Annotated in this window: 61 protein-coding genes and 1 tRNA gene (1 of these 62 running past the window's edge); 38 read left to right on the forward strand and 24 right to left on the reverse strand. The window is 70.2% G+C overall.

All coding sequences use genetic code 11. The annotated features are described in order from the left end of the window. A protein-coding gene (locus EXE41_RS01935) for a non-canonical purine NTP pyrophosphatase (protein WP_086220136.1) crosses the window boundary here: on the reverse strand, positions 1-222 show its 5' end (the start). 444 nt of this gene lie to the left of the window's left edge; 222 of the gene's 666 nt are visible here — the first part of the coding sequence; its start codon is at positions 220-222; its stop codon lies beyond the left edge, outside the window. A 103-nt stretch (positions 223-325) separates the two neighbouring features. Here EXE41_RS01935 and EXE41_RS01940 point away from each other — a divergent pair, with 103 nt between their 5' ends. After that, complete coding sequence (locus EXE41_RS01940) at positions 326-739, forward strand: SHOCT domain-containing protein (protein WP_049930493.1); 414 nt, start codon at positions 326-328, stop codon at positions 737-739. Positions 740-769: 30 nt separating this feature from the next. On the opposite strand, the gene EXE41_RS01945 is transcribed toward EXE41_RS01940, so the two are convergent. After that, a complete protein-coding gene (locus EXE41_RS01945; protein WP_137690164.1) occupies positions 770-1,801 on the reverse strand; it encodes a zinc-dependent metalloprotease in 1,032 nt (343 codons plus the stop codon). Positions 1,802-1,931: 130 nt separating this feature from the next. Between EXE41_RS01945 and EXE41_RS01950 the strand changes: the two genes are divergently transcribed. From EXE41_RS01950 to EXE41_RS01960, 3 genes are all read left to right on the forward strand, one after another. Further along, entirely contained in the window at positions 1,932-3,005 is a 1,074-nt protein-coding gene (locus tag EXE41_RS01950) for a M28 family peptidase (protein ID WP_137690165.1), read from the forward strand. Between the two features lie 106 nt (positions 3,006-3,111). Next, positions 3,112-3,186 (forward strand) — tRNA-Glu (locus EXE41_RS01955). A gap of 194 nt (positions 3,187-3,380) precedes the next feature. Further along, entirely contained in the window at positions 3,381-3,845 is a 465-nt protein-coding gene (locus EXE41_RS01960) for a DUF302 domain-containing protein (RefSeq protein WP_137690166.1), read from the forward strand. A gap of 21 nt (positions 3,846-3,866) precedes the next feature. Here EXE41_RS01960 and EXE41_RS01965 read toward each other — a convergent pair whose 3' ends face one another. Beyond that, the gene (locus EXE41_RS01965) at positions 3,867-4,097 is read right to left on the reverse strand and encodes a hypothetical protein (protein ID WP_049930499.1); all 231 of its coding nucleotides are present in this window, start codon (positions 4,095-4,097) and stop codon (positions 3,867-3,869) included. A 157-nt stretch (positions 4,098-4,254) separates the two neighbouring features. On the opposite strand from EXE41_RS01965, the gene EXE41_RS01970 reads away from it, so the two are divergent. Continuing rightward, the gene (locus EXE41_RS01970; protein ID WP_137690167.1) at positions 4,255-6,153 is read left to right on the forward strand and encodes a helicase C-terminal domain-containing protein; all 1,899 of its coding nucleotides are present in this window, start codon (positions 4,255-4,257) and stop codon (positions 6,151-6,153) included. Between the two features lie 24 nt (positions 6,154-6,177). On the opposite strand, the gene EXE41_RS18995 is transcribed toward EXE41_RS01970, so the two are convergent. Beyond that, entirely contained in the window at positions 6,178-6,324 is a 147-nt protein-coding gene (locus EXE41_RS18995) for a hypothetical protein (protein WP_158294385.1), read from the reverse strand. Positions 6,325-6,430: 106 nt separating this feature from the next. Between EXE41_RS18995 and EXE41_RS01975 the strand changes: the two genes are divergently transcribed. Beyond that, positions 6,431-6,622, forward strand: coding sequence for a UPF0175 family protein (locus EXE41_RS01975; protein WP_017344020.1), 192 nt, complete (start codon positions 6,431-6,433; stop codon positions 6,620-6,622). 126 nt (positions 6,623-6,748) lie between these two features. On the opposite strand, the gene EXE41_RS01980 is transcribed toward EXE41_RS01975, so the two are convergent. After that, positions 6,749-7,894 carry a 60S ribosomal export protein NMD3 gene (locus tag EXE41_RS01980; RefSeq protein ID WP_049930503.1) on the reverse strand — a complete coding sequence of 382 codons (1,146 nt, stop codon included), beginning with the start codon at positions 7,892-7,894 and terminating at the stop codon, positions 6,749-6,751. 141 nt (positions 7,895-8,035) lie between these two features. Between EXE41_RS01980 and EXE41_RS01985 the strand changes: the two genes are divergently transcribed. From EXE41_RS01985 to EXE41_RS02005, 5 genes are all read left to right on the forward strand, one after another. After that, positions 8,036-8,389 (forward strand): DNA-binding protein, encoded by a 354-nt coding sequence (locus EXE41_RS01985; RefSeq protein ID WP_049930504.1) that lies wholly within the window; start codon positions 8,036-8,038, stop codon positions 8,387-8,389. Further along, complete coding sequence (locus tag EXE41_RS01990; RefSeq protein ID WP_089308278.1) at positions 8,390-8,983, forward strand: alpha hydrolase; 594 nt, start codon at positions 8,390-8,392, stop codon at positions 8,981-8,983. A 58-nt stretch (positions 8,984-9,041) separates the two neighbouring features. Beyond that, positions 9,042-9,497 carry a DUF892 family protein gene (locus tag EXE41_RS01995; protein ID WP_137690168.1) on the forward strand — a complete coding sequence of 152 codons (456 nt, stop codon included), beginning with the start codon at positions 9,042-9,044 and terminating at the stop codon, positions 9,495-9,497. Positions 9,498-9,600: 103 nt separating this feature from the next. After that, positions 9,601-10,923: a histidine--tRNA ligase gene (hisS, locus tag EXE41_RS02000; protein ID WP_137690169.1), complete on the forward strand. Its 1,323-nt coding sequence runs from the start codon at positions 9,601-9,603 to the stop codon at positions 10,921-10,923. Between the two features lie 54 nt (positions 10,924-10,977). Continuing rightward, positions 10,978-12,054, forward strand: coding sequence for a CNNM domain-containing protein (locus tag EXE41_RS02005; protein WP_137690170.1), 1,077 nt, complete (start codon positions 10,978-10,980; stop codon positions 12,052-12,054). Between the two features lie 18 nt (positions 12,055-12,072). Here the strand turns inward: EXE41_RS02005 and EXE41_RS02010 are convergent, their stop codons facing one another. From EXE41_RS02010 to EXE41_RS19000, 5 genes are all read right to left on the reverse strand, one after another. Next, a complete protein-coding gene (locus tag EXE41_RS02010; RefSeq protein WP_137690171.1) occupies positions 12,073-12,486 on the reverse strand; it encodes a DoxX family protein in 414 nt (137 codons plus the stop codon). Positions 12,487-12,578: 92 nt separating this feature from the next. Continuing rightward, entirely contained in the window at positions 12,579-13,397 is an 819-nt protein-coding gene (locus EXE41_RS02015) for a hypothetical protein (protein ID WP_137690172.1), read from the reverse strand. A 15-nt stretch (positions 13,398-13,412) separates the two neighbouring features. Further along, on the reverse strand, positions 13,413-14,006 hold the full coding sequence (locus EXE41_RS02020) for a DJ-1/PfpI family protein (RefSeq protein ID WP_137690173.1): 594 nt from the start codon (positions 14,004-14,006) through the stop codon (positions 13,413-13,415). Between the two features lie 113 nt (positions 14,007-14,119). Next, positions 14,120-15,031 carry an acyltransferase gene (locus EXE41_RS02025; RefSeq protein ID WP_049930517.1) on the reverse strand — a complete coding sequence of 304 codons (912 nt, stop codon included), beginning with the start codon at positions 15,029-15,031 and terminating at the stop codon, positions 14,120-14,122. A gap of 63 nt (positions 15,032-15,094) precedes the next feature. Further along, the gene (locus EXE41_RS19000; protein WP_155120031.1) at positions 15,095-15,271 is read right to left on the reverse strand and encodes a hypothetical protein; all 177 of its coding nucleotides are present in this window, start codon (positions 15,269-15,271) and stop codon (positions 15,095-15,097) included. 167 nt (positions 15,272-15,438) lie between these two features. On the opposite strand from EXE41_RS19000, the gene EXE41_RS02030 reads away from it, so the two are divergent. After that, complete coding sequence (locus EXE41_RS02030; RefSeq protein ID WP_137690174.1) at positions 15,439-16,512, forward strand: aldo/keto reductase; 1,074 nt, start codon at positions 15,439-15,441, stop codon at positions 16,510-16,512. A 623-nt stretch (positions 16,513-17,135) separates the two neighbouring features. On the opposite strand, the gene EXE41_RS02035 is transcribed toward EXE41_RS02030, so the two are convergent. Beyond that, a complete protein-coding gene (locus tag EXE41_RS02035; protein WP_049930521.1) occupies positions 17,136-17,531 on the reverse strand; it encodes a universal stress protein in 396 nt (131 codons plus the stop codon). Positions 17,532-17,691: 160 nt separating this feature from the next. Here EXE41_RS02035 and EXE41_RS02040 point away from each other — a divergent pair, with 160 nt between their 5' ends. The 7 genes from EXE41_RS02040 (at position 17,692) to EXE41_RS02070 (ending at position 26,139) form a co-directional block, all read left to right on the forward strand. Next, complete coding sequence (locus EXE41_RS02040) at positions 17,692-18,987, forward strand: ABC transporter substrate-binding protein (RefSeq protein ID WP_137690175.1); 1,296 nt, start codon at positions 17,692-17,694, stop codon at positions 18,985-18,987. Next, on the forward strand, positions 18,987-19,838 hold the full coding sequence (locus EXE41_RS02045; protein WP_049930523.1) for an ABC transporter ATP-binding protein: 852 nt from the start codon (positions 18,987-18,989) through the stop codon (positions 19,836-19,838). The genes EXE41_RS02040 and EXE41_RS02045 overlap by 1 nt, the downstream gene beginning before the upstream one ends. Further along, the gene (locus EXE41_RS02050; protein ID WP_129452547.1) at positions 19,838-20,671 is read left to right on the forward strand and encodes an ABC transporter ATP-binding protein; all 834 of its coding nucleotides are present in this window, start codon (positions 19,838-19,840) and stop codon (positions 20,669-20,671) included. Before EXE41_RS02045 ends, EXE41_RS02050 begins: the two co-directional genes overlap by 1 nt. Beyond that, entirely contained in the window at positions 20,672-22,750 is a 2,079-nt protein-coding gene (locus tag EXE41_RS02055; protein WP_089308223.1) for an AMP-binding protein, read from the forward strand. Further along, complete coding sequence (locus tag EXE41_RS02060) at positions 22,751-23,704, forward strand: branched-chain amino acid ABC transporter permease (protein WP_049930529.1); 954 nt, start codon at positions 22,751-22,753, stop codon at positions 23,702-23,704. It begins immediately after the preceding gene. A gap of 87 nt (positions 23,705-23,791) precedes the next feature. After that, on the forward strand, positions 23,792-24,838 hold the full coding sequence (locus tag EXE41_RS02065) for a branched-chain amino acid ABC transporter permease (protein ID WP_086215548.1): 1,047 nt from the start codon (positions 23,792-23,794) through the stop codon (positions 24,836-24,838). Between the two features lie 137 nt (positions 24,839-24,975). Continuing rightward, entirely contained in the window at positions 24,976-26,139 is a 1,164-nt protein-coding gene (locus EXE41_RS02070; RefSeq protein WP_137690176.1) for a phenylacetate--CoA ligase family protein, read from the forward strand. A gap of 55 nt (positions 26,140-26,194) precedes the next feature. On the opposite strand, the gene EXE41_RS02075 is transcribed toward EXE41_RS02070, so the two are convergent. After that, complete coding sequence (locus EXE41_RS02075; protein ID WP_137690177.1) at positions 26,195-27,040, reverse strand: amidohydrolase family protein; 846 nt, start codon at positions 27,038-27,040, stop codon at positions 26,195-26,197. After that, entirely contained in the window at positions 27,033-27,506 is a 474-nt protein-coding gene (locus EXE41_RS02080) for a PaaI family thioesterase (protein WP_086215546.1), read from the reverse strand. Before EXE41_RS02080 ends, EXE41_RS02075 begins: the two co-directional genes overlap by 8 nt. A gap of 136 nt (positions 27,507-27,642) precedes the next feature. Between EXE41_RS02080 and EXE41_RS02085 the strand changes: the two genes are divergently transcribed. The 5 genes from EXE41_RS02085 (at position 27,643) to EXE41_RS19195 (ending at position 30,876) form a co-directional block, all read left to right on the forward strand. Continuing rightward, positions 27,643-28,215 (forward strand): peroxidase-related enzyme, encoded by a 573-nt coding sequence (locus tag EXE41_RS02085; protein WP_086215545.1) that lies wholly within the window; start codon positions 27,643-27,645, stop codon positions 28,213-28,215. 244 nt (positions 28,216-28,459) lie between these two features. Then, entirely contained in the window at positions 28,460-29,200 is a 741-nt protein-coding gene (locus EXE41_RS02090; RefSeq protein WP_086215544.1) for a helix-turn-helix domain-containing protein, read from the forward strand. A 67-nt stretch (positions 29,201-29,267) separates the two neighbouring features. Continuing rightward, on the forward strand, positions 29,268-29,459 hold the full coding sequence (locus EXE41_RS02095; RefSeq protein WP_049930539.1) for a hypothetical protein: 192 nt from the start codon (positions 29,268-29,270) through the stop codon (positions 29,457-29,459). A gap of 182 nt (positions 29,460-29,641) precedes the next feature. After that, entirely contained in the window at positions 29,642-30,079 is a 438-nt protein-coding gene (locus EXE41_RS19190; protein ID WP_199240850.1) for an alkaline phosphatase family protein, read from the forward strand. After that, positions 30,076-30,876, forward strand: a complete 801-nt coding sequence (locus tag EXE41_RS19195) for an alkaline phosphatase family protein (protein ID WP_094552785.1) — start codon at positions 30,076-30,078, stop codon at positions 30,874-30,876. Before EXE41_RS19190 ends, EXE41_RS19195 begins: the two co-directional genes overlap by 4 nt. A gap of 63 nt (positions 30,877-30,939) precedes the next feature. On the opposite strand, the gene EXE41_RS02105 is transcribed toward EXE41_RS19195, so the two are convergent. From EXE41_RS02105 to EXE41_RS02115, 3 genes are all read right to left on the reverse strand, one after another. After that, positions 30,940-32,331: a M28 family peptidase gene (locus tag EXE41_RS02105; RefSeq protein WP_086215543.1), complete on the reverse strand. Its 1,392-nt coding sequence runs from the start codon at positions 32,329-32,331 to the stop codon at positions 30,940-30,942. Positions 32,332-32,411: 80 nt separating this feature from the next. Beyond that, a complete protein-coding gene (locus tag EXE41_RS02110; protein ID WP_049930541.1) occupies positions 32,412-33,119 on the reverse strand; it encodes a DUF2270 domain-containing protein in 708 nt (235 codons plus the stop codon). A gap of 43 nt (positions 33,120-33,162) precedes the next feature. Further along, entirely contained in the window at positions 33,163-33,498 is a 336-nt protein-coding gene (locus EXE41_RS02115) for a hypothetical protein (RefSeq protein ID WP_086215542.1), read from the reverse strand. A gap of 104 nt (positions 33,499-33,602) precedes the next feature. Here EXE41_RS02115 and EXE41_RS02120 point away from each other — a divergent pair, with 104 nt between their 5' ends. Continuing rightward, the gene (locus tag EXE41_RS02120; protein ID WP_137690178.1) at positions 33,603-35,504 is read left to right on the forward strand and encodes an ATP-binding protein; all 1,902 of its coding nucleotides are present in this window, start codon (positions 33,603-33,605) and stop codon (positions 35,502-35,504) included. Positions 35,505-35,642: 138 nt separating this feature from the next. Further along, entirely contained in the window at positions 35,643-36,095 is a 453-nt protein-coding gene (locus tag EXE41_RS02125) for a universal stress protein (protein ID WP_049930546.1), read from the forward strand. A 27-nt stretch (positions 36,096-36,122) separates the two neighbouring features. On the opposite strand, the gene EXE41_RS02130 is transcribed toward EXE41_RS02125, so the two are convergent. The 5 genes from EXE41_RS02130 to EXE41_RS02150 form a co-directional block, all read right to left on the reverse strand. Further along, a complete protein-coding gene (locus EXE41_RS02130) occupies positions 36,123-36,410 on the reverse strand; it encodes a hypothetical protein (RefSeq protein ID WP_049930547.1) in 288 nt (95 codons plus the stop codon). A 155-nt stretch (positions 36,411-36,565) separates the two neighbouring features. Beyond that, on the reverse strand, positions 36,566-37,042 hold the full coding sequence (locus tag EXE41_RS02135) for a 50S ribosomal protein L11 (RefSeq protein ID WP_049930549.1): 477 nt from the start codon (positions 37,040-37,042) through the stop codon (positions 36,566-36,568). 132 nt (positions 37,043-37,174) lie between these two features. Next, on the reverse strand, positions 37,175-38,548 hold the full coding sequence (locus tag EXE41_RS02140; RefSeq protein WP_137690179.1) for an MFS transporter: 1,374 nt from the start codon (positions 38,546-38,548) through the stop codon (positions 37,175-37,177). Continuing rightward, positions 38,545-39,267: a TetR/AcrR family transcriptional regulator gene (locus EXE41_RS02145; RefSeq protein WP_137690180.1), complete on the reverse strand. Its 723-nt coding sequence runs from the start codon at positions 39,265-39,267 to the stop codon at positions 38,545-38,547. The genes EXE41_RS02140 and EXE41_RS02145 overlap by 4 nt, the downstream gene beginning before the upstream one ends. A gap of 172 nt (positions 39,268-39,439) precedes the next feature. Then, entirely contained in the window at positions 39,440-39,634 is a 195-nt protein-coding gene (locus EXE41_RS02150) for a cold-shock protein (protein ID WP_004596869.1), read from the reverse strand. Positions 39,635-39,878: 244 nt separating this feature from the next. Here EXE41_RS02150 and sdhC point away from each other — a divergent pair, with 244 nt between their 5' ends. From sdhC to EXE41_RS02180, 6 genes are all read left to right on the forward strand, one after another. Beyond that, on the forward strand, positions 39,879-40,304 hold the full coding sequence (gene sdhC, locus EXE41_RS02155) for a succinate dehydrogenase, cytochrome b556 subunit (RefSeq protein WP_049930554.1): 426 nt from the start codon (positions 39,879-39,881) through the stop codon (positions 40,302-40,304). Position 40,305: 1 nt separating this feature from the next. Beyond that, a complete protein-coding gene (locus EXE41_RS02160; RefSeq protein ID WP_049930555.1) occupies positions 40,306-40,677 on the forward strand; it encodes a succinate dehydrogenase hydrophobic membrane anchor subunit in 372 nt (123 codons plus the stop codon). A 7-nt stretch (positions 40,678-40,684) separates the two neighbouring features. Continuing rightward, positions 40,685-41,575 carry a succinate dehydrogenase/fumarate reductase iron-sulfur subunit gene (locus EXE41_RS02165; protein ID WP_089308217.1) on the forward strand — a complete coding sequence of 297 codons (891 nt, stop codon included), beginning with the start codon at positions 40,685-40,687 and terminating at the stop codon, positions 41,573-41,575. A gap of 53 nt (positions 41,576-41,628) precedes the next feature. Next, complete coding sequence (locus EXE41_RS02170) at positions 41,629-43,458, forward strand: FAD-binding protein (RefSeq protein WP_049930559.1); 1,830 nt, start codon at positions 41,629-41,631, stop codon at positions 43,456-43,458. Positions 43,459-43,785: 327 nt separating this feature from the next. Further along, positions 43,786-44,013 carry a helix-turn-helix domain-containing protein gene (locus EXE41_RS02175; protein ID WP_086215536.1) on the forward strand — a complete coding sequence of 76 codons (228 nt, stop codon included), beginning with the start codon at positions 43,786-43,788 and terminating at the stop codon, positions 44,011-44,013. Between the two features lie 111 nt (positions 44,014-44,124). Next, positions 44,125-44,760, forward strand: coding sequence for a uracil-DNA glycosylase family protein (locus tag EXE41_RS02180; protein ID WP_049930561.1), 636 nt, complete (start codon positions 44,125-44,127; stop codon positions 44,758-44,760). A gap of 27 nt (positions 44,761-44,787) precedes the next feature. Here EXE41_RS02180 and EXE41_RS02185 read toward each other — a convergent pair whose 3' ends face one another. Next, complete coding sequence (locus EXE41_RS02185) at positions 44,788-45,963, reverse strand: NAD-binding protein (RefSeq protein ID WP_137690181.1); 1,176 nt, start codon at positions 45,961-45,963, stop codon at positions 44,788-44,790. Positions 45,964-46,084: 121 nt separating this feature from the next. Here EXE41_RS02185 and EXE41_RS02190 point away from each other — a divergent pair, with 121 nt between their 5' ends. From EXE41_RS02190 to EXE41_RS02215, 6 genes are all read left to right on the forward strand, one after another. Continuing rightward, on the forward strand, positions 46,085-47,350 hold the full coding sequence (locus EXE41_RS02190) for a potassium channel family protein (protein ID WP_137690182.1): 1,266 nt from the start codon (positions 46,085-46,087) through the stop codon (positions 47,348-47,350). Continuing rightward, entirely contained in the window at positions 47,347-48,690 is a 1,344-nt protein-coding gene (locus tag EXE41_RS02195; protein WP_094580011.1) for a potassium transporter TrkA, read from the forward strand. The genes EXE41_RS02190 and EXE41_RS02195 overlap by 4 nt, the downstream gene beginning before the upstream one ends. A 22-nt stretch (positions 48,691-48,712) precedes the next feature. Continuing rightward, positions 48,713-48,997, forward strand: a complete 285-nt coding sequence (locus EXE41_RS02200) for a ubiquitin-like small modifier protein 1 (protein WP_137690183.1) — start codon at positions 48,713-48,715, stop codon at positions 48,995-48,997. 39 nt (positions 48,998-49,036) lie between these two features. Further along, entirely contained in the window at positions 49,037-50,152 is a 1,116-nt protein-coding gene (locus tag EXE41_RS02205; protein ID WP_137690184.1) for a deoxyhypusine synthase, read from the forward strand. 114 nt (positions 50,153-50,266) lie between these two features. Continuing rightward, positions 50,267-50,740, forward strand: coding sequence for a hypothetical protein (locus EXE41_RS02210; protein WP_094552779.1), 474 nt, complete (start codon positions 50,267-50,269; stop codon positions 50,738-50,740). Positions 50,741-50,849: 109 nt separating this feature from the next. Further along, complete coding sequence (locus EXE41_RS02215) at positions 50,850-51,569, forward strand: SDR family NAD(P)-dependent oxidoreductase (RefSeq protein WP_137690185.1); 720 nt, start codon at positions 50,850-50,852, stop codon at positions 51,567-51,569. Positions 51,570-51,608: 39 nt separating this feature from the next. Here the strand turns inward: EXE41_RS02215 and EXE41_RS02220 are convergent, their stop codons facing one another. Together EXE41_RS02220 and EXE41_RS02225 are read right to left on the reverse strand one after the other, a co-directional pair. Beyond that, a complete protein-coding gene (locus tag EXE41_RS02220; protein WP_137690186.1) occupies positions 51,609-53,018 on the reverse strand; it encodes a carotenoid oxygenase family protein in 1,410 nt (469 codons plus the stop codon). 138 nt (positions 53,019-53,156) lie between these two features. Continuing rightward, positions 53,157-53,780 carry a hypothetical protein gene (locus EXE41_RS02225; RefSeq protein WP_137690187.1) on the reverse strand — a complete coding sequence of 208 codons (624 nt, stop codon included), beginning with the start codon at positions 53,778-53,780 and terminating at the stop codon, positions 53,157-53,159. Between the last annotated feature and the right edge of the window lie 129 nt (positions 53,781-53,909).

Here is a 53,909-nt window from a genome sequence, read left to right on the forward strand (position 1 = left end):
CGGGAACCCGTCGAGCCCCTCGACGAACAGCCCCGCGTCGTCGACGAGGACCGGGGCGTCGGCGTGGCGGTACGCCTCCCGGGCCCCCTGGGCCGCGATCGGGCCGAGGTCGTCGGCCTGGACCTCCGTGTAGTCGAAGTCGAGTCGCTCCACCGAGCCGTCCGGGAGGTACCGCTCCGCCTCGCGGACCTTCCCCGGGTTCGTCGTCACGTACCTGAGCACGGATCCACGTGGGTGCGCCCGCGAGGAATAGCCGTCGGTCGCCCGCAGGGAATCGACCGACTCCGGCAGTACGTTTTTGTCGCCTCGGCGACAGCAGTCGCGCATGGCCCTCCCCACGTTCGAGAAGAAGCGGCTGATCGGTCTCATCGCGATCCTCTCGTTCGGGCTCACGTCGCTGTCCGCCGTCCTCCTCCCGAGCCCGGTGGCGCCGCTCGGACCGGCGATTTTCATCACCGGCTTCTTTATCCTGATCCCGCTGGTGGTGGTGCTCGGCGAGGACTTCCCGCTCGTCGCCGCGGACGATGCCGACGCAGGATCGGCGTCTCCTTCCGCCGAACGGCCGGTGGCGGCGCTGCGAGAACGCTACGCGAACGGCGAGATCGACGAGGCGGAGTTCGAGCGGCGGCTCGACCGGCTGCTCGCGACCGAAGACCTCGACGAGCGGTTCGAGCGAACGTCCGCCGGGTTATCCGACCGGTCCGGCGAGAACAGAGCACGCGAGTACGAACTGGAGTGACGCCGGCCGGCCCGACGCGGCAACTCCCGCTCAGGGGTCGACGCGGGCGATCCACGCGTCCGGGTCGTCCAGCTCGTCACCGGTCGGGAGGTTCTCGGCGCGCTCCCACACCGCGCCCGCGGCCTCGATGCCGCGCTCGTCGGCGACGTGCCGGAAGAACGCGGCCCCGCGCTCGTACTGCCGCCGCTTGAGGCCCAGTCCCAGCAGGCGCTGGGCGAGCCGCCGCACCGGGCCGCCCCCGCCTCGACGCTCGTCCAGCTTCGCCCGGAGGTCCGCGTACTCGCCGTCGAACGCGCGGTCCATCAGGACCTCGGCGTACCCCTCGACCGCCGTCATCGCGGCCTGGAGCTCCGCGAACGCGTCGGGGTCGAGCCCGCGACTCACGCCCCCTTCGCCGCCGACCATCCCCTCGACGCCGCGCTCGACGCGCGACTCGAGGTACTCCGGGAGCCACGGGGCCGCGCCGAACTCGGCGGCGTGGGTCACCTCGTGGAACGCGATCCACCGCCGGAAGCGGGGGTAGTCCACGTCGAGCGCGCTCGCGACCGCGACGATGTTCGGGTGAACGAAGTAGAGGCCGTGGTCGGCGTCCGGCTCGTCGGCGAGGAGGAGGGGGTCGTACTGGCCGAGGACGTTCCGCGAGAGGAAGCCCAAGGCGAACGCCATCGACCCCGTGTTGGCGACTCGGCTGACGTCCTGCGCGAACGCGGGGCCGCGCTTCGCGGGCGTCGCGTCGAACGTCCCGTCGGGCCCGCCGGGGTCCGCCGCGGCCGCCTCGATCGGGTCCATCACGCGCCGGAACGTGCCGACGCTCGCGTCGATCCAGTGGTGGCGGTTCTGTACCTCGACGGTGTCGGGCACGTCGAACTCGATCCCGGCGACCTCGGCGAGCCGCGAGCGGGCGTCGCGAACGTCGGCGGCGTACCCCGCGCGCTCCGCGTCGGAGATCGCGATCGATCCGGGGTCCGTGGCCTCCTTCGCGGCCGACGCGGCCCGATCCCAGTCGACGACGCCCGGTCCCTCGGCCTCGGCGACGGCCCGGACGCTTCGGAGGATGTCCATACGGACCGGACGTGCGGGCGACTCAAAGCGCTTGTGTCGACCGATCCCCGCCCCGGCTGACTCGCCGGCGGTCCCGGCGCCGAACGCCGACACCGACGTTTTCTTCCCGGCCGCCCCACAGCCACCGAGCATGGACGACACGCGCCGCGCGTTCCTCGACGACCTCCTCGCGACGCCGAGCCCCTCGGGCTTCGAGACGGCCGCCCAGCGCGTCTGGACCGACTACGTCCGCGCGTTTGCGGACCGGGTCGACACCGACTCGTACGGCAACGCCGTCGCGGTCCACGAGGGCGACCCGGACGCGCCGACGGTCGCCGTCACCGGCCACGCCGACGAGATCGGGTTCATCGTCCGGGACGTGCTCGACGACGGCTTCCTCCGGATCGGGCGGATCGGCGGCGCCGACCGCACGGTCTCGAAGGGCCAGCACGTCACGGTCCACGCCGACGAACCCGTTCAGGGCGTGATCGGCCAGACCGCGATCCACCTCCGTGACGGCGACGAGGAGTACGAGGATATCGCTGGGCAGTTCGTCGACATCGGCGCCGCCGACGCCGACGCGGCACGCGACCACGTCGAGGTGGGCGACCCGGTCACGTTCTCGACCGGGCTCCGCGACCTCGTCGGCGACCGGATCGCCGCCCGGGGGGTCGACAACCGGGCCGGCGCGTGGGCGGCCGCGGAGGGGCTCCGGCGCGCCGCCGAGGCGGACGTCGACGCGACGGTGTACGCGGTCTCCACCGTTCAGGAGGAGGTCGGGCTCCAAGGTGCGCGAATGGTCGGCGTTGACCTCGACGACGTCGACGCGTTCGTCGCGGTCGACGTCACCCACGCGACCGACAACCCGGACGTCGACCGCGAGCGACGCGGGCCGGTCGAACTCGGCGCCGGCCCGGTGATCGGCCGCGGGAGCGCGAACCACCCGGTCCTCGTCGACCTCGCGCGCGACGCGGCCGCCGACGCCGGCGTCGACGTCCAGATCCAGGCGGCCGGCACCCGGACCGGGACCGACGCTGACGCGTTCTACACGGTGCGCGGCGGGACCCCCGCGCTCAACGTCTCGATCCCGAACCGCTACATGCACACGCCGGTAGAGGTGATCGACACCGCCGACCTCGACGGCGTCGCCGACCTCCTCGCGGCGCTCGCCGCGGCCGCGGGCGACCGCGGGGGGGCGACGAATCCGTTCGCCGTCGACGTCTGAACCGGCCGCCGTCGGTCCGCTCGGCACGACAAACCGGGGCACGGCGGCGTCGAAACGGAACTGTTTTACAATCGTCTTTCCTACCGTTAATTGCGACGAAGGACGTGCTCTGGTGGTGTAGTCCGGCCAATCATATCACCCTCTCACGGTGATGACCTGGGTTCAAATCCCAGCCGGAGCATTTCTCTCTCGATGCGACCGAACCCGATCAGTACCGGCCGTACTCGACCGCCCGCCGTCGGTCGACGCATCGCTCCGCCTCCGTCGGTCGACGCATCGCTCCGCCTCCGCCGGACCGATCGGCCACCGTTCGAGGTAGCGGCAGGTGTTGAGACGGCGTCCGGGTTTTAGTTGGCGGCGCGCGAGCCACGGCGTATGAGCGACGCCGCACGCCCCGCCCCCACCGCCGACGAGGCGCTCCACACGACCGTCGACCTCCCCTTCGAGGACGCGGTGCCGTTCGTCCAGCTCGAACACGAACTCGCCGACTTCGAGACCGTGCGCGTCACGCGGCTCGACGAGATGATCGAGGGGATGCTCGGCCACGACGACGCCGAGCGGACCGCGCTGATCGTCGTCTGTCACCCCGAGATCGCGTCCGACGCGCTGCGGATCGACCCGACGCTCGCCGGTATGCTCTCCTGTACCACGGTCGTGTACGAACGCGCCGGCGACGACCGCGTCCACGTCCACCACGTGTCCGCCACGAAGGCGATCCGCGACCTCGGCTGCGCGTCGGCGGCCGGGGCCGACGAGGGCGCGGTCGAGGACCTCGTGGCGAAGACCGGCGAGCTGATGGCCGTCGTCTGGGAGAACATCGAGCGGCACGGCCGGGAGTAGCCTCGGACGGCTCGGCCGCGCTCACCGGTTCAGCCGCCACCGGATCACCGCGGCGGCGACGAGGACCGTCCCGAACGTGACGACCCCGGAGATTAGCGCGCCGCGGGCGCTGTTCGCGCCCGTCGCGAACGCGCTCACCGACGCGGAGCCGCCGACCAGCGCCGCCCCGCCGGCCACCCCGCCGAACCCGATACAACAGAGGCTCAACAGGCCGACCGCGGACAGCGACCCGAGGATCCCGTCGTCGCTCATCGCTTCCCTCACCGCGGGCGACGGGGAAATAGGTGGTGGGGTCGGGCGCGACTGGCGCCCCGCCGTCGGGGGGCGGCCGGCGTCGCTCGTCGGCGTCCCGCGGCCGTGGTCGCCGCCCAAGCGAGGGTTTAATTCCGACAGCGCGCGAGGGCGTCGTGTGGACCCGAGCCGGATCCCCGCCGAGTTCCCCGCCCCGAGCTTCCGCGGCGCGCAGGAGCAGGCCCTCGCCGACATCCGCGACGCGTTCGCCGCCGGTAACCGCGTCGTGCTGGTGCGCGCGCCGACGGGCAGCGGCAAGTCGCTGCTCGCCCGGGCGATCATGGGCGCGGCCGAGACCGCGGGCGAGGCGGCCCCCAGCGAGGCGACCGGCGCGTACTACACCACCCCGCAGGTGTCGCAGATCGACGACGTGGAGGCCGACGACCTCCTCGACGACCTCGCGGTGATCCGCGGGAAGTCGAACTACGACTGCGTGCTCCCCGGCGAGCACGACACGCCCGTGAACCGCGCGCCCTGCGCGCGCCAGCAAGGGTTCGACTGCTCGATCCGGCACCGCTGCCCGTACTTCTCCGACCGGGCCATCGCGTCCGGCAACCGCTTCGCGGCACAGACGTTAGCGTACTTCATGCGCACCGCCGGCTCCGAGGTGTTCCGGAAGCGCGACGCCGTCGTGATAGACGAGGCGCACGGGCTCGCCGAGTGGGCCGAGATGTACGCGACGATCGAGATATCGCCCGACCGCGTCCCGGTGTGGGACGACGTCGGCGTCCCGGACGTCGCGGCCGACGCCGGCCCCGAGGAGGACGCGGTCGACCGGACCGCGCGGTTCGTCGAGACGCTCCGCGACGTGGCGATCCGGGCGAAAGACGAGCTGGTCGGCCGCCCCGAGCTCGACCGCGAGGAGGTCGCCCGGCGCGACCGGCTCCAGGAGCTCATAAGCGAACTGGGCTGGTTCCTCGAGGACTATCGCGACATCGAGTCCCCGACCTCGTGGGTCGCCGACCAGCCGGGCGGCGAGGGGTCGGCCCTCGATATCAAACCGCTCGACCCCGCCCGGTACCTCCGGCACACCGTCTGGGACCGGGGGAACCGGTTCGCGCTGCTGTCGGCGACCATCCTCTCGAAGGAGGCGTTCTGCCGCGGCGTCGGGCTCGACCCCGCCGACGTCGCCCTCGTTGACGTCGAGCACACGTTCCCGCTCGCGAACCGCCCGCTGTACGACGTGACGCAGGGGTCGATGACGTACGAGAACCGCGACGAGACGGTGCCGAAGATCGCCCGGCTCATCGTCCGGCTGATGGCGGAACACCCCGACGAGAAGGGGCTGATCCACGCGCACTCGTACGACATCGCCGAGCGGATCACCGAGCGGCTCGGCGAGTTCGGCGTCGCCGCGCGGGTCAGGCGGCACGACAGGCAGAACCGCGACGCCGAACTGGAGGCGTGGAAGGCGAGCGCGGACCCGGAGGTGTTCGTCTCGGTGAAGATGGAGGAGGCGCTGGACCTGAAGGGCGACCTCTGTCGCTGGCAGGTGGTGTGTAAGGCGCCGTACCGGAACACGAACGACTCGCGGGTCGCCCGCCGGCTGGCGGACGGGCAGTGGGCGTGGTACCACCGGACGGCGCTGCGCACGGTCATCCAAGCGTGCGGGCGAGTCGTCCGCGCCCCGGACGACTACGGCGCGACGTACCTCGCCGACGACTCGCTGCTCGACCTCTTCGACCGCGCCGCGGCCGACACGCCCTCGTGGTTCCGCGATCAGGTCGACGCGATGACGACCCCGTCGCTCCCGGCGTTCGACCCCGACGCGGCGCTGGCGGGTATCGACGCGTCGGCGGCGAACGGTGCGCGGAGCGGACGGCGGCGGCGCCGCCGCTCGGGTGGGTCGAGGGGTTCGGATCGCTCGTCGCCTGCCGACGGCGATTCCTCGGTCGGCGACGGGGACGCGACCGCCGACAGCGGAACGACCGACGACGAGTCGGTCCGGACCCGCTCCGAGCGGGACGCGGAGCGACGGCAGAACCACCCGCTGTCGGACGTGTGGGGCGACGGCTGACGAGGCGCTATCCAGACGCGGCCGTCACAGCAGCGAGACGCCGTACGCGACCATGGAGCTCACCATGAGAAACGCGAAGAACAACGCCATGAGCTGTTGTCTGTCCATATCTGCGTTCGACCGCAGAGGCGTATAACTCCTGCGGGCGAGCGACGACGGGGCGCGCGTCATATTACCACCTCCGAGCCGATCGTCCGTCAATATATATCGTATAAGGTGTATCAGGGGCCTGAATGAAGTAGTAACCTTCATAATCCCTCACGCGACTACTGGATGTATGGCCACGAACGGGCTGTCGAGTGCGCTGACGCTGTACGGTGCGCGAACCCTGACGCTGTCGCAGGCGGCCGCACAGGCAGGGCTCAGCGAGGCCGAATTCATCGAGCAACTCGAACGCCGCGGCATCGAGGTAACGGAGTCCGAGCGCGCCGCCGCGCTCGGCCGCGAGCAGCCCGCCCGCGCCGACTGAGCGGTGTCCCCCGCGGTCGGGGATGCCGACGCGTCGACGGTTTTCGCGACGCCGTCTCACGAACGATCAGTTCTACGGCCCTCCAGCCGTCCTCGTAGCGCGTTCGGTCCGGCTCGCAGCGATCCCTCAGTTGCCGCTCCGAGCCGACTCCGCGGTCCGTTCCGCCTCGTCGTCGGGCACGAGGTGGACCTCACCGCCGTGTTCGAACGCGAGGACCACGTCGGCGTCGCCGTCGACGAACGCCGGGTTCGGGACGGTCTTCGCCTCGTAGGTGACGGGGTCGAGCACCTGGATCGCGTTCTCGTCTTCGACGGTCACCACGGTGGTCTCCGTCGCGTCCGCGCGGGTCCCGAGCCGGGTCGCGTCGGGGGCCTCCGCGTCCGCGAACGCGGACGTGTACTCCGCGCCGCTCGCGAGCCGGATCCCCTGGAGACGGCCCGAGACGCCCGTGACGAGGACCGGCCCGTCGCCGTCCTCGGGGTCGACGATCTCGCCCTCCGCGTACTTCGGGAGCCGCACCGCGAACGTGACGCGGTACACCTCGTTGCCGTCGCCGTCCTCGGTGACGAGCGTCGGATACGACTCGAAGCTCCCGCCGAGCGACTCGGTGATCCGCGTCGCCACGTTCTGCGCGAGCCGGTTCGAGGAGAGCTTGATGTCCGGCCCGTCGTCGGTCTCGTTCACCTCGGTGATGAACGCCTCGCGGTCGCCGTCGGCCTCCTGGTCGGCGACGTACGACTCCGCGATGTCGAGCGCCTCGGCGCGCTCCGCCGGGGTGAGGTCGCGCTCGTCCGCGCGGACCTGAACGATCCCGGCGTAGTAGCCGCCGGCGATGCGCCCGCAGCGGTCGCAGGTCCCCCGTGATATCTTCACGGGGACCGTCACCTCCGCGGAGCGGAGGGTCCCGCGGACGACGCCCGAGAAGCGGCAGTGCATCCGGACCGTGTTCTCGTCGACCTGCTCGGGCTCGACGCCCCACTCGACCTCCTCGGCGTCGACGTGGACGCCGAGCGCCTCCGCGACCTCGTCGACGGCGACGTCGGTGTAGTCGCGCGCGCCGACGTCGCGCCACGACTCGCCGCGCCTGACGGCGCCGCAGCCGGAACACACCAACACCTCGATCCGGTCGGGGGCGTCGACCAGGTCGAAGTCCTCGAAGTAGCAGTCGTCGCAGAGCAGCGCGTCTCGCCCGCGCGGCTCGCCCGGAAGGGGGTCGCGCCGCTCGGGGACCGGGTCGCCGCAGCGCGGACAGAACTCCCGCGACTCGCTCATTACCCGCGGCTACGCCGAGGGCCCGTTTAAACGACGCGGACCGTCCCCGTCGGCGTCGACGGTTCTGCGGGCGGCTCGGGCCGTTCCGCGCGGGTCGCGACCTCCGAAATGGTTTTTCGCACGGACCGAGAACGGGTGCGTATGAGCGGTAACCCAGACGACGAGCGGCTCGAAGAACTGCGCGAACAGAAGATGGAGGAGCTTCGCGAGCGACAGGGCGGCGAGGGCGACGCCGCGGAGGCCCAACAGCAGGCCCAAGAGCGCGCCGAGGCCCAGCAGGAGGCGGTGCTGAAACAGTACCTCACCGACGGAGCCCGCCAGCGCCTCAACGCGGTCGAGATGTCGAAGCCGCAGTTCGGCGAGAAGGTGAAGAAACAGGTCGCCGCGCTGGCGCAGAGCGGACGCATTCAGGGACAGATCGACGAGGACCAGATGCGCGACCTGCTCAAAGAGCTCCAGCCCGAACAGAAGAGCTTCGACATCCGCCGCCGGTAGATGGAGCTCGCGCTGCTGTACAGCGGGGGGAAAGACTCCTCGCTGGCCGCCCACCTGCTCGACCGGTTCTACGACGTCCGCTGTGTCACCGGGAGCTTCGGGCTCACGGACGACTGGGAGCACGCCGAGCGGGCGGCCGGCGAACTCGGGTTCCCGTTCGAGCGGGCCGACCTCGACCGCGAAGTGGCCGAGCGCGCCGCCGAGACGATGGTCGCGGACGGCTACCCCCGGAACGGGATCCAGCGCGTCCACGAGCACGCCCTCGAGACCATCGCCGCGCTCGACGTCGACGCCATCGCGGACGGCACCCGCCGCGACGACCGCGTCCCCACGGTGTCGCGGGCGCAGGCGCAGAGCCTCGAGGACCGAAACGGGATCGACTATATCTCCCCGCTCTCCGGGTTTGGCCGCCACGCCGTTGACCAGCTCGTCGAGGCGACCTTCGACGTCCAGCAGGGACCCAGCGAGGAGGTCCCCAAGGCCGACTACGAGGACGAGCTCCGGACGCTCATCGCCGACGAGTACGGCGAGGGCACGGTGGGAGAGGTGTTCCCGGACCACGACCAGACGTACGTCCACGGCCGGACCGACTGACTCCCGCAGACCCGGAAGCGCCGGAACTCCTTTCGACCCCGCGGTCGTAGCGTCGGGCATGTCATCCGACCGAGTCGTCGACCTGCTCAAGACGGCGTACGCCGACGAGATCGAGACCGTGATGAACTACCAGACGAACGCGATCGTCCTCGACGGCGTCCGGGCCGAGGAGATCAAAGAGAGCCTCAAACAGGACGTCCAGGAGGAGCTCGACCACGCCGAACAGCTCGGGCAGCGGCTCAAACAGCTCGACGCGCGGCCGCCCGGCTCCGCCGAGTTCACCGCCGGGCAGGAGTCGCTCCAGCCGCCCGAGGACTCGACGGACGTGTTGGCCGTCATCAACGGCGTGCTCGACGCCGAGGAGGACGCGATCGCGACGTACCGCGACCTGATCGACGCCGCGGAGGCGGCGGACGACCCGGTGACCGAGGACCTCGCCGTGACGCTGCTCTCGGACGAGGAGGCCCACCGGACCGAGTTCCGCGGATTCCAGAAGGAGTACCAGCGCGAGTAGACGGCCCGCGGAGCCGCCGCCCCTCGGCCGCGACCGCGCGCCGATCCCGGCTGTCCCGCCCCGAAGGGATGCTTTCAAGCGGGCGCTCGCCGAACCGGCGTCCATGTACGACGGCCTCAAAGGCTTCCGCGACTTCTACCCCGGCGAGCAGTCCGCCCGCCGCGAGGTGACCGACGCGATCGAGGACGCGGCGGCCCGCCACGGCTTCCGCGAGATCGCGACGCCCGCGCTAGAGCGGACGGAGATGTACGTGGACAAGTCCGGCGAGGAGATCGTCGAGGAGCTGTACGCCTTCGACGACAAGGGCGGCCGCGGCGTCTCGATGACGCCGGAGCTCACGCCGACGGTCGCGCGGATGGTCGTCGAGAAGGGCCAGGAGCTGTCGAAGCCGATCAAGTGGGTCTCCACCCGCCCGTTCTGGCGCTACGAGCAGGTCCAGCAGGGCCGGTTCCGCGAGTTCTACCAGACGAACATCGACGTGTTCGGCTCGTCGGCGCCCGAGGCCGACGCCGAGGTGCTCGCGACCGCCGCCGACGCCCTGACCGACCTCGGACTCACCGGCGACGACTTCGAGTTCCGCGTCTCGCACCGCGACATCCTCGGCGGCCTCGTCCGGTCGCTCGCCGCCGACCCCGACGCGGTCGACACCGCCGCCGCGATCCGCGCGGTCGACAAGCGCGCGAAGGTCGACGACGCCGAGTACGTCGGACTGCTCTCCGACGCGGGCCTCGCCCGCGACACCGCGCGCGACTTCGACGACCTCATCGCGGGGGTGGAGACCGTCGACGACCTCGACGCGGTCGCCGAGGCGGGCGACGAGTCGGTCGAGGCCGCGGTCGAGAACCTCCGGAACGTCCTCGTCGCCGCCGACGACTTCGGTGCGGGCGAGTTCTGCGACGTGTCCCTGACGACCGCCCGCGGGCTCGACTACTACACCGGGGTCGTCTTCGAGTGCTTCGACTCCACCGGCGAGGTGTCCCGCTCCGTCTTCGGCGGCGGGCGCTACGACGACCTCATCGAGAGCTTCGGCGGCCAGCCCACCCCCGCGGTCGGGGTCGCCCCCGGCCACGCCACTCTCAAGCTGCTCTGCCAGCGCGCCGGGGTCTGGCCGGACGAGGAGCTCTCGACCGACTACTACGTGCTCGGCGTGGGCGACACGCGGGGCGAGGCGGCCGCGCTCGCGAGCGACCTCCGCGCGCTCGGCGACGGCGTGGTCGTCGAGCAGGACGTCTCCGACCGCTCGTTCGGCGCCCAGCTCGGCTACGCCGACTCGATCAACGCCGAGACGGTCGTGGTCGTCGGCGAGCGCGACTTAGAGAACGGCGAGTACACGGTGAAGGACATGAAAAGCGGCGACGAGACGACGGTGCCTGTCGAGGAGTTCCCGCCCGAGGAGGGGCTCCCGACGTACGAGGACTACGAGTAGGCGCGTCGGTCGCGGCCTGAACCCTTTTCAGGGTCGCACGGGGAACGGGAGACGATGATCCCGCTCGCGACGACGATGCCCCCGACCGAGGTCGCGCTCCGCGTGGCCGCGGGCGTCCTCCTCATCCTGATCAACGCGTACTTCGTGGCGGTCGAGTTCGGCCTGACGCGCCTCCGGCAGTACCCGGAGTCGGAGATGGACACCCCCGGACTGCGGCGCGCCTGGGAGATGACGGACGACCTGGAGTTCTACCTCACCACCTGTCAGGTGTGGATCTCCGGCACGAGCATCGCGCTCGGTATTGTCGCCGAGCCGGGGCTTGCGGCGATCTTCGCGCCGATATTCGAGAACACCGCGCTCGCGTCGGCCGGCGCGGGCTCGCTGTTGGGTTTTTTCCTCATCAACATGGTCCACCTGACTCACGGCGAGCAGACGCCGACGTACCTCGGCGTCGAGCGCTCGAAGCAGGTCGCGAACTACGGCGCTCGGCCGCTGTACTGGTTCGCCTGGAGCATCTCGCCGCTGATCAAGTTCGGCGACTGGGTCGCGAAGGCGACGCTGGGGCTCTTCGGCGTCGAGATGACCGGGTCGTGGACCGAGGCCGAAGGGGAGGTGCTGGAGACGCGCGCGCAGCTCCGCACCCGCCTCGGCTCGATGATGGAAGACATCGAGCTACCGAAGGAACGGCGCGAGGAGATTCTCAACGCGCTCGACGTGGATCGGGTCACCGTCGCGGACGTGATGACGCGGCCCGACGAGATCGTCTCGCTGACCACGACGGCGTCGGTCGACGAGAACCTCGACCGGATCCGGGACACCCCGCACACGCGCTTCCCGCTCGTGGGCGAGGACCGGGGCGACTTCGAGGGGATCGTGTACGCCCCCTCGATCGTGAGCCGCTTCGAGGCGCTCCGCGACGGCGACCTGACGTTCGCGGACGTCGCGGCCCCCCCGCTGACGGTCTCCCCCGACGCGAGCGTCAGCGACGCCTACGACCGGTTCCAGGCGGAGTCGCAGGAGCTCGCCCTGGTCGTCGCTGACGGCGAGGTCGTCGGCCTGCTCACCGCGACCGACGCCATGGAGGCGGTGATGGGCCAGCTGGAGGACCCGCTGGACGCCGGCGAACTGTAGCGCGCGACACGACTCCGGTCAGTCCTTGTACGCCTCGCGCAGGAACACCAACACCCCGCCGAGCATCGCGAGGTTGCCGAAGAAGGCGAGCCGCTCGCCGCCCTTGTCGTCCTCGTCGGCGTTCCAGAAGTCGTGCATCGTCGCGGTGACGACGGTCAGGAACGCGACCGCCGCGCCGGTCGCGACCCGTGGGAGCCGCCAGAGCGCGATGCCGACGCCGGCGACGATCATCATGCCGGAGGCGAACGGCGCGGCCACGTCCGGCATCGGAACGCCCGCCGACTCGGCGTACTCGATCGTGTCGTCCATGTCGCGGAAGTCCTCCGAGGCCTGCGCGGCGAGGCCGGCGCCCAAGAGGACGCGCCCGAGCCGCGACGGCGCGCCGCGGCCGGTCGCCTCGTCGCTCGCGTCTGGTGTTTCGTCGTCGCTCATACCGCACACAACGCGGCCGCGCCTCATAAATCGCGGTGGCGGCGGACGCGGCGTCCCGTCGCGCCGCCCCCTCGCGCCGCGTCGGTCGCCCCTCACGCCCGGTCGATCTGCGCCAGCAGCTCCGCGGTCGCCGCCTCGTCGAAGCCCATCGGGCGGCGCCACCAGGGCCCCTTCCCGGAGTCGCTCGACAGGTCGGTGACGATCGGGTTCGCCTCCACCCCTGCGTCGGGCGCACTCAGCGGAACGACCCGGTCGAAGCGGCCGGACGCGTCCGGGTCGCCGACCGCGACGACGCGGGCGTCGAACGGGTCCCGCTTCAGGTGTGCGTTGGTCGGCGCCGCGGCGGCGGCGGCGGCGCGGTCGACGACGCCGTCGCCCTCGGCCGGCGAGAGTACGCGCTCGATCCGGATCCCCGCGAAGAGGTACGCGCCCCAGTCGGGGGCGAGGTCGTCGTCGACGGCGACGCCGTGCTCTCGGAGCCACGCGCCGCCGCGGTCGTCCGCGCCCGCGTCGCCGGGGCGCTCGTCGCCCGGTCCGGCCCAGTCGCGCGGCCGCAGCGACAGCGTCGCGTAGAACAGGAGCCGGTCGCCGGGTTCGAGGGTCGCGATCCGCCCGGACTTCACCCCGTGCGGGTCGCCGTACGTCGCGCGCTCGCGGCCGTGGACGCCCGGGAACTCGGGGTCGGCGTGGACGGGCACCTCGCGCAGGGCCTCCGGGACGGCGAACGGGAGGTCGAGGTCGCCGTAGGTCGGGACCGGCTCGTCGACCGGGGCGCGCCCGCGTGGCAGCGTCGCCGCCGACTCGGGGATCGGGACGTACGCGAAGGAGCCGTCGGGGTAGACGGGCCCCCGGAACCCGGGTTCGTTCGTGTTGGCGGCGACGTTGACCGCGAGGGCGCGAGGGCCCGGCATCGAAAAAGCGCGGGCTCAGTCCGCCGTCGCCGCGGTCGCCTCGTGGTCGATCTCGGTCCCGAGCAGGTCGAGGAACTGCGCGATCCACTCGGGGTGATCGGGCCACGCTTGGCCGGTGACGAGGTTCCCGTCGGTCGTCACGCCGTCGACCCACGAGCAGCCGGCGGCCTCGACCTCCGGCCTGACGGCGGGGTACGCCGTGATCTCGTAGCCGTCGAGGACGCCCGCCGCAGCGAGGATCTGCGGGCCGTGACAGATCGACGCGGCGGGCTTGTCCGCCTCGAAGAAGTGCCGCACCGCGTCGAGCACCTCGTCGTAGCCGCGGAGGTACTCGGGGGCGCGCCCGCCGGGAACGACTAAGGCGTCGTAGTCGGCCGGGTCGACCTCGTCGAAGCCGTGCGTGAGCTCGAAGTTGTGCCCGCGCTCCTCCAGGTACGTCTGGTCGCCGCGGAAGTCGTGGATCGCGGTCTTGACCGTCTCGCCGCCCTCCCTGTCCGGACAGACGGCGTGGACCTCGTGGCCGACCGCCTGAAGCGCCTGGTACGGCACCATTATCTCGTAGTCCTCCCCGAAGTCGCCGACGATCATCAGTATCCGTTGTCCTGTCATGTGTGCGACACCACCTCTGCGTACGCGCTGCTGGCCAATAACGATACTGGCGTGAGATATCATACCACGAACAAGCCGCCTCCGATCACCGACGCGTCGGCCGCACGGCGCCCTCAGCGCGGCGGGCTCGGCGGCTGGAGGTCCCGCTGAAACTCGTCGAACTGCTCGAGGTCGTCCGGGAGGTCGTACTCGATCTCGCGGTCGTCCTGGTTGTCGGGGAGCCGGCCGTCCTCGATCTCCTCGGCGGCCTCCTCCCACCCCGGCTTCACGCGGACACTGCGGGCGGGCGATCCGACGACCACGTGATGGGCGGGCACGTCGCCTTGGACCACGGATCGCGCGCCCACGACGCTGTTCTCGCCGACGCGGCAGCCGGCCCGGACCATCGCGTCGTAGGTGACGCGGGCGTCGTCCTCGACGATCGTGTGGAAGTTCCGGACCTCGGTCTGGTCGACGATGTCGTGGTCGTGGCTGTAGAGGTGGACGCCGTCGGAGATGGAGGCGCGGTCGCCGATCGTCAGCTTCCCGCGGTCGTCGAGGTGGACGTCGTCGTGGATCACGACGTTGTCGCCCACCTCGATGTTGTGGCCGTAGGTGACGGAGATCCCCTTGAAGAAGCGACAGTCGTCGCCGCACTCGGCGAAGAGGTGGTTGCCGAGCATCTGCCGGAACCGGAGCGCGAACTCGACGTTGTCGGCCATCGGTGTGGCGTCGAACTGGCGCCAGAGCCACTGGAGGTGCTTCGAGCGCTGGAAGCGCTCCTCGTCCTTCTCGGCGTAGTACTCCGACTCCAGCGTCGCGTTACACGGGTCGTACCCCTGGAGGCGCACGCGCTCGGCGCGCGACACCGATTCGCCGCTCTGCCACGCCTCCCACGCCTCCCGGTCGCCGTGGAGGTCGATCAGCACGTCACGGACGACCTCGCAGGTGTCCTCGTCCGAGGAGAGCCGCTCGTCCACCTCGTCGATGAACCCTCGGACCCCGGCCTCGGCGCCGTCGGGCAGGGACACGTGTCGCTTTGTCATCGGCCCTCCTTCGTCGCCATCACTCAAATGGATTCGGTTGTGCGACCGCGGCGCCTCAGCCGATCAGTACAGTTCCTCGGCGGCAAATATGCCGACGAGAACGCCCGTGAAGGCGATCACGAACGCCGGGGCGATCGCGGCCCTGCCGAACGAGAGCAACAGTGCGGTGACCGCGACGACGGCGATGATCCCGAGCAGGGCGATCACGGCGTCGAGCCGCCGACGGAGGGAGTCGTCCATGGGCGGTCGACGAGCCGGGATCAAGTAATAGGCGGCGGGACGAGCCGAGACGAGCGAGCGTGATCGCCGCCCGCTCCACCGCCCCGAGACCGACAGCGATCGCCGGCCGTTCCACCGCCCCGAGACCGACCGCGCCCGATAAGTGTCCCGACCACCAACCGGTTGGCATGCAACACCGCGAACTCGGTAACTCGGGCGTCGAGGTCTCGGAGGTCGGCTTCGGCGCGTGGGTCGTCGGCACCGACTGGTGGGGCGACCGCTCGGACGAACAGGCGGTCGGGATGGTCGAGGAGGCGCTCGACGCGGGCGTCACCTACGTCGACACCGGCGACGTGTACGGCCACGGCGACAGCGAGGAGATAATCGGGACGGCGATCGCCGGCCGCCGCGACGAGGTGACGCTGTCGACGAAGATCGGCTACGACTTCTACGACAACCCGCAGGCCGGTCACGGCGAGCTCCCGAAGGAGCTGAACCGTGAGTACCTCACCGAGGCGTTCGAGGCCTCGCTGGACCGCCTCGACACGGACTACGTCGACGTGCTCCAGCTCCACAACGCGAACGTCGACGAGGTGACCCCCGAGGTGCGCGACCTCCTCCGCGAGTGGAAGGCCGACGGGCGCGTCCGCGCGCTCGGCTGGGCGCTCGGCCCCTCGATCGGCTGGCTCGCCGAGGGCGACGCCGCCGTCGAGTACGAGGAGTTCGACGCGGTCCAGACCGTCTTCAACATGTTCGAGCAGGAGCCCGGTCGCCACTTCGTGGACACGATCCGCGAGAGCGGTTCGGACACCTCCGTCATCGCTCGCGTCCCGCACTCCTCCGGCCTGCTGAACGAACAGGTGACGCCCGACACCGTCCTCGAGGACGGCGACCACCGCTCGCACCGCCCGAAGGAGTGGTACGAGACCGGCTGGGAGAAGGTCGATGCGATCCGCTTCCTCGAAGACCCCGACGGCGTTGAGGGGACGCGCACGATGGCGCAGGCCGCGATCCGCTGGCTGCTCGCGCACGACGAGGTCGCCTCCGTCACCCCGACGTTCCGCGACGGCGCCGACATCGCCGAGTGGAGCGCCGCCGCCGACGTGCCGCCGATCTCCGACGCCGAGTACGAGCGGCTCGACGATCTGTACGCCCGCAACTTCGACATCGACCGCGACGACGGGATGGACGTCCTCCGCACCTCCGTCGACGGCGAAGACATCGAGGCCGCCGGCCTCGACAAGCGCGCCGCGTCGTACTGAGCGGCGACCCCGCGTTCGATCGACGCCGATCGACCCGGCCTCTTCGCCTCGAAACCGCCAGACAGCGCCTTGACACCGTCGCTCAGGACCACTTTCACTCCGGGGCGGCTCGGCCGCGCCGCTGGCGGGTGCGGAAACGGTGGCTCGGTCGAAACCCGTCATCACAAGGGGCTCAGTGGGGGTAACCGACTCGTCATCGCCACCACGGTGCGATCTACTCGCTCGCGGGTATAAACTGATCGCGACGGCCCCCGACGACCGGCGGCTGTGGTCGCGGCGACCGCTCGACCGGGCGCCCGGGCCTGCGACCCGTGAGGAGAGAGCGACCGAAGCGAGCGAGTAGGGCGGAGCGGAAACTGACATGATACTGAGCAACTGTTAATCTACATCCCGCCGTATTGGCGACTGGTGCTGTGCTGGCACAAGTCCCGCGCCGTGCGGGTCGCAGTAGCCCGGCCCCGAACGGTGGGTTCACCGACTCCGAAGGGCGTTCGGTAGGCGGGGCGCATAAAACGCCCCGTCGCGTCGCATGACGGCGAGGACCACATCGAAGCCCCACCCTCAACGAGCGAGCCCCCCCAACGAGCGAGCCTGTCAGCGCGAGCGAAGCAGGGTGAGGTCGGTTACTCGCCCCCGCTACAGACGAGGACCGGTCGTTCGGTGTCGAGGATGACGCTCTGCGTGACGCTGCCGAACAGGACCTTCCCGGTGGGGGTGCGCTTCCGCCCGGCGACGACGATCTGGTCGGCGTCGTACTCGTCGGCGACGTTGAGGATCGCTCGGGCCGCGTCACCGCCGTACCCCTCGGGCGTCACCTCGATCCCGGCGTCTTCGAGTCGCGACCGAGCGACCCGAACTGACTTTACCTGTTCGACGGTGCCCCCCTCCCTGTTCTCGCTGAAGGAGTGAACGAGGACCGCCGTCACGTCGTCCGTCTCCAGCGGCATCGACGCGATCGTCTCGGCTTGCGCGCTGGCCCGGTCCTCGTCCGCGTCGATACCCACGACAAAAGTGAACATGCGACAGTCGTTGCGGCACTCGCATTTGACTGTTTCGGCGGACCGGATCGCTCCGCGCGGTGCTCTCGAGCGCCGCGGCGACCGAAGGACTGCCCGCAGGCGAGTGAATCCATCCCTAATGATTATGTAGTACGTGGCTCTGGGTGGTAGGTAGATACTCATGACAAATGATAACACAGGGGATCCGACGAGGCTGTACCGGCGGCGCAACGTCCTGAAGAACGGTGCCGCCGGAGCGGCGACGCTGGCGCTCGCCGGATGTATCGGCGGCGGGGACGGCGGAGACAGCGGAAGCGGCAGCGGCGGCGGAGGGAGCGGGGGGATGCCCGATTCCGTTACGGTGCCCGGGATATACGACGAGAGCGGCGCGACTTCCGACGTGGGCCGGCCGACGGCCATCGGCTCTCGCGACACCATCACGTACATCAACGAGAACGACCTGTTCGACGTGAGCATTGACCATCCGAACAACGACTACGCCTACGAGGTGCCGCAGGCCCAGCAGTACTACCAGCAGTACACCTCGGAGTCGTCGCCGCCGCTGATCATCGGCTGGGGGACCGCCGACACCGAGGCGCTGGCGGGCACCGTCGCGGACGACGAGGTGGTGTACGTCTCCGCGTCCTACTCCGCGAACCTCGTCACCGAGGAGTTCCCGTACAACTTCTTCGGGAACCTCGATTACACCAGCCAGGCCCGCGCCCACCTGCGGTGGATCGCGGACAACGACCCCGAGGCGACGGTCGGGTTCATCTTCTCTAACACGGCGTTCGGGCGGTCGCCCGTCGAGGGCGGCAAGCAGTACGCCGAGGAGCTCGGGCTCGACGTGGCCTCGGACATCAACCTCCCGCTGACCGCCAACTCCGCGACCACGCAGCTCAGACAGGCCCGCGACCAGGAGATCGACTACCTCATCCACCAGAACACGTCCGCGCCGATGCGGGTGCTCTTGGAGGACCGACAGGACATCTACCCCGACCTGACGGTGTGCGGCCTGACCTACACCGTCGACGAGCGCGTGGTCCAGCAGTCGCCCGACATCTTCGAGGGCGTGCGATACGTCAACGCGTTCCGAACGTTCCAGGGCGCTCTCGACAGCGGCGGCCGGGGCGCGGAGATCATCGAGGCGAACTTCGAGCGCGAGGGGCGCAGCATGGACGACCCGGAGGTCGCCCAACTCAACTACGTGCGCGGCGTGATCCACGCGCTGCTCGCGCTGAAGGGCCTGCAGAACGCGGCCGAGGCCGGGAACGACGTCACGACCGGGCCGAACGTCAGACAGGGGATGTTCGGCATCGAGGACGACGACATGTTCGGCCTCGCCGAGCCGTTCAGCTACGCGGAGGACGACCGGCGCCCGACGATGAACGGGCGGCTGTTCGAGGTCACCGACGGCAGCCTGAGCTTCGACACCAGCGTCGAACTGCCCCGTCGCGACTCCTGGATCGGACTGTGATGGCGACCGACGAGCAAACGACCGCGGACGCGACGGCCGCGGCGGGCGACGGCGATCCACCGGTCGTCGAACTCGACAACGTCGAGATCGTCTACGACCGGCACTTCCTCGCCGTGCAGGGCGTCTCGATGTCGGCCAGCGAGGGCGACATCGTCGCGCTGCTCGGCCCGAACGGCGCCGGGAAATCGACGATACTGAAGATGATCAGCGGCATCGGGCGGAGCGAGCGCGGTGAGGTCACGCGGGGTCGCGTTTTCCTGCGCGGCGAGGACGTGACCAACTACGGCGCCAACGAGATGGTCGGCCGCGGCATCACGCACATCCTCGAAGGCAGGCGGGTGTTCGAGGACCTCACCGTCGAGGAGAACCTCCGGTGCGGGCTCTACCGCGAGGGCCGCCGGTTCCGGTTCGACGAGGACGACTACCAGATCGCCTTCGAGTACTTCCCGCAGTTGGAGGACATCTTAGACCTCAAGGCGGGCTACGCCAGCGGCGGGCAACAGCAGATGCTCGTCATCGCGCGAGCGCTCATCCACCGGCCGAACCTGCTCCTGTTGGACGAGCCGTCGCTCGGCCTCGCGCCGAAACTTGTCAGGGACATCTTCGAGACGCTCGTGGAGATCAACAGGAAAGAGGACATCACGATGCTCATCGCCGACCAGAACGCCAAGCGCACCCTGGAGATCGCCGACTACGGCTACGTCATGGAGAACGGGCAGATAGAGCTTCACGACCCGGCCGACGATCTCGTCCAGCGCGAGGAGATCAAGGAGTTCTACCTCGGCACGTCCAGCGAGGACTCCCGCTACACCGACATCAGGCACTACAAGATCCGCAAGAGGTGGACCTGATGAGCGCCGATCAGGAGGCCGAGACGCGGGCGGCGGCGCTCAGAGGCGGGACTCACGTTTCTCCCGAGGACGCCGCGATCGGCTGCCGGAACGTGACCAAGACGTTCGGTTCGATCACCGCCGTCGACGACGTGGACCTCGGTGTCGCCGACGGCGAGTGGGTGTCCATCGTCGGTCCGAACGGGGCCGGGAAGACCACGCTGTTGAACATCCTCAACGGTTTCTACACGCCCGACGCCGGGAGCGAGGTGTTCCTGAACGGCGAGGAGGTCAGCGGCAGGCCGGAACACTACCGCGCGCGCCACGGCATCGGGCGGACGTTCCAGGGCTTGGAGCTGTTCGAGAGCGAGGACGTCTTAGAGAACGTGATGACAACCCGGGCCGTCGCCGAGCGCCCGAACGTACTCTCGGCGATGCTGTACTACGGGACCGGCCGGAAGACGGAGGCCGAGAACATGCGGTTCGTCGAGGAGATACTCGACTACCTCGAGCTCTGGGAACACCGCCACACGACGGTGTCGACGCTGCCGCTCGGCGTCCAGCGGCGCGTGGACCTCGCCCGCTCGCTCGCGCTCGAACCGGACGTGCTCCTGCTCGACGAGGCGATGAGCGGGCTCACCTTCGACGAGAAGTACGACATGATCCGCTTCCTGACCGACCTCCACGAGGAGGAGGGGCTGACGCTCGTGATGATCGAGCACGACCTCGAAGTCGTCACCGCCGTCTCCGAGCGGATGATCGTCATGCAGAAGGGCGGCGTCATCGCCCGCGGGCCGCCCGAGGAGGTGACGAACGACCCCGAGGTCGCCCGCGTCTACACGGGGGTCGAGTAGATGGCGGCCGACAACGCCGAGAGCGAGGGCGTCGCGTCGGGCGACTCCGACGACTCGGGGCTCTCCGTCGAGCGCGTCCTGACCGCGCCGGAGGGCGAGTCGGTTCCCATCGTCTCCGACCGGGCGCTCCCCGAGATCCTCATCGACCACGCCGCCGAGCATCCTGACGACATCGCCCTGCGCTGGAAGCGGTACGGAGTCTGGCAGGAGTTCACCTGGGAGGAGTACTACGACCGGGTGGAGCGGTTCGCGCTCGGCTTAGAGGAGTACGGGTTCGGCGACGAGGACGTGCTGTTCACCATCGGCTACAACCGCCCGCACCAGCTGTGGGCGTGGATCGCCGCGCAGTCCCTCGGCGGGATGGCGGCCCCGAACTACGAGGACATGCTGCCCGAGGACATCGAGAAGCAGCTCCGACTGCTCGAGCCCGAGGTGGTGTACGCGGAAGACCAAGAGATGGTGGACAAGCTCCTCCTCGTCTCGGGCGACGTGCCGTCGCTGTCGACCATCATCTACCGGGACGACAAGGGGATGTTCCGGTACGAGAACGGCGAGAAGACCGAGCCGGGCGACCCGGAGATCGTCGCCTACGAGGACGTCGAGGAGCGCGGCCGCGAGCGCCGCGAGTCCGGGGCCGTGAGCGACGACTACCTCGCGTCCGAGATCCAGGCCGTGCCCGCGGAGGCGACCGCGATGCTCGCGCCCACGTCGGGGACGACGGGGATGCCGAAACGCGTCCGGCTCTCGCATTTCAACCTCGTGAACCTCGCCAACGCCGCCATCGACATCGACCCGCTGCCGAAGGAGTCGGACTACTTCTCCTACCTCCCGATGGCGTGGGTGGGCGAGCAGATGATCCTGCTCGCGGCCGCGTTCGTCGCCGGCTGGACCGCGAACTTCCCCGAACAGCCCGAAACGGAAGAGGAGGACCTCCGCGAGATCGGCCCGGAGATCATCTTCTCGTCGCCGAAGCGGTACGAGGCGTGGGTCGCGGATATCAAGGCGAAGGTCGAGAACACCACCCGGTTCAAGCGCTGGGTGTACGAGAAGGCGACGAGCATCGGCGAGAAGTACGCCGAGTACGTCATCGGCGACAGGAACGACGAGGAGCCGCCGGCGTGGCTGCGCGGCGCCCACTGGCTGTCGTACTGGGTGGCGTACCGCCCGATACTCGACAAGATCGGGCTGAAGCGCGCGAAGAACGTCTACACCGGCGGGGGCCCGCTCGGGGAGGACCACTTCGAGTACTACCACGCGATGGGCGTCCCGCTCAAGCAGATCTGGGGGCAGTCCGAGGTGTGCGGCTTCGTGACGATGCACCGCGACGACGATGTCCAGGTCGAGACGGTCGGCGAGGTGTTCCCGAACGTCGAGGTGGGCATCACGCCGGGCGGTGAACTCCTCGTCCGCGGCCCGGTCGTCACCTCCGGCTACTACGGGATGCCGGAGAAGACGGAGTCGGCGTTCGAGGACGGCTGGCTCCACACCGACGACTTCGGCGCGCTCACCGACGACGACCACGTGCGGATCTTCGACCGGATGGACGACGTGTTGGAGATGAGCGACGGCACCGCCGTCGCGCCGATCAGCGTCGAGACGAAGCTGAAGTTCAACCCCTACGTGAAGGAGGCGATGGTCGTCGGCGACGACCGCGCCGAGCTCACCGCGGTGCTGAACATCCGGTACGACAACGTCGCGGAGTGGGCCGACCAGCGAGACATCCAGTACGCGGGGTACAGCGACCTGACGCGGAAGGAACCGGTCTTAGAGCTGCTTCGCGGAGTGGTCGCCGAGACCAACGAGGACCTCGACAACCCGATCCGGCGGTTCGTGCTCCTGTTCAAGGAGTTCGACGCCGACGACGGGGAGCTCACCCGCACCGGGAAGCTCCGCCGCGAGGTCGTCGTGGACCGGTACGGCGACCTCGTGACCGCCCTGTACGACGGCAGCACCGAGATAGCAATGGAGCTCACGATCACGTACCAAGACGGCAGAGAGTCCGATGAACGCGGCGTCATGCGCATCGTCGACGTGGACCAACCGGTCCTCGACGACGACCGCGAACTGGAGGTGAGCTAGATGGTCGACTGGGTCACGTTCATCGACATCTCGCTGAGCGGACTCGGACTGGGCGCGCTGTACGCGCTCGTGGCGATGGGCTTCTCGCTCATCTACAAGGTGACCGGCGTCCTGAACTTCGCGCAGGGCCAGATCGCGATGATCGGCGCGTACGGGGTCGTGGTCTTCGGCACGGCCACCGTGCTCCCGGCGGCGATCCCCGCGTGGGCCGCGGTGCTCGTGACGGTCCTGCTCGGCCTCGTGCTCGGGCTGGCGCTCGAACGCGTCGTGTTCCGCCAGTTCATCGGCGAACCGGTGCTGTCAGTCATCATCGTGACGCTGGCGCTCGGCAGCATCCTCGAGGGCGTCGTCTTCTTCCTGTACGGCCAGAACGCGCAGGCGTACCCGTCGGCGCTGACGTTCGGCGGCCAGCTCAGCCTCCCGCTGGGCACCTCGATACAGGCGGCGTACGCCATCGCCGTCGCCATCGCGCTCGTCGTCGTCGCCGTGCTGATGCTGTTCTTCCGCGAGACCGTCACCGGGTCGATCCTCCGGGCGTCGGCCAGCGACGAGCAGGCGGCGATGGTGCTCGGCGTCTCGATCGAGCGCACCATCGCGCTCGCGTGGACGCTCTCGATCGCCATCACCGCCATCGGCGGCATCCTGCTCGCGACCTCTAGCGGCGGGGCGGCGGTCTCCATCGAGAACACGGGGATCATCATCTTCGCCGCCGTCGTGTTGGGCGGCCTCGACAGCATCCCCGGGGCGTTCATCGGCTCGATCGTCGTGGGCGTCCTCCAGGAACTCGGCTCGTACTACCTCGTGGGCGGCACGGCGGTGTACGTCCCGTTCACGGACGTTCAGGCCAACTTCGGCGCGGGGTTCGGGGAGATACTCCCCCTCATCCTCCTGCTCGTCGTCATCCTGGTGAAGCCGTACGGCCTGTTTGGCACCGAGCGGATAGAGAGGCTCTGACCATGAACGGACACAGTTCGCGCGCCACGCGGCGCTCCGGCGGCGTACCGACGACTCGAACGGCTGCGGCCGAAGGGGGGTGGTCGCATGCCCTGCGGTGAGTACTTCACCGACTACGAGTCGCGGATGGGCCTCGTCCGGTGGCGGACGCAGAAGATCGCGCTCGCCCTGGGGCTGCCGATCCCCTTCATCGCGCCGTTCCTGCTCGGCGGCGGGACCGTGACGCTGCTGACGCAGGCGTACATCTTCGCCATCGCGGTGTTGGGGCTCAACGTCATCCTCGGCTACGCGGGCGAGATCGTGCTCGCGCAGGGCGCGTTCATGGCCATCGGCGCGTACAGCACGAGCAGGCTGCTCGCCGTCGGCGCGGGGCTGTTTCCGGCGCTCGCCGTCGGCGGCCTGATCTCCGCGCTGGTCGCGGTCGGCTTCGGCCTCCCGTCGTTCCGGGTCAAGGGGTTCTACATCGCCATCTCGACGCTGGCGCTCCAGTTCATCGCCGAGGAGTGGTTCTTCGTGAACCCGCAGCTCGCGTTCATCCACGGCGGAACGACCCAGTCGGTGCCCTCGAACGTGGGCCTCGTCGGCCCGGTCGGCGCCCTCGGCACGACCATCGACAAGTACCTGCTCGCGCTGGTGCTGTTGTTAGTGTTCGCGCTGCTGTCGCTGAACCTCTCGCGGACCGGGATCGGAAAGACGTTCCGCGCCATCCACGAGAACGACCTCTCCGCGTCCGTCCTCGGTGTCAACGTGTTCAAGAACAAGCTGCTCGCGTTCGCCATCGGCGGGTTCATGATCGGTGTCGCGGGCGGGCTGTTCGGGTTCCAGATCGGCTTCATCAACGCGGAGTACTTCACCCTCGGGCTCACGCTCGAACACTACGTCATGCTGCTGTTCGGCGGCCTCGGGCGCGTGTGGGGGGCGCTGCTCGGCGTCGGCGTCGTCACGCTCGTGCAGGACTACCTCAACGACGGGCTGAACTACCTCGCCGACCTCACGGCAACCAACGCGACCGCCCTGCTGCCGGTGTTCTTCGGTTCGATCATCATCGTCGTGCTCGCCGTCGAGCCGAAGGGGGTGTTGGCCGGGCTGGGCAAGATCAAGGAGTACCTGCGCACGTGGCCGTTCGCGTACTGAGCGCGACGGCCCGCGCGCCGCGATACGGTCGCGTCGCTCCCGTCTGACCTGACGCGATCCGTCTGATCTGACGCGGTCGACTTCGACGCCGCGCCCGTGACGGAGATTTATGTGCCAGTTTTTCGTGTGTTAACGCGATGTACGACGACAGCACACTGGCTGCGGTCGGGGAGCAGTTGGAGCGGGTCGCCGACCGCGACTTCTACGCCGAGAAGTTCGCGGACGCGGGCGTCGACCCGACGGCGGTTGACTCGTGGGCCGACTTCCGGTCGCTCCCGTTCACCACGGCGGGGGAGCTTGAGGCCGACTTCGAGGCCGCGCCGCCGAGCGGGTCGCTGTACGACGGCGCAGCCATGGTCACGTTCTCGCCGATGGGCGAGCAGCTGCGACCGGTGTTCGACACGGCCGACGACCTCGAGGCCCAGGCCGCCGCCAACGCGGACGTGCTCGAACGCGCCGGCGTCGAGCCCGGCGACCGCGTCGTCAACACGTTCGGTTACGAGCTGTTCGGCACCGGGTACGTGCTCCATCGGGCGCTCGAACGCCTCGGCGCGGAGGTGTTCCCGCTCGGCCCCGGCGACTCCGAGCAGGCCGCCGCCACCATCGAGGCGTACGACGTGGACGCCGTCGTGGGCAACCCGAGCTTCGCGCTGAAGATCGGCGCCGAGGGCGGCTCGGTCGACACGTTCGTCGGCGCGGGCGAGCCGTTCACGTCGATCCCCGGCCGCCGCGAGGCGGTCAAGGACGCGCTCGACGCCTCGACCGCGGTGGACTACTTCGGTACGCGGCACATCATGCCCGTCGCGGCCGAGACCGCGGCCGAGGACGGCCTCCGCGTCGTCGACGACTACGCGGTGGTGGAGGTCGTCGACCCGGACACCGGCGAGGTGCTGGACGCCGGCAAGCGTGGGGAGGTCGTCGTGACGCACCTCAGGAAAGCGGGGGTTCCCCTTGTGCGCTACCGGACCGGCGACCTCGCCGAACTCGCGGTCCGGGACGGGACGGTCGTGCTGCCCGACGGCGTCATCGGCCGCACGGACGAGCGGCTGAAGGTCAAGGGCGTGAAGGTGTACCCGGAGAGCATCGAGACGGTGCTCGCCGGCTTCGACGGACTGACCGGAGAGTACCGCGTCGAAGTGTCCCAGCCCGAGACCACCGACCGCCTCGTCGTGATCTGCGAGGGCGAGGCCGACGCCGACGAACTGCGCGCGGCGCTCGGCGACCGCCTCATCGTGACCCCGGACGCCGTCGAACTGGTCGCCGACCTCGACGAGCCCGGCGTCGTGGACGAGCGGTACTAAGGGCCCGGCGAGCATCGGCGTCGCTCAGTCGCCGTCGAGGAGGCGGCATCGTCGCTCAGTCGCCGTCGAGGAAGCGGCGCGCGGTCCGAGAGAACATGTTCCGTTGCGCTTCGACCGGGAGATCCCGCGCAAGCAGGTGCTCTCGTTCCCGGGCGTACGGATACGGAATGTTCGGGTAGTCGGAGCCGTACATGACCGACTCCGAGAGCTCGATCAGCGTCTCGTCGGCGACCGTCGCCGGGTCGAACTCCATGTACGTCTCGGCCACGCTCGACATGGCGAAGGTGGTGTCGAGGAAGACGTTGCCGTTGTCGCGGGCGAGTTCGACGAACGCGTCCACCTCGTACGTCCCCATGTGCGCGGCGCACACCCGCACGTCCGGGTAGGAGGCGAGGAACGACTCGAAGCGCTCGACGCCGACGTGGGGGCTGTCCTCGAACATCGGCGCCGTCCCGGCGTGGAGCAGGACCGGCACGTCGCGGGCGGCGACGGCCTCGTAGGCGGGGTCGAGCCGCGGGTCGTCGGCCGCGAACCCCTGGACCGGCAACTGGAGCTTCAGGCCGCGGGCCCCGGCGTCGAGGGCGTCCGCGACGACGGTCCCCGGGTCGTCGTCGCCGGCGTGGACGTTGGCGAACGGGACCGCCATCTCGGAGTCCGCGGCAGCCTCGATCACCCACTCGTTGAGGTCGCCCGCCGTCCCCGGGCGCGAGGCGTACGGGAGCGCGACGTACCGCTCGACGCCGGCGGCGGTCAGTGCCGCTTCCATCCGGTCGCGGTCGGTCGGGTGGTCGAACGTCCAGCCCGCGGCCTCGCCCAGCGCCTCTCGGATGGCGGCCATCAGCCGCTCGGGCATCAGGTGGACGTGCGTGTCCACGACGCCGTCGACGGGGAACTCAGTCATCGGTGAGCTTGTAGACGCCCGTGCCGGTCGCGCAGACGGCGTCCCCGGACTCGACTTCGACGCTCGCCACGCCGATGTCGGCGCCGCGGCGGTCAACCGTTGCCGTCGCGTACAGCGGCTCCCGGCCGGCGGCCTCGAGGTAGTTCACGCGGAGGTCGATGGTGGGCGTGAACGCCTCGCGCCCGCCGACGAAAACGGCGGCGCCGGCGAGGTCAACGAGCGCGCTCACGACGCCCCCGTGGACCGCGCCGAGGTCGGGGTTGCCCACGAGTCCGGGATCGAACGGCAGCTTGACGCTGGCGCGCTCGGGTGTCACGGCGAGCACCTCCAGGTCGTGCCGACGGTGGAAGGGGACCTCGCCGTACAGCCGCTCCACGACCGCCGTCCGGTCTGCCTCTCCCGAACTCGGCGCCGGCCGGCGGTCACTGTCGCCGGCTCCCGGACCGGCGTCGCTCGGGTCGGGCATGCGTGTGCCAACGCACGGCACGCCCCCGCATAAATCAACCGCCCAGGTCGACGAGACCGTTCGAGACGTTGGAGAGCGGCGAAGCGATGGGTAGTCCGGGGGAACGGCTTTGTGGTCACGGCGCGCGCTTGGGGGTATGAACGAGGACGCGATGCGACGGTTCCCCGTGCCCGACTACGAGGATCTCCCCGAGGACCTCCGCGACCGCATCGACGAGGAGACGGAAGACACCGGATTCACGCCGAACGTGTTCTCGGCGTTCGCGTACAAGCCCAGCCACTTTCGGGCGTTCTTCGCGTACCACGACGCGCTCGTGTCCGACACGCCGCTGGCTCGGGAGGAGGTCGAGATGATCGTCGTCGCGGTGTCGGGCGCGAACGACTGCCTCTACTGCGTGGTCGGCCACGGCGCGCTCTGTCGGATCTACGCGGGCGCGCCGAAGCTCGCCGACCAGCTCGCCACGAACCACAGGCAGGCCGACGTCTCCGACCACCACATGGCGATGCTCGACTTCGCCGTCACGCTCACCGAGTCGCCCGAGGCCGTGACTGACGAGGACGTACAGCGGCTCCGAGACGCCGGCTTCTCCCCGGAGGAAGTGTGGGACATCGCCTCCGTGGCGGCTTTCTTCAACCTCTCCAACCGCATGGCGACCGTCGCGGACATGCGTCCGAACGACGAGTTCTACGCGATGGGGCGCAGCGACTGACCGCGCCCGCGCCGCCGACGCGCCGCCACCGCCGATGCGCCGCCACCGCCGACGCGCCGCCACCGCCGACGCGCCGCCACCGACGACGCACCGCCACCGCCGACGCGCCGCCACCGCCGACGCGCCGCCACCGCCGACGCGCCGCCACCGACGACGCGCCGCCACCGACGACGCACCGCCACCGACGAGGACGGCTCGCGACCGGTCCGGAACCCGTTTGAACCTCGGCGACCTCGAATCGGCCATGCGGGAAGTGACGTTCCGGATCCACCACGCGGGGGAGCCGGAGTGCGAGGTGAGCGCGCGCCACCCGGAGGTGCGGTACCGGTCCGTCTCTTCGATGACCGGCAGCGGGTCCGAGCGCAAGCGGATCGCCGAGCTCACCGGTCCGGCGGCGGAGATCGCGGCGTTCGTCGAGGACTTCCGCGAGTTCGACCTGATCGTGTCGGCCGAGCCGCTCGCGCCGATCGAGGGCGCCCACGCCTACGTCGCACTGACGATCGACGTCTCGGCCGCCGACTGGGACGGGATCGGCGAGCGGTTCTCGCGGCTGGGGATCCACTACCGGACGGGGACGACCATCTCCGGCGGCGTCGAGCGCTGGACGGCGTACCTGGAGGACGACGACGACCTCTCGGCGGTGATGCGCGAGCTCGAACGCGGCGGGAACGAGGTGGAACTGGCGCGGAACGTGGAGCTCGCGTCCATCGAGCGCTCGCCGCAGCTCCCCGCGTCCGGCCTCCTCGACGGGCTCACCGACAGGCAGCGCGAGGTCCTCGCCACCGCGATCGCCGCGGGCTACTACGACCACGGCGGCGGCGTGGGCGTCGAGGAGGTCGCCGCCGAACTCGGCCTCGGCTCGACGACCGTCTGGGAGCACCTCTCTCGCGCCGAGTCGTCGGTGATGAACGCGCTGTTCGATCGCTTCGCGGAGGGCGAGCCGGTCGACGCCGCGTACGGGGGAGACCGGACCGACTCGCCGTGAGCCGGACTGATCGCCCGCGAGCGGGGCCGGACCAACGCTTTTGTAGCTTCGGGACGGAGCGCCGCGTATGGACGAGGGAACGGTGACCGTGCCGGACGAGCAGTACGAGCGGCTCGCGGCCCTCGCCGCCGCCCGCGGCGTGAGCCCCGAGACGCAGTTAGCCCGGCTCATCGACGACGCGTACGCCGGCCTCGACGCGGACGGCGACGCCCCCGAGTCGCTCCCGCTCGGCGTCTGCGACGGTTCCGACGAGGAGTGAGCCGAGCGGCGAGCTGACGAGCCGTCCGCGAGCCGCCGCGCCGGACTCGGGGCCGGCGCCCCGCCCCGCCGGCCCCCTCGCGGCCACGCCGAGAGGCGCTCGCCGAGGACCGACGAGACGCTCACGACAGGTTAAGAAACGATCCGCCCGGAGGGGGTCGGGACCTCTCTACGACCGCTACCGTGTTTCGAGACGATATCGAGCGGGTCCTTCGAGACCGTCAGCAGCGCGACGGCTACCTCTTCCCGGCGTACGAGGACTACTGCTTCGGGAACGTCCCGGACACCGTCCGATCGGTGCTCGACGCCGGCGGCCGCCGCGCCCTCCCGAGCGACGTGTTCGACGGCGTCGAGACGGACGTGGACACGGTCGTCCTCCTCCTCGTCGACGGGTTCGGCCTCGACGGCTGGAAGCGCCACCGTCCACGGTGTGGCCTCCTCGACCGGCTCACCGAGGCGGGAACGGTGACCCCGCTCACCTCGGTCTACCCGTCCGAGACCGCGGCGGCGATCACCACGCTCGAGACGGGGCGACTCCCGTGCGAACACGGGTGCGTCGGGTGGAACATCTACGACCCCCGGTTGGACACGGCCTTCCTGCCGCTCGGGGGGGGGATGTGAAATCGGGCGCGGCGGCGGAGCGAGTCCCCGAGGGGTCGGTCGTCGGATGCGAGTCGCTCTACGCTCGGATGCGCGACGCGGGGGTCGACTGTCACCGCCTCCAGCCGTTCGACGCCGGCGGCGAGGACGTGACCCAGCACGTCTACGACGGCCTCGGTTCGTTCGGCGAGCGCCTGTCGGCGGCGGTCGCGGCGAGCGGCGACCCCGGATACGTCTACGCGTACGTGCCGCACGTCGACCACGTCTCCCACGCCGAAGGCACCGACGGCCGGGCGTACGGCGAGACGGTGGCGACCGTCTGCGAGCAGGTTACCGCCGCTCTGCGGCGGGTCGATCGGCGGACCGCGGAGCGGACGCTGCTGCTCGTGACGGCCGACCACGGCCACGTGAACACGGACCCCGACGCCAATCTCGACCTCTCGGCGAACGAGGCGGTGACGGGGAACCTCCGACGGCACGCCGACGGCACGCCGGTCAAGATGTCCGGCAGCCCCCGCAACGTTCACCTCCACCTGCGACCGGGAACGGTCCCGGACGCGCGGCGAGCGCTCTCGGACCACGACGCGCGGACGTTCACCCGGCGGGAGGCGATCGACCGCGACCTCTTCGGCGACCGCCCGGTCTCAGACCGGTTCCGACGGCGCTGCGGCGACCTGATCGTCACGCACCGCGACTCGGGAGTGTGGTTCGGCGACGTCGAGCCGGAGAAACTGTCGTACGTCGGGATGCACGGCGGGCTCAACCCGGCGGAGATGCTGGTCCCGTTCGCGGCGGCCCGCGCCTCGGCGCTCGACTGACGCGGCGCGCGGTCCGGACTCGACGCCGGCCTCTGCCGGGTGTCTTTCGTCGACCTCCCGGGCTTACCCGTCGTAGGGCCACCGCCCGCCCGTCTTCAGCTCCTCGACGTACCCCTCGTCGATGGCGTCGCGGATCGACTCCCGCGATCGGTGGTCCGCCGCCACGTCACCCGTCGCGAACCGGTAGACGGCCGCGGTCACGAGCGTCGCCACCTCGCGGAGGTCGCGGGAGTCGAGCTTGTCGAGGGTGTCGGCGTGAGTGTGGCCCCAGCCGCGCCCTGACTGGTCGCTCGTCGTCGACGCCATCACGGCCGGGATTCCCTCCTGAACGAACGCCCACTGGTCGCCGTGGGGCGAGATCGTCTCGCCGGTCGTCAGGGGGGCATCGAACGCGTCCGCGACCGCCTCGAACGGCTCGCGCATCCCGTCGAACCCGTTCGTCCCCACGCGGAGGTTCCGCGAGCTACACGCGCCGTCGAGGTTCACCACGCAGGCGATATCCTCCTTCGGGGTCGTCTCCGCCGAGTGGTATGCCCCCCACAGCCCGATCTCCTCCGAGCCGAAGGTGACGAGGCGCACCCGCGTGTCGAGGTCGCCCTCGACCGTCGCGAGCAGGCGACCGACCTCCGCGACGAGCGCCGACCCCGCGCCGTTGTCGTTGGCGCCGTCGCTCACGTCGTGGGCGTCGACGTGGGCGGTGAGGTACACCGCCTCCTCGGTGTCCGGGCCGACCTCCGCGACCGCGTTCACCGAGGTCGTCGGCTCGTTGCGGCAGTCGACGTCGAGCGAGACGGTCGGGCGGTCGGCTCCCGAGCCGCGGCCGCTTCCGCCGTCGCCGTCCGCGGCCGTCTCGGCGAGCCGCGAGAGCCGGTCGCCGACCTCCTTCGAGACGCCGACGGCGGGGATCGGCCCCGGTCGGTTGTGGTACCCGATCTCGCCGGTGGGCGGGAGCGCCCCCTCGATGTGGTTCCGGAAGACGAACCCGACCGCGCCGCGTTCCGCCGCCGCGACGTACTTCTCCATCCGGTGGATCCACCGGTCGTGGCTCTCCGGCGTGCGAGAGGAGGCCATCGCGACCGCGCCGTCCAGCGCCTCGCCCGCGGCCGCGAACTCCTCGTCGGTGCCGTCGCCGACGTCGACGAGGGGGGCCGTCACCTCGCCGCTCGGGGTCCCGGGCAGCGCGATCACCTCGTGGGAGTTCCCGTGGTGCCGCTCCACCGCGCCCGACACCGACAGCGAGGAGTCGCCGCGCCACCAGCCGGGGATCTCGAACTCGTCGAGCCCGGCGTTCCGCAGGCCGGCCGCCTCGAACGCCTCGACGACGCGCTCCGCGCCGCGCCGCTCCCCGGTCGATCCCGCCATCCGGTTCCCGATGTCGGTCAGGTCCGTGAGGAGGCTCCACCCGAAGTCGCTCGTCCGCGCGTCGCCCACGACGCGGTCCGGTAGCTCGGTCATACGGTTCGGTAGTGCCCCGAGCGAAAAGGGGTTGCGGGAGTCGCGGATCGCCTCGTCTGGCTTCGCGAGGCCGTACCGGTTCACTTCCACTCCTCGGCGTCCTCGGCGGCCTGCATCTCTCCTTTAGCTCGTCTCGGCGCCCGCCGAACCGTCAGCGCGATCACGACGACGTAGAACCCGCCGACGAGCGCGAGCACGAGCGCGCCGGGGATCGGCCCAACCGACGCCGTTGCGACGACGCCGTTTCCGGCGGCGGTGAACACCGTGAGCCGCACGACCCACGCGGCGACGAGGACGGAGACGAGCGGCGCGTACACCCGTCGGAGACGCCGCGAGACCGCCTCGACGGCCGGCATCTTGATCGTCGGCTCGCGGAGGTCCTCGCTCAGCAGCGCCCGCCAGTTCGACTGCTCGACGCCCTCCGGATCGAGGGCGTTCGCGAACACGTTCTCCTCCAGCAGCCGGACGCGGGACCGCCACACGTCGAAGGTGCGGTACCGACGCGTCTCGATGCCGAGGAAGACGCTGAGCATGACGAGCCCGATGAGCAGCACGTAGTGCGGCCGCGACGCGCTCGAGAAGGTCCACGTGAGCAGGGACGCGGTCACCACGACCGCCCAGTTGGTCGTGCGGTCGATGCGGGTCCGCCACGAGCTCGTCCGTCCGAGCTCGCCGCGGTATGCGTGGCCCATCAGCGAGAGGAAATCGGACCGGTCGCCGGCGGCCTCGGCGGCGACCTCGCGCTCCTCCCGAGACTCGGGGTCGAAGTCCTCCGACGGTTCGGACATACCGACCCGTACCGAGGCGGGGCAGGTAAAAGCGAGGCGAGACTCAGGCGGGGTCCGCCGCGGTCACCTCGACGTCGACCTCGTCGGGGTCGACGCCGATCCGCGCGAACTGCGTCCGGACGTGGTCGCGGGCCGCCTCGACCGCTTGGTCGCGCGTGTCGAACCCGCGGGGCATCGGCTCCTCGAAGGCGACGCGGATCTCCTCGCCGTCGACGACGAGCGGGGAGCCGCCGCTCTCGACCTCGTAGAAGGAGTCGCACACCCACACGTACGGCGCGTCCTCGTCGGGCGCGCCCTTGTACGCCGGCGGCTCTTCGCCGCGCTCGAACACCGTACCGGTGAGGTCCGTCCCGCCTCCGCTGCCGCGAACGAGTATCATGGCACGGGTACGGGGTCGAGCGGGATAAGGGCGCCGCGGGAGGGGTTCCCGTGCGTCCCGGCGGGAGGGCAAACGCTTTCGGCCCAGCGGTCGGTGGATACGCCATGACGCTGGAGGATTTCACCGAGTTCACCGGAGACGGTGACGGCGACGGCGGCGCGCCGAGCGAGGCCGACGGCGGAGGCGACTCCACGGCCGACGGCGGGGTTGCCTCGGCGGCCGACGGCGGGAGTGCGGCCGATGCGGGGGGTGATTCGGCGACCGAAGCCGGGACCGCTGACGCGCGCGGCGACGCGGAAGACGAGGCGTTCGCCGCCTACGACGCGACGCCGGCCGGCAGCGACGCGGGGCTCGGCGTCGTGTCGGTCTCTCAGGGGCTCCGCGTGGCCGAGGAGGAAGACGAGACGTCGCTGAAGGCGTTCGTCACGACCGGCAACCGCGAGTCGGTGCGGCTCGGAAAGTACCTCCTGATCCCGTACCCGGACGGCGAGCGGCTGTTCTGTCGGATCACGGGACTGGAGTACGCGCAGGAGTTCCAGTCCGACGACGCGACCGAGATCCACGCCCGCCGGCAGATGCGCCGCGACGAGTTCGCCGAGCGCGACTACAAGTTCGTCGCCGACCTGGAGCCGATGTCCGTCGTCTACGGCGAGGGCGAGGGGATGAAACGCCGGATGACGGACCGCGTGCCGAAGCCGGGCGCGGTCGTCGAGGAGGCCGACGACGACGCCGAGATCAAGACGGGGCTGAAGATCCCCGACGACGGCGTCTTCCTCGGCCACCTCTCCGTCGGGGGCGAGAAGGTCCGCACCGCGGCGGAGCCCCCGACGGTCGACTACCGCGTCAAGGACGACTACGGCGACGGCGACCCGCTCGCGTTCCGGCACACGCTCGTCGCCGGCGGCACCGGTTCCGGGAAGACCCACGCCTCGAAGAACGTCCTCCGCCAGTACCTCAACTCCGACCGAACCTACCCGATGGGCGACGGCCGCGAATCGCGAATGGCAGTCGTCCAGTTCGACCCGCAGGACGAGTACGCGCAGATGCACGACGACAACCCCGACCTCGACGACGCGTTCGCGCGCCGGCTGGAACGCGAGGGGATCGCCCACGGGGGCCACGACGACACCGTCGCCCTCGTGCCCCGCGTCGCGAACGCGACGTACCCCGGCGAGGGGCACCGCGCCGAGCGCGTCGAGTTCACGATCCCCTTCTCGCTGGCGAAGGACATGCCGTGGCTGGTCGCCGGCTCCGGGCTCAACGACAACCAGTACCCCGCGCTGTTGACCCTCATCAACCGGTTCTTCGACAACTACGGCGACGCGGGCACCTACAGCGAGTTCCTCTCGTACCTCGACGACCCGGCGCTCAAAGAGGAGCTCCACGAGAGCGGTCGGATCCACGAGGCGACGTTCGACGCGGTCAAACGGCGGGTCCGCGGGGTCCCGAGCGGGATCTTCGATCAGGACGCGAAGCCGATCACGGAGCTGGACCACACCCTCGTGCGCCCCGGCGGGCTCTCGGTCGTCCCAACCTACCACCTGCCGACCTCCCGGCAGAAGGAGATCGTTGTCCTCGCGGTCGCGGGGCTGCTCGTCGACGACAAGCTCTCGAACGACCCGGAGAGCGACCGGATCAAGGAGACGCCGCTCCTCGTCGGGATGGACGAGGCGCACAACTTCCTCGCCGACGCCGACAACGTCCAGGCCCAGAAGGTGGTCCAGAAGTTCACGGAGGCCGCGAAGCAGGGCCGCAAGGAGCGGCTGGGCCTGTTCCTGATCACGCAGGACCCCCAGGACGTGGCCGAGTCGGTGTTCAAGCAGGTGAACACGAAGATCGTCTTGAACCTCGGCGACGAGGACGCGATCTCCAGCGTCAACATCCCGTCGAACCTCGCCGGCAAGGTGCCGTACATGGAGAAGGGGCAGATGGTCGTCTACTCGCCGGACAACTCCGAGCCCGTCGAGCTGATCGGCCTCTCGGAGTGCGTGACGCGGCACGACTGAGACGAGCGCCGCGCGGCCGGCGAGCGCTCCGCGACCGACTGCCCCGCCGCCCGGTCCCGGCCTACGGCCTCGCGGTGAATTGTCGCCGACTCGAACTCATCGCCGCCCTTTTTGTCCGGAGCAGTCGAACCGCCGCGTATGAGCAAGCGCATCCTCGTCGCGGTGGACGGGTCGGAAGAGGCGGCCGAGGCGCTGCGGTTCGCGGCCGACGAGTGGCCGGACGCCGACCTCACGGCCCTTCACGTGATCAACCCCGCCGACTCGGCGACGGGCGCCGACGGCGGGTTCCCGGGCGCGTCCGACCAGTGGTACGAGAGCGCCAAGCAGCGCGGCGAACGGGTCCTCGCCGAAGTGTCGGAGATAGTCGACCGGGATGTCGAGACGCGGCTGGAGGTCGGCCGCCCGACGAAGACGATCCTCGGCGTCGCGGGCGGCGAGAAGCCGGTCGGCGAAGACGGCGAGGACGGCGAGCCGTTCGACCACCTCGTGCTGGCGAGCCGGGGCCGGACCGGCCTCTCGCGGGTCCTCCTCGGCAGCGTCGCTGAGGGCGTGGTGCGCCGCGCCGAGGTGCCCGTCACGGTCGTCCGCTGAGCGCGCTCCGCTGACGAGGCGGTCCGGCTACCCCTCGGCGCGCTCGGCCGCGACCACCTCGCCGACCATCGACCACCCCTCCTCGTCGGGTCCGGAGCGGCCGAGCAGGATGTCCTCGTAGTCCTCGGAGCTGATCAGGCGGAACTCGGCGTCGGCGTCGCCGTCGGTTCGGACGCCCTCGCCGCGGAACTCCCGCTGGAAGAACTCCGTCGACGAGAACTCGAAGACGCCGGTCTCGCCGGAGTCGAGTTCGAGCCGAACCGGTCGGGGCTGGACGTTGTGGATCCGCTTCGCGATCGGGTTGAGATCCGGCATACCGACGTGTCGGTCCGGTCCGCTCATAAGTGGCCGCCTCCGCGGACGGCCCGAACCCGGACGGTGCGGAGGGCACGCACCCCGATGACGCGGACCGCGGTGTAACGGGTCGGAATCGAAAGCGGCGCCGGAAAGCGGAGAGCCGGAAAAAAGCGTTACTCGTCGAGGACGTCGTCGTACTCGCCGGCGTCGACGCGGTCGTCGAACGTCCTGGCGTCCTCGCCCTCGATGGTGACGCCGAGGGAGGCGCAGGTGCCGCCGACCTCCTTGGCGGCGGCCTTCGTGTCGTACGCGAGCAGGTCGCTCGACTTCTGCTCGGCGACCTTCTTCACCTGTTCGATCGACATGTCGGCGACGAAGTTCTCCTGCGGCTCGCCGGAGCCGGTGTCGAAGCCGGCCTCGTCCTTGATGAGCTCCGCCGTGGGCGGCACGCCGACCTCGATGGTGAAGGAGCCGTCGTCGTCGTACTCGACGGTGACGGGCACCTCCATGCCGTCGAAGGCAGCGGTCTCGTCGTTGATCTCCTCGACGACGTCCTGAACGTCCACCGGCGTCGGTCCGAGCTCGGGACCGAGCGGCGGGCCGGGGTTGGCCTGCCCACCGGGGACGAGCGCTTCGATAGTTCCAGCCATGTCCGTACGAACCCGACGCCGACTTTTAACGGTTGTTCTTTCGGGCAGGGGGCGATAGCGGTTCGCATACGGCGTCCCGACGCCCCGCCGGAAGGAGTTCCCGTCCCGCCGGTCGGGCGGCGACGAGCGCGGCTACGCGTCCGTCGCGACGGGGTCGTTCCCGCCGGCCTCGCCCGCGGCCTGCCCGGGCAGGAACGTCCCGGTCTCCCGTCGGACTCCGAAGAGGAGGACGACGCCGGCCAGCAGCGGGAGGACGGCGCAGGCGGCGTAGATCGGCGTGAAGCCGACCGCCTCGATGAGGGGGAGCGACACCATGGGGCCGAGCCCGCCCCCCACGTCGCCGAGGACGTTGTTCGTTCCCGAGGCGCGCCCCATGCGCTCGTCGGGGGTGAGGTCAGCGAGCAGCGCCATCATCGGGCCGCTCGTCCCGCCCTGTCCCGCGCCGATGAAAACGCAGGCGAGACCCAAGGAGAGGACCGAGCCGGCCCGCGCGAGCAGCAGGAACCCGACGAACGAGACGACGAGGAAGGTCAGGAGGATCGGCGTGCGGGAGTCGCGGGTGTCGGAGACGCGTCCGCCGACGAGCATGAAGAACGCCGCCGAGAGGACCGTTCCGGCCATGAACAGCCCGGAGGTGCCCTGCGGGGCGAGACCGAACAGCGAGATGTCGTTCGCGCCGAGGAACAAGACGAGCGTGGAGAACAGCGCGCCGATGTACGCGAACATCAGTCCGAAGTTGACCAGCCCGACCGTCAGCGCCGGGACGGCGGTGTCGATCTCCCACGGCCTGATCGAGTCGTCGGAGCGGTCGCCGGTGACGTGCGTCTCCGGGACGTACCGGTAGGCGACCGCGCTCGCGGTGAGCGCGAAGGCGGCGGCGACGGCGAAGGCGGCGACGTTGCCCGCGAGCGCGGAGACGACGCCGCCGAGGACGAGGCCGGCCGGGAACCCCATCGTGATCCCGCCGCGGACGATCCCCATGTTCGTCCCCCGCGAACCGCTGTCGGAGAGGTCGGCCGCAATGGTGTACGCCGTCGCGAACACCGCCGCGGAGCCGAGCCCCCAGAGGACCCGCGCGAGCAGGAACCACGTCTCGGGCGCGACGGCGACGCCGATCGGGGCGAACCACTGCTCGGGACCGACGACCAACGGGCCGACGGCGAACGCGGGGAGCGAGGCCGCGAGTGGACGGAGCGCCTCTGCGGGGGGCATCGCGAGCGCGACGACGTAGCCGAGCGTGGCGACCCCCTCGACGAACAGCCCGGCGACGAACGGCGTCCGGGTCCCGTACCGGTCGACGAGGGCGCCGGCGGGCGCGTTCGCGATGAGTCGAACCCACCGGTTCGCGGAGAGGATCGCGCCGACCATGAACGCGGAGATACCGAGGACTGCGCCGAGGTTGGGGAGGATCGGGAAGACGACGCCGCCGCCGAAGCCGACGAAGAACGTGCTCGCGATCACCGCGAGCAGCACCGGCGGCGGTCGCTCGAACCCGAAGCGGCTCATTCGCCGGGGTCCGTGGACCTGCCGGCCGCTCCGTCGTCGTCGACCGATTCGTCAGGGTCGGCGTCGCCCCGAAGCGCGTCGATCGACTCGTCGAGCGGCGGCAGTTCCACGCCCTCCGCGAGCAGCGGGCCGACGATCCGCCGGAGCGTCGCCTCTGCGACCTCGCGGGTGTAGCCGGCCGCGTCGTCGTCGCGCTCGGCGCCGGCGAGGGTGATCTGTCTGGTCCGGGCGCCGTCGAGGGTGGCCACGAGCAGCGCCGCCGTCTCCTCCGCGTCGACGTCGCGGAAGACGCCGGCATCGATCCCGTCCCCGAGGATGTCGGCGACGGTGCCCCGCAGCAGCCGGTCGCTGCGCGCCAGCTGCTCGCGGATCCGCTCGTTGAACGGTCCCTGCGTGCGCAGCTCCAACAGGGCGATGTGGAACGCCTCGCGGTCGGCCTCGTCGGGCGCGAAGACGAACCACCCGACGAACTGGACCAGCCGCTCGACGGGCGGGTCGTCGGCGCGGGCCGCGATCCGCTCCTCCGAGTCGGTGACGACGTAGTCGAGGAAGGCGACGAGCAGGTCCTCCTTCGTGTCGTAGTGGTAGTGGAGCAGCGACTTGCTCTTCGAACACTCGTCGGCGATGTCCTGCATCGTCAGGTCGGCGTACCCGTGAGCGCGGAGGGCGCTGTACACCCCGTCCATGATCTCCTCCGCCGCGCTCGGCGCGTCGCTCATTGACTGACTAGTCAGTCAACGAGCGGTAAATCCCTATCGGTCGGGGTCGGATCGGGCGTCTCGCCGTCGGCGCCGACCGGGCCTACCGCCCGCGGTGGCCCGCGATCCGGAGCGGCCGCTCGAAGGGTGAAAGCGGTCGAAAAGCCGATTCGCCTCGGGTGTCGTCGCCGACTTACAGACGGGTGACGTTCGACGCGCGCGGACCCTTGTCCGCCTCCTCGATGTCGAACTCGACTTCCTGACCCTCTTCGAGGTCCGGACCGCCGACGTCCTCCATGTGGAAGAACACGTCCTCGTCCGCGTCGTCAGTCGAAATGAAACCGTAGCCGCCAGTGTCGTTGAAGAAATCGACTTCGCCTTTCGCCATTGCGACCGAAAAAGTGGGAGTGGAACATAAAAGGCTTCCGTGACGGTGCGGTCCCTGAAACCCGGTCTCACGGGCCGGTCCGACGGCGTCGCGCCGCCGCGAGCCGGCTCTCGCGGAGCGTTCAAAAATCCGCCATTTCGGGTCGTTGCGTCCGTTTCGCGGGCGTTCGTCGCTCGCCGAGATCCGGGAGCGAGCCCCGCCGTGTTAGTAACTACTATACGACCCCGGTTCAGAACCGTTAGGTATGAGTCAGTCGTACAATCGAGGCCTCATCGAGGACTTCGGCCGTTGGCGGGAGTTCGAGGCGGGGATGTGGGCGTGGATCTTCCACAAGTTCACCGGATGGGTGCTCATCGGGTACCTGTTCACGCACATCGCCGTGTTGAGTACGGGGATTCCGGCGGCCGGCGCCAGCGAAGCCGCGATCGCCGCGGGCAACGACGTGTACACGCAGACGATCGTCTCGCTGGAGGGGCTGCTGCTCGTCCGCATCCTGGAGGTCGGCCTGCTGGCGGTCGCCGTCTTCCACATGCTCAACGGCACCCGGCTCCTCCTCACCGACCTCGGCATCGGGTTGGACGCACAGGACAAGAGCTTCTACGCGTCGCTGGTCCTCACCGGAGCGATCACCGTCGCGTCCGTGCCGACGTTCATCGCGGGGGCGTTCTGAGATGGCCGAGCGCTACTCCTCGTTCCAGTCGGGCGGCCGGATGTGGCTGCTCCAGCGGATCACGGCGGTGTTCCTGCTGGTCGTGTTGGCGTTCCACTTCTTCCTGCTCCACTTCGTCCACCACGCCGACGAGGTGTCGTTCCTCGCCAGCTCCGGCCGGATGGAGCAGCTGAGCTACTACTCGCTGATGATCCTCTTCCTCGTGACAGCGACGTTCCACGGGGTCAACGGCGTCTACAACGCGCTGGTCAACCAGGGGCTCACCGGCACGAAACGCACAGTGATCAAGTGGACGCTCGTCGCCGCGAGCGTCGTGCTGATCGCGCAGGGAATCCGCACCGCGAACGCGTGGGCGGGCATCGGACTCTACTGAACCGACAATGAGCACGCAAATTCCGAAGCAGACCGAGGAATCGACCGAGGCCGAAACCGAGACGGAGCCGGCCTCGAAGGGCGAGGAGCGCCGCGCCGAGAAGCGGCGCCGCGCGGCCGAGCGCCGCCAGCAGCGACAGGAGGAGGAAGCGGAGAAGGCGGCCGCCGACGAGAGCACGGTCGAGCTGAAGGTGTTCCGCTATGACCCGCAGGTCGAGGGGAAACAGGAGCCGCGGTTCGACACCTTCCACGTCCCGTTCACGAAGGGGATGACCGTCCTCGACGCGCTGATGTACGCGCGCGACACGTACGACTCCTCGCTCACGTTCCGCCACTCCTGCCGGCAGGCGGTGTGCGGCTCCGACGCGATGTTCGTCAACGGCGGCCAGAAGCTTGCCTGTAAGACGCAGATATCGGACCTCGAGGAGCCGGTCCGCGTCGAGCCGCTCCCCCACGCCGAGGTGACGAAGGACCTCGTTGTCGACATGGAGCACTTCTACGAGCAGATGGAGGCCGTCGAGCCGTACTTCCAGACGGACGAGTACCCGGACGGCGAGCTCGAAGAGCAGCGCCAGGACCGGGAGAACCGCGAGAAGATCAAGATGTCCACGCGCTGTATCTGGTGTGGCGCGTGTATGTCCTCGTGTAACGTCGCCGCGGGGGACAACGAGTACCTCGGGCCGGCCGCGATCAACAAGGCGTACCGGTTCGCGATGGACGAGCGCGAGGGCGAGGAGATGAAACAGAAGCGCTTAGAGATCATCGAGCAGGAGCACGGCGTCTGGCGGTGTCAGACGCAGTTCTCCTGTACGGAGGTGTGCCCGAAGGACATCCCCCTCACCGAGCACATCCAGGAGCTGAAGCGCGAGGCGGTCAAAAACAATCTGAAGTTCTGGTAATCCCGACAGACAGTATCAAGGGACTTCGGAACTTACGAAATTACATACCAACAATGCACGAACACGATGTCGTCGTCGTCGGGGCCGGCGGGGCAGGACTCCGGGCGGCGATCGCGGCACAGGAAGCGGGCGCGGACGTGGCGATGGTGTCGAAGCTCCATCCCGTCCGGTCGCACACGGGCGCGGCAGAGGGCGGGATCAACGCGGCGCTGCGCGACGCCGACTCCTGGCAGGACCACGCGTACGACACGATGAAGGGGTCCGACTACCTCGGCGACGCGCCCGCGGTCGAGGCGCTCTGTCAGGAGAGCCCCGAGGAGGTCATCCGCCTCGAACACTGGGGGATGCCGTTCTCCCGCGAGGACGACGGGCGCGTCTCGCAGCGACCGTTCGGCGGCCTGTCCTTCCCGCGCACGACGTACGCGGGCGCCGAGACCGGCCACCAGATGCTCCACACGATGTACGAGCAGGTGGTCAAACGCGGGATCACGGTGTACGACGAGTGGCACGTGATGGACCTGGCCGTCACCGACGAGGACGATCCCGCGGAGCGGACCTGCCACGGTGTCGTCGCGTACGACATCCAGAGCGGCGAGATAAGCGGCTTCCGCGCCGAGAACGGCGTCATCCTCGCGACCGGCGGGATGGGGCAGGTGTTCGACCACACCACCAACGCGGTGGCGAACACCGGCGACGGCGTCGCGATGGCGTACCGAGCCGGCGTCCCGATGGAGGACATGGAGTTCATCCAGTTCCACCCGACGACGCTGCCGTCGACCGGCGTCCTCATCTCCGAGGGCGTCCGCGGCGAGGGGGGAATCCTCTACAACAGCGAGGGCGAGCGGTTCATGTTCGAACACGGCTACGCGAACAACGACGGCGAGCTCGCCTCTCGCGACGTCGTCTCCCGCGCCGAGCTGACCGAGGTCAACGAGGGGCGCGGCATCGAGGACGAGTACGTTCACCTCGACATGCGCCACCTCGGCGAGGAGCGCATCCTCGACCGCCTGGAGAACATCCTCCACCTCGCGGAGGACTTCGAGGGCGCCGACGGGCTCACGGAGCCGATGCCGGTCAAGCCCGGTCAGCACTACGCGATGGGCGGCATCGAGACGAACGAGTTCGGCGAGACCGTCATCGACGGGCTGTACGCCGCCGGCGAGTGCGCCTGCGCCTCCGTCCACGGGGCGAACCGCCTCGGCGGTAACGCGCTGCCGGAGCTCATCGTCTTCGGCAAGCGCGCCGGCCGCCACGCCGCCGGCGAGGAGATGGGTGAGGCCGAGATCGAGACCGGCCGCTCGGGCGACTGGCAGCCCGCCGACTACGAGTTCGGTGTCGAGGTCGGCGAGACGAGCGGTTCGGGAACGGCTGCGGCCGACGGCGGCGCCGTGGCGACCGACGCCGAGAGCGTCCTCGGCGGCGCCGTCGACCGAGCGCAGGAGCGCGTCGACGAACTGCTCTCGCGGAAGGGCCGCAACCACGCCGAGATCCGCTCCGCCGTTCAGGAAACGATGACGGACAACGTCAACGTGTTCCGCGAGGAAGGCCGGCTTGAGGAGACGTTAGCCGACCTCCGCGAGGCCCGCGAGGCGTACAAGGACGTCGCGGTGTCGGACCCGTCCCGGACGTTCAACACCGACCTCATCCACACGATCGAGACGCGGAACATCTTGGACCTCGCGGAGGCGCTGACGATGGGCGCGCTCGCTCGCGAGGAGTTCCGGGGCGCCCACTGGCGCAAGGAGCACCAGGAGCGCAAAGACGAGGACTGGCTGAAGCACACGCTCGTCTCGTGGAACGACGGCGAGCCGGAACTGTGGTACAAGCCGGTCGTCCTCGAGGGCGAGAACAAGACGTACGAGCCGAAGAGCCGGTCGTACTGAACCGCCCGGGACGCTCGGTCGCCCGCGGCGGCGCGTCGCGGCTCCGACCTCTTGGGCCGGAGTTCGCCCGGTCCGGTCGCGGTCCCCGATCCGTCCGGCGGCGGCCCCGGATCGTTTCGCCCGATCGATCCGGATCGTTCACGGTTCCTTATCCGTCGACGGTCGAAACCGAGCGTCGATACGCGTCGATTCGCCGTTCGTCGATCGACGTTATCGGTCCGATTTAAGAGAAAAATAGTTTCAGGGCCGTTCTCAGACCAATTCACGCTGTTTCGACGAACGTTGAATAGGGGGTTTATTATCGTCGAACCCGTCATATCGGACAAGATGATCGAGACGGAGACCGCGTCCGCGGCGGCCCCCGCGCTGCCCCGGGAGCTCCAGTCGCCCCGCGCCAAGCTCGTGTACCTGTACCTGACCACGAACGGCGACGCCACGGTGTCCGAGATGGGCGAGTCGCTCGGGATGAAGAAGCTCTCCCTGTACAGCATCCTGAAGACCCTCCGCAGCGAGGGACTCGTCGACTGCGACGGCGACCGGTACGTCCCGAACTGAACGGGCCGCGCCACCGCCGCACGCTGCTTTTCACGCTCGTTCCGCACCGCCTCGTCCTCGTACGGCCCTCCCCGGCGGAGCGTTTAGGGACGCGGAGCCCACATAGCAACCGTGGACGCGAATCAGACGGATTTCGAGAACCCGTTCGCGATGGACGCCGACTGCGAGAACTGCGCCGAGCTGTGCGGCGCTCGCGACCGCGTCGTTCACGGCTACGGCGACGTCGGCGCGGAGTTCCTCGTCGTCGGGACCGGCCCCACGGAGGCCGCCGAGCGCAACGGCGTCCCCTTCACCGGCGCGGGCGGCGGCGAACGCGTCCAGTCGATCTTCGCCGACCTCGGGTTCGTCCGGTCGGCGCCGGACGCCGCGGAACCGGACGTACAAAACCTCTTCTTCACGAACCTCACGCGGTGTCGCCACCCCGACCGCGAGCCGACGGACCGGGAGGTCGACACCTGCGAGCCCTTCCTCAACGCGGAGATCCGGATGATAAACCCCCAGATCATCGTGCCGGTCGGCGACCGACCGCTCCGCGAGCTGGCGGTCGAGTACACGACTCGCCGACCCGACTCGTTCGACGTCGACGCGGAACACGCGACGACGATTCGCGGACGCGGGTTCGAGCTCGTGCCGATGAAAGAGCCGAGCGAGATGAGCGACGCCGAGGCGGACGCCTTCTGCGACCACATGCGCGAGAACGTCCTGAGCCGGGACTACCGGCAGACGAAGGGCCGACAGAGCCGCTGAGCGGTCGCGGTCTCTCCTGAGCGTCGCTCAGTCGTCGAGGTCGATGTCCTCGATGATTCCCTCCGTCGCGTCCTTGCTGTCCGCGCCGAACGCGCAGTCGACGATGATGTGCCCGCCGAGCGTCGTCGGCGAGATCACCTGGTCGGCGCCGGCGCGCCGGAGCTTGTCGACGTTCTCCCGCTGCGTCACCGCCGCGACGATGCGCACGTCGGGATTGAGCTGGCGGGCGGTGAGGATGGCCAGCGCGTCGTGCGCGTCGTCTTCGGTGGCGGCGACGACCGCCCGGGCCCCGTCGAGGTTCACGTGTTCGAGCGGGCCGACGTCGCTGGGATCCGCGGTGTACACCGGGATGTCGCGGTCAGCGAGCCGCCTCGCGGCGGTCTCGTCCGGCGTCACCACGGCGTACTCGACGCCGTCGCGGGCGTCGAGCTCTTCGAGTATCGGTTCCGTCAGGTCCCCGTAGCCGAGCACGAGGACGTGGTCGTCGAGGAGGTCGATCTGTCTGTCGGTCATCTTTCCGAGCGCCTTGGAGAGCTGCGCCTCGATGGCGGGCGTGAGGAGGACCCCGAGCGCCACCGCGAAGGCGGCGACGTTCACCACGAGCGAGGAGAGCGCGAACAGCTGCGCGATGTCGGAGGCGGGACCGGTCGCAGGGTGGACGTCGCCGTACCCCACCGTCGAGGCGGTGACGACGGTGAAGTAGAAGGCGTCGACGATCGTCTCGATGCCCTCGAACTGGTCTCTGAGGGCGTACGACCCGAGCGTCCCGTACGCGACCGCCCCCACGAGCGCCGCGCCCGCGGCCAACTGCGTCGGCGAGGGCCTGAAGTCCCGGTCGAACCGGCCCCGGTTGACCACGAGCGTCGGCACGGAGAGGAGCGACAGCGCCACGAGCGGGAACGACAGGACGGAGGCCTGCATCAGCCCCTGAAGGGCCGTCAGTGGCAGCAACACGGCCGTGGTGTACCACCCGATCCGGTAGCCGTTCCGGAGCGCGAACCCGCTCCCGAACATCGCGAAGCCGGTTATCGTCCCGGTGAACCCGACCGTCTGGCGGACGACCGGGAGCACGTACGGGGCGAGCGGCCCGTCGACGCCGAGCCCCCCGATCTGGGCTAGCCCGGCGAGGATCGACAGCACCGCGACCGCGAACGTCAGGAGGATCGACGCCCGAACGGTCACCCAGTCCCGGGTCAGCTCCATGTTCCCGGGTCGCCGAGACCGAACTTAAACCCCGCGAGGCCGCCGCGGAATCGATCCGACGGGCGCTCCGCGCGTCGCTCGCGCCGATACTGGTTTAACCGCGCCGCGGATTGGACGCCGTATGTCGCTGCCCGTCGAGATCGTCTTCGGCGTCTACCTCGGCGTCATCACCGGGATCGTTCCCGCGCTGGTGGCCGGGACCCTCGGCTTCGTGTTCAAGTACGTCACCGACGTGACGATCCCCGGGCTCGGAGTGGTCGTGCTGTCGCTCGCGATCGCCGGCGTCAACGGCGGCCTGCTCGCGCTCAACGACGAGACGATTCGGTCGTCGGAGCGCGCGCCAGCGATCCTCACGGCGATCGTCGTGGTGTTGATGATCTCGCTGTACGCCCACGCGCAGGGGGACCGCCTCGGCGCCAGCGCCCCCAAGCGGATCTCGCTCAAGCAGCTCCGCGACCGCACGCTCTCGACGGACGTGATCGAGCTCGTCGGCGGCCGCGGGCGCGTCTCCGTCGAGGTCGCCGGCGAGGTGACCGACATCGAGGGGTACCCGCCGCTGCCGGCGGACACGCGCGCCGCGATCCTCGACGGCGACTGGACGTTTCCGGCCGACCTCCCGCTCGCGGAGCTGGAAGACCGGTTCGCGGAGCGGCTCCACACCGAGTTCGACCTGGCCGACGTGTCGGTCCGGATCGACGAACAGGCGCGCGCGACGGTGTCGGCCGCCCCGCCGACCGGCGCGCTCTCGAAGCGGGTGCCCGCCGGGAAGCGCGCGGTGTCGGTGTCGGCGCTCGTGCCGACCGGGATCGCCCGCGGCGACGTCATTCGCGTGATAACGCCGGATATCGACGTCGAGGGCGCCGTCATCGCCGCGCAGTCGAGCGGGAAGCCGGAGCCGGGCGCCGGGGCGGCGTCGACTGTGGTTCCCCCCGCGGGCGACGACGCGGATTCGGAGGACTTCCGAACCGACGGCGGGGAGACGGACGCTCCCTCGCCCCCGGCGGCGACCGCGCCCACGACGACCGGGGGTGAGGGGCGGGTGACGCTCGCCGTCGACCGCTCCGAGGCGACGGATCTCCTCCGCGCCGACCGCGGGCGCGTGCTGGTGCTGTCGCGAGGCACCCGCCGCGAGTACGAGCTCACGGCCCTGCTCCGGCGGGCGGGGAAGCGGTTCCGCAAGGTCACCGTCGCCGCCGGCGGACCGTTGGACGGGCACACCATCGGCGAGGCCGAGGTCCGCGAAGCCTACGACGTGGCCGTCCTCGCGGCCCGTCACGACTCGTGGCGCGTCGCGCCCGACGGGACGCAGCCGCTGTCGGCGGGCGACGACCTGTTCGTCGTGGGGAGCCGCGACGCGCTCGACCGGTTTGCGGAGGTGGCCGCGTGAGCCCCGCGCTCGGTGCGGTCGCCGCCGTCGGCGTCTCCCTCGCCGCCGCTGATGTCCCCCTCGCCGCCGTCGAGGTCGGATTCGCGCGGCCGCGACAGGCGGCCGTCACGCTCGTCACGTTCGCGGTCGTCGCCGCCCTCCTGACCGGGGGCGCGGCGCTCTCCTACCGCTGGTACTTCCGAACGGCGATCCCCGAAGGGGTGACCGGGCTGCTGGGCGTCGCGGTCGTCGCGCTGTACCTCAACACGACCTCGCTGGGGTCGGTCGCGATCGGCGATAATCCGACCCTGTTGGCGCCCGAGAGCGTGTTCTTCAACCTCGTCTCGCTCGGCGTCGCAGTGGTGATGGCGCCCGTCGGCCGATACGCGGGCGACAGGCTCGCGGTCGACGTGTTCGCGCTCTCCGGCGCCAAGCAGCTCGACGGCGAACTCAGCGGGGTCGTGCGCGCTGTCGGGCGGTTCACGGCGGTGACGCTCCCACCGGCCGACGAGATCGGCGACATGGAGACGTACGACCCCGTCTCCCCGGAGAAGAAGGACGAGATCGCCGAGAAGACGCTGCTCTTCCCCCGGAAGCTCTCTCCGGAGTCGCTCCGCGAACGGCTCGTCACCCGGCTCAAAGACGAGTACGGCGTCGGCTACGTCGACGTCGACCTCGACGCGGACGGGTCGGTCGAGTACTTCGCGGTCGGCTCCCGCGCCGCCGGGCTCGGCCCGACGCTCGCGCCGGAGTCGGCGGCGGTGGCGGTGGCGGCCGACCCGCCGAACAACGCCACCGCCGGGGACACGGTCCAGCTGTGGCGCGACGACGCGGAGCCGGAGCGCGTCGCGACCGGCGAACTGCGGGGCGTCGCCGGCGACGCGGTCACCGTCGCGCTCGACGAGTCGGACGCCGAACGCCTGACCGACCAAGGCGGCTATCGGCTCGTGACGCTCCCCGCCGAGCCGCGGGCGGATCGCGAGTTCGCCTCGCTGCTGCGGAGCGCGGACGAGACGATGGCCTCGGTCACGGTCGCGGCCGGGAGCGACCTCGACGGGAGCACCGTCGGCGAGGTCGGCGCCGTCGTCGCCGCGGTCCGACCGGCGGCGGGGTCCGTCCAGCCGATCCCGCCGCACGACTACGCGTTCGGCGCTGGCGACCTGGCGTACCTCGTCGGGCGCCCGGACGCGATCCGGTCGTTCGAGGCGGCCGCGTCGACCGCGGGGAGCGCCCAGACGGCGGCGTCGGCCGCGGAGGCCGCAGGCGCCGCCCAGTCCGCCGCGACCGGGGACGGCGACGCGGCGGGGGTCGAAGACGACGGCGACGCCGCCGTCGACTCCGACGGGACGCAACGCTCTTGAGCCGCCCGCGCGGGGATCCGCTATGGAGTGGAAGCTGTTCGCCGACCTCGCGGAGATCGCGGGCGACCGCGCGGTGACCGTCGACGCGGAGCCGGGCGACACGGTCGGCGACGCGCTCGACGCGCTGTTGGACGCGCGCCCCGACCTCCGGGACCGCGTGATCGAGGACGGGAGCGTCGCAGACCACATCAACGTCCTCCGGAACGGGCGGAGCGTCCGCCACGACGACGGGCTCGACGCGACGCTGGAGGCGGGCGACGAACTGGCGCTGTTCCCGCCGGTGAGCGGTGGGGCCGCCGACCGATAGATCGGTCGTTTCAAACGCGCGCCGACCCCAGTCGGAGCCATGATCGACAGCGACGGGGACCCCCGAGACAACGCCGCGGACGCCGGTGGCGAGGATCACGGCGGTGAAGGCGATCACGCCGACGGTGACGGCACCGGCGGCGAGCCGAACCGCGAGGAGTTCCACGAGGACCCGGTCGGCCACACGCGCGCGACGGCGGGGATGACGGTGAGCGAACTCGTCGACGGCTACGGCGACGCGGGGATCGGGGCGGCGTCCGTCAACGAGGCGGGCGACGTGCTCGCCGACATGCTCGCGAACGACGACTGTACCGTGTTCCTCTCGCTCGCCGGCGCGATGGTGCCCGCCGGGATGCGCCGGGTCGTCGCCGACCTCATCCGCGACGGCTACGTCGACGCGCTGGTGACGACCGGGGCGAACCTCACCCACGACGCCATCGAGGCCATCGGCGGGAAGCACCACCACGGGCGCACCCACGACCCGGAGAAGAGCCTCCGCGAACACGACGAGGGGCTCCGCGACGAGGGGGTTGACCGCATCTACAACGTCTACCTCCCGCAGGAGCACTTCGCCGAGTTCGAGGGGCACCTCCGCGAGGAGGTGTTCCCCGCGCTGGAGGCCGACCCCGACGCTGACGGGACCGACGCGGTCTCCATCGCCGACCTCACGCGCGAGCTCGGCCGCGCCAACGCCGAAGTCAACGACCGCGACGACGTCCCCGAGGGGCCGGGCGTCGCGGCCGCCGCCTACGAGTCCGACGTCCCGATCTACTGCCCGGCGGTCCAGGACTCCGTGCTGGGGCTTCAGGCGTGGATGTACGCGCAGACGGCCGACTTCACGCTCGACGCGCTCGCGGACATGACCGAGCTGACCGACCTCGCGTTCGAGGCCGACGACGCCGGCTGCCTGCTCGTCGGCGGCGGCGTGCCGAAGAACTTCACGCTCCAGACGATGCTCGTCACGCCGCGGGCGTACGACTACGCCGTCCAGATCACGATGGACCCCGAGGCGACCGGGGGGCTCTCCGGCGCGACGCTCGAGGAGGCGCGCTCGTGGGGGAAGCTGGAGAAGGACGCGCGCAACGCCTCCGTCTACGGCGACGCGACCGTGATGCTCCCGATGCTCGTCGCCGCCGCCCGCGACCGCGTGGAGTAGGGTCGCGTCGCCGGTCGCCGGCGAGCGCGCAGGCGATCTCGGCCACGAGTGAGGCCGGACGCCGCACGCGATACGGGGAGAGATATATGCGTGAAGACACCGATACGTGCGCGTATGGGCTCGATCGGCGGCCGGCCGGAACTGCTCGGGGGGCCCGACGACGTCCTCGATCCGCGCTCGCGGCACAACGTCCACGTCACCCGCGCGGCGGACCTCGACCCGGTCGGTCCGTGGTCCCGCGAGACGCTGTACGCGGTCGTGCGGCGAGCCGACGGCGAGGGGCGAGTGGTCGTCCTCGATTACGGCCGTCGCGAGATCTACCTCACGGCCAGGGACGGACTCGCGTACGAGCCACCGCAGGGACTCGGCCTCGCGTCGCCGCCGACGCTCCACGTCGCCGAACCGCATCGAGTCGCCCCCGACCAGGGGGCGGTCACCGCTATCGACCCCGTCGACGTCGCTCCCGAGTTCGACGTCCTCGTCCCCGCCTTCGACTGGGACGAGATCGACGAGGACGACGTTTTACCCCCGGTTCACCGCCGGCCGTCGAGGGCGCCCGCCGGAAGCGGCGCTGGCACGTCCGGCTGACGTTCGGTGCGCATCGACCGGTCCGCCCCGCCGATGTCGGCATCGCACGCGGGGACAGCTACCCCACGCCGTCGCCACAATTTACACGAGAGGCCCGAGTACGCGACGTATGACGCGAACAGCGGTCATCGCGGGCGTCGGTCCGGGACTCGGCGAGTCGCTCGCCAGAAAGTTCGCCGCCGAGGGCTGTCGGGTGGCGCTCTTCGCTCGCTCGGCGGACTACCTCGAAGACCTCGCCGCGGACCTGCCGGACCCGGGTGAGGGGCTCGCCGTCCCGACGGACCTCACGGCGGTCAAGCAGATCCGGGACGGGTTCGAGACGGTCCGAGAGGCGTTCGGACCGGTCGACGTTCTCGTGAACCACGCGAGCGCCGCCTCCTGGACGGGACTCATGGACACGAGCGTCGAGGAGTTCGAGGAGTCGTGGGCGGTGAACGGCCGCGGCGCGTTCGCCTGCTCGCAGGAGGCGGTCGACGACATGCTCAAAACGGGCGGCGGGACGGTCGTCTTCACCGGCGCCACCTCGTCGGTGCGGAGCCTCGGCGGCGCGATCGGGTTCACGGCCGCGAAGTTCGCGGCCCGCGGGATGGCGATGGATATCGCGCAGGAGTTCGGCCCGGAGGGCGTTCACGTCGCTCACGTCGTCATCGACGGGCAGATCGACTCGCCGGGGGTTCGCGAACGGTCCCCGGGCCGGGACGGCGACACGTTCCTCGACCCCGACGAGATGGCGGAAACGTACTGGCACCTCGTCGAACGGGACGACGTCGGCACGCAGCCGTTCGAGGTCCACGTCACGAACGGGCCGCGGAACTCCGAGTTCATATAATGGGGTCGGTACAGCGGACAACGGACGGTGCGGTGACGCTCAACTGTCACGGAAGAACCGGCCGTGGAAGCCGAACGGCTCCGCGTGGGGGAGCGACGCGTCGGCGAGGAGTGCGAGCGTCCCGGCGTCGAAGACGAGCAGGCGGGTCTCCTCCGCGCGGCTGTCGAGCGCCGGCGCGACGACGACGCCGTCGTCTTCGGCGGTCGCGCCCGGCCGCCGCACGGGGATCGGCTCCTCCACGAAGACGCCGTCCTCCCACCACTCGCGCGTCCGACCGGTCTCGACGTCGAGCTTTACCAGTCCGTTCGCGCCCTCGCGGTCCGTCGCCTGCGCGTACGCGTACCGGTACTCGCGGCCGACGACGTCGGGGGCGACTCGGGGGAGCTCCACGCCGACCCGGTGGAGCGTCGACCGGTCGACTTCGTTGGACCGCAGGTCGACCCGATACCGGACTGGGCGCCCGTCGGGGACATCGACGTCCGAGGGGTCACCGTCGAGCGCGTCGAGGCGCATCGCGTCGACGATACCGGGGTCGGGAAACTCGACGAGGTCTACGACGACCTCGTCGCCCGTCGCGTACGCGTTGACGTGGTGGAAGGCGAAGACTGGCGGGAGCGCGGGATCCGCGACGAGGTCGCCGGTCTTGCGATCGACGACGAGGACGCGCGTGCCGCGCTCCGGCTGCCAATCGAGGACGTCGAGGATGCCCTCGGAGAACGGGCTCAGCGCGCGGCGGATCGGCATCACGAGCGGCGTCTCAACGAGGACGACGTGATCGGTCGTGATGCTACAGTCGTGGATGTACCCCGGGCCGTCCGCCGCGATCGACGCGACCCGTTCCCTGGCGCGACGGTCCGGGGCGAGCCGGTAGACGTGATACTCGGGCGTTCGACCGAACTCGGTCACGAAGCCGAACCACGCGTCGGTCTCGGGGTCGCGCACGAGGTGCGCGGCGGTGACGTGTTCGCCGAGGTCGTCGTCGAAGCCGAATGCGCCTCGGGTCTCGAGCGTCGCGGGGTCGAACGCGATCCGACGCGGCGCCTCGGTGAGCGCGACGTGCTCGCCGTCGAGGCGGGCGACGTGAACGTTCGCGTTGTCCGTGATCTCCGGCGGGCCGAGCGCCCGCAGCCACGACGCGATTTTCCCCACGCCTGCCCGGTCGGTCCCGAACTGCCCGGAGACGGAGCCGTCCATCGCGTCCGCGTAGGCGTCCGTGCGGAGGAAGCGATTCGAGTACGACAGCGCCCCGTCCTCGAACGCGTATCGCCGAAGCATCGCGAGTCCGTCGAACCAGTGCCCGAGTCGCTCACCGCCGACATCGAACAGCCCCGGACCGTTCCGAATGAGCGTCCCCGACAGCCACGACGGGATGTCGCCCTCGACCGGGGGACGGTGGTCCGTCACTTCCGTCGTGAGCGATCGGAACCCGACTCCGTAGCCCTGCCCCATACGGACCGCCGATACGGACCGTACGGTAATCAATTGACCCGTCCCTCGAGGCGGAACGGGCGGAACGACCCCGAGCAACCACGCATCCCGGCTCCGGAACTCGCAGGGGCACCACCGGAACTCGTCATGAGGGCCGGTTCAGTCGGCGTCGAGCGCCGCCGCCAGTTTCGTCGCGCCCCCCTCGGAGACGCTCTCGCCGTGCCCGACCAGGATTCGCTCCGGGCGGTAGTCGGCGAGGCCCTCCGGCGCCTCGTCGAGCGCCGGATGGACGCCGACGTCGTTGTCGCCCTCACAGAACCCCTGGAGGGTGCCAAGCGTCTCCATGACGACGAGGGTCCCACCGGATTCGTCGACGAGGACCGCCTCCTCCCACTCGTCCGTGTCGATGAGGCGGTGGACCTCGTAGTTCGTGCCGGGGAGCTCCGCGTCGAACGGCTCCGGCTCGCCGTCGAGTTTCTCTCGCGTCAGGTCCATCCACTCCGGGACGGACACGGCGACGCCGTGGCGCGCCGCGATCGCTTCGGCGTCCCGCGTGTGTCGGTCGTGGGTCACGACCACGCCGGCGACCTCGCCGAGGTCGCTCAGCCGGTCGTCGAGCCCGTCGGCGTCGAGCGGGTCGACGACCCAGACCCCGCCCTCGGTCGCGAGCGCGTGACTCCCGCGCATCGCGTCTTCCTCGGGATGCGCGACCCAACTGACGCCGCCGTCCCATTCGGTCACCGCCTCGAGCGAGGGTCGCCCCGTCGGCTCGTCGTCGGACATGTGTGCGACTATTAGACACACGAGTAAACGCCTGTCCGTACCGGAACCGAGGCGGGCCGTCCGTCACCTCCCGTCACTTCGACGGTCTGTCGTCGCCACGGTCGCTACGGCTCGCCGTCGGGGCGTCAG

It is taken from the genome of Halorubrum sp. SD690R (genome assembly GCF_005435035.1).
GTDB lineage: Archaea > Halobacteriota > Halobacteria > Halobacteriales > Haloferacaceae > Halorubrum > Halorubrum ezzemoulense.

Bases quoted from the DNA above. Each gene is read 5' to 3' on its own strand.
- EXE41_RS02075 (WP_137690177.1), bottom strand. From the start codon at position 27,040: ATGACTGAGTTCCCCGTCGACGGCGTCGTGGACACGCACGTCCACCTG.
- EXE41_RS02150 (WP_004596869.1), bottom strand. From the start codon at position 39,634: ATGGCGAAAGGCGAAGTCGATTTCTTCAACGACACTGGCGGCTACGGT.
- EXE41_RS02130 (WP_049930547.1), bottom strand. From the start codon at position 36,410: ATGCCGGATCTCAACCCGATCGCGAAGCGGATCCACAACGTCCAGCCC.
- EXE41_RS02050 (WP_129452547.1), top strand. From the start codon at position 19,838: ATGAGCGCCGATCAGGAGGCCGAGACGCGGGCGGCGGCGCTCAGAGGC.
- EXE41_RS02070 (WP_137690176.1), top strand. From the start codon at position 24,976: ATGTACGACGACAGCACACTGGCTGCGGTCGGGGAGCAGTTGGAGCGG.
- EXE41_RS02165 (WP_089308217.1), top strand. From the start codon at position 40,685: ATGAGCACGCAAATTCCGAAGCAGACCGAGGAATCGACCGAGGCCGAA.
- EXE41_RS01990 (WP_089308278.1), top strand. From the start codon at position 8,390: ATGGAGCTCGCGCTGCTGTACAGCGGGGGGAAAGACTCCTCGCTGGCC.
- EXE41_RS02160 (WP_049930555.1), top strand. From the start codon at position 40,306: ATGGCCGAGCGCTACTCCTCGTTCCAGTCGGGCGGCCGGATGTGGCTG.
- EXE41_RS02105 (WP_086215543.1), bottom strand. From the start codon at position 32,331: ATGACCGAGCTACCGGACCGCGTCGTGGGCGACGCGCGGACGAGCGAC.
- EXE41_RS01945 (WP_137690164.1), bottom strand. From the start codon at position 1,801: ATGGACATCCTCCGAAGCGTCCGGGCCGTCGCCGAGGCCGAGGGACCG.
- EXE41_RS02085 (WP_086215545.1), top strand. From the start codon at position 27,643: ATGAACGAGGACGCGATGCGACGGTTCCCCGTGCCCGACTACGAGGAT.
- EXE41_RS18995 (WP_158294385.1), bottom strand. From the start codon at position 6,324: ATGACGCGCGCCCCGTCGTCGCTCGCCCGCAGGAGTTATACGCCTCTG.
- EXE41_RS01995 (WP_137690168.1), top strand. From the start codon at position 9,042: ATGTCATCCGACCGAGTCGTCGACCTGCTCAAGACGGCGTACGCCGAC.
- EXE41_RS02220 (WP_137690186.1), bottom strand. From the start codon at position 53,018: ATGGGGCAGGGCTACGGAGTCGGGTTCCGATCGCTCACGACGGAAGTG.
- EXE41_RS02065 (WP_086215548.1), top strand. From the start codon at position 23,792: ATGCCCTGCGGTGAGTACTTCACCGACTACGAGTCGCGGATGGGCCTC.
- EXE41_RS02115 (WP_086215542.1), bottom strand. From the start codon at position 33,498: ATGATACTCGTTCGCGGCAGCGGAGGCGGGACGGACCTCACCGGTACG.
- EXE41_RS02060 (WP_049930529.1), top strand. From the start codon at position 22,751: ATGGTCGACTGGGTCACGTTCATCGACATCTCGCTGAGCGGACTCGGA.
- EXE41_RS01960 (WP_137690166.1), top strand. From the start codon at position 3,381: ATGAGCGACGCCGCACGCCCCGCCCCCACCGCCGACGAGGCGCTCCAC.
- EXE41_RS02210 (WP_094552779.1), top strand. From the start codon at position 50,267: ATGGGCTCGATCGGCGGCCGGCCGGAACTGCTCGGGGGGCCCGACGAC.
- EXE41_RS02020 (WP_137690173.1), bottom strand. From the start codon at position 14,006: ATGACAGGACAACGGATACTGATGATCGTCGGCGACTTCGGGGAGGAC.
- EXE41_RS02190 (WP_137690182.1), top strand. From the start codon at position 46,085: ATGTCGCTGCCCGTCGAGATCGTCTTCGGCGTCTACCTCGGCGTCATC.
- EXE41_RS02225 (WP_137690187.1), bottom strand. From the start codon at position 53,780: ATGTCCGACGACGAGCCGACGGGGCGACCCTCGCTCGAGGCGGTGACC.
- EXE41_RS01980 (WP_049930503.1), bottom strand. From the start codon at position 7,894: ATGAGCGAGTCGCGGGAGTTCTGTCCGCGCTGCGGCGACCCGGTCCCC.
- hisS (WP_137690169.1), top strand. From the start codon at position 9,601: ATGTACGACGGCCTCAAAGGCTTCCGCGACTTCTACCCCGGCGAGCAG.
- EXE41_RS02135 (WP_049930549.1), bottom strand. From the start codon at position 37,042: ATGGCTGGAACTATCGAAGCGCTCGTCCCCGGTGGGCAGGCCAACCCC.
- EXE41_RS02005 (WP_137690170.1), top strand. From the start codon at position 10,978: ATGATCCCGCTCGCGACGACGATGCCCCCGACCGAGGTCGCGCTCCGC.
- EXE41_RS02080 (WP_086215546.1), bottom strand. From the start codon at position 27,506: ATGCCCGACCCGAGCGACGCCGGTCCGGGAGCCGGCGACAGTGACCGC.
- EXE41_RS01950 (WP_137690165.1), top strand. From the start codon at position 1,932: ATGGACGACACGCGCCGCGCGTTCCTCGACGACCTCCTCGCGACGCCG.
- EXE41_RS02175 (WP_086215536.1), top strand. From the start codon at position 43,786: ATGATCGAGACGGAGACCGCGTCCGCGGCGGCCCCCGCGCTGCCCCGG.
- EXE41_RS02125 (WP_049930546.1), top strand. From the start codon at position 35,643: ATGAGCAAGCGCATCCTCGTCGCGGTGGACGGGTCGGAAGAGGCGGCC.
- EXE41_RS02110 (WP_049930541.1), bottom strand. From the start codon at position 33,119: ATGTCCGAACCGTCGGAGGACTTCGACCCCGAGTCTCGGGAGGAGCGC.
- EXE41_RS02015 (WP_137690172.1), bottom strand. From the start codon at position 13,397: ATGCCGGGCCCTCGCGCCCTCGCGGTCAACGTCGCCGCCAACACGAAC.
- EXE41_RS02185 (WP_137690181.1), bottom strand. From the start codon at position 45,963: ATGGAGCTGACCCGGGACTGGGTGACCGTTCGGGCGTCGATCCTCCTG.
- EXE41_RS02205 (WP_137690184.1), top strand. From the start codon at position 49,037: ATGATCGACAGCGACGGGGACCCCCGAGACAACGCCGCGGACGCCGGT.
- EXE41_RS02030 (WP_137690174.1), top strand. From the start codon at position 15,439: ATGCAACACCGCGAACTCGGTAACTCGGGCGTCGAGGTCTCGGAGGTC.
- sdhC (WP_049930554.1), top strand. From the start codon at position 39,879: ATGAGTCAGTCGTACAATCGAGGCCTCATCGAGGACTTCGGCCGTTGG.
- EXE41_RS02045 (WP_049930523.1), top strand. From the start codon at position 18,987: ATGGCGACCGACGAGCAAACGACCGCGGACGCGACGGCCGCGGCGGGC.
- EXE41_RS02025 (WP_049930517.1), bottom strand. From the start codon at position 15,031: ATGACAAAGCGACACGTGTCCCTGCCCGACGGCGCCGAGGCCGGGGTC.
- EXE41_RS02040 (WP_137690175.1), top strand. From the start codon at position 17,692: ATGACAAATGATAACACAGGGGATCCGACGAGGCTGTACCGGCGGCGC.
- EXE41_RS02120 (WP_137690178.1), top strand. From the start codon at position 33,603: ATGACGCTGGAGGATTTCACCGAGTTCACCGGAGACGGTGACGGCGAC.
- EXE41_RS02170 (WP_049930559.1), top strand. From the start codon at position 41,629: ATGCACGAACACGATGTCGTCGTCGTCGGGGCCGGCGGGGCAGGACTC.
- EXE41_RS02140 (WP_137690179.1), bottom strand. From the start codon at position 38,548: ATGAGCCGCTTCGGGTTCGAGCGACCGCCGCCGGTGCTGCTCGCGGTG.
- EXE41_RS19000 (WP_155120031.1), bottom strand. From the start codon at position 15,271: ATGGACGACTCCCTCCGTCGGCGGCTCGACGCCGTGATCGCCCTGCTC.
- EXE41_RS02090 (WP_086215544.1), top strand. From the start codon at position 28,460: ATGCGGGAAGTGACGTTCCGGATCCACCACGCGGGGGAGCCGGAGTGC.
- EXE41_RS01965 (WP_049930499.1), bottom strand. From the start codon at position 4,097: ATGAGCGACGACGGGATCCTCGGGTCGCTGTCCGCGGTCGGCCTGTTG.
- EXE41_RS02095 (WP_049930539.1), top strand. From the start codon at position 29,268: ATGGACGAGGGAACGGTGACCGTGCCGGACGAGCAGTACGAGCGGCTC.
- EXE41_RS02055 (WP_089308223.1), top strand. From the start codon at position 20,672: ATGGCGGCCGACAACGCCGAGAGCGAGGGCGTCGCGTCGGGCGACTCC.
- EXE41_RS02200 (WP_137690183.1), top strand. From the start codon at position 48,713: ATGGAGTGGAAGCTGTTCGCCGACCTCGCGGAGATCGCGGGCGACCGC.
- EXE41_RS02145 (WP_137690180.1), bottom strand. From the start codon at position 39,267: ATGAGCGACGCGCCGAGCGCGGCGGAGGAGATCATGGACGGGGTGTAC.
- EXE41_RS02035 (WP_049930521.1), bottom strand. From the start codon at position 17,531: ATGTTCACTTTTGTCGTGGGTATCGACGCGGACGAGGACCGGGCCAGC.
- EXE41_RS02215 (WP_137690185.1), top strand. From the start codon at position 50,850: ATGACGCGAACAGCGGTCATCGCGGGCGTCGGTCCGGGACTCGGCGAG.
- EXE41_RS01940 (WP_049930493.1), top strand. From the start codon at position 326: ATGGCCCTCCCCACGTTCGAGAAGAAGCGGCTGATCGGTCTCATCGCG.
- EXE41_RS01985 (WP_049930504.1), top strand. From the start codon at position 8,036: ATGAGCGGTAACCCAGACGACGAGCGGCTCGAAGAACTGCGCGAACAG.
- EXE41_RS02010 (WP_137690171.1), bottom strand. From the start codon at position 12,486: ATGAGCGACGACGAAACACCAGACGCGAGCGACGAGGCGACCGGCCGC.
- EXE41_RS01975 (WP_017344020.1), top strand. From the start codon at position 6,431: ATGGCCACGAACGGGCTGTCGAGTGCGCTGACGCTGTACGGTGCGCGA.